The sequence below is a fragment of the Stappia sp. TSB10GB4 genome (assembly GCF_900185745.1).
In the GTDB taxonomy this organism is placed as follows: Bacteria; Pseudomonadota; Alphaproteobacteria; order Rhizobiales; family Stappiaceae; genus Stappia.
This window is the reverse complement of record NZ_FYAV01000057.1, coordinates 278,495-335,066: the sequence shown is the minus strand read 5'-3', so window position 1 is coordinate 335,066 and position 56,572 is coordinate 278,495. Positions and strand designations below refer to the sequence as shown.

Sequence of the window (56,572 nt, the reverse complement as noted above, 5' to 3'; positions counted from 1 at the left end):
CCTTCCGGCAGATCGAGACGGATGCCCTGCCCGTCCGGCTCGACCTGGATCACGCCATAGCCGGGGATGGTGAAGCGCGCGCCGGTCCCCTCATAGACCACCTCGTGCTCCTTGCCGAGGTCGATCCGGGTAACGCCGTCCTGCATGCTCACCCACGCGGGCAGCCGGCCGGGCGGATAGGTACCCTTGTTCTCGCCCTCGATCGCGACACTCACCTCGCCGCTGCGATTGTCTCGCGTGACATGCGTCTTGTAGCTCCAGAAGTCGGACAACAGGATCGCCGCATTGTCGGTCCTGGCGCTCGCCACCAGGCCCGGAATGTTGAAGGCGAAGAAGATGTAGATCAGATAGACGAGGACCACCGCCGGGAGGGCAAAGGCAAGGCGCTGCTTGCGGCCGAAGGCGGCAAGAACCGCCTTGCCCAGCGACCCCTCATGCGTGGTGGAGAGCATGGCGGCCATGTCAGTGTCCCTTCACCAGCTTGTGCCGAAAGTGGCTCGAAACCTGGTCGATGACGACGATTGTGGCGAAGAGCAGCAGGAAGATCGCCACGACCTGGTCGTAGCGACCCTGGCCCCACTGCATCGCGGTCTTGAGATCGTAGCCGATGCCGCCGGAACCGACGAAGCCCAGGATTGCGGAGGCCCGCACGTTGATCTCGAAGCGCAGCAACGCATAGGAAAGCCAGTTCGGCGTAACCTGAGGCAGCACGCCGAGCCACATCGCCTGGCTCCAGCTCGCACCTGCCGAAGACAGGCCCTCGACCGGCTTGCGGTCGGCGTTCTCGCTCACTTCCGAGAAGAGCTTGCCGAGAGCGCCTGTGGTGTGGAAGGCGATGGCGATCATGGCCGGTACAGGCCCGCCGCCGAGCAGGAAGATCAGAATGAGCGCGATGACGATCTCCGGGATCGCCCGCATACCATCCATCATCCGGCGGAACAGCGGGATAAGCCGCGGGAAGCGGGCAAGGCCGCGCGTCGACAGAAGCGACAGCAGCGCCCCGCCGCAGGCACCGACGAGCGTTGCCACGCCGGCAATGTTGATCGTCTCGATCAGCGAGGGAAGAAACTTCCACATCAGACCCGGCAGGTTGGCCGCCTTGGCCACCGCCTCGCTCACGACTTCGGAGGGGAAATCGAAGAACTGGTGGATGCCCGCCCAGAAGCCGCCGGCATTGCGCGCGTCGGCCAGTTGGAAACCCGAGACCATCAGCAGGACGAAGAACAGCAGCAGGATGCCGCTGTACATCTGCCGCTGGCGGGCATGGGCGAGATAGTCGGCGCGGATATCGCCCGACCTTGCGAAAGCCGTGTCCGTCATGAGGTCCTGCTGCAGGTGGCTCTGGCGAAAACGCACGGGCGGGACACAGGCCCCGCCCGGCAATCACGAAGACAGATCGATCAGTTGCTCTGGGCCTTGCGGACCGCGATGATCGGCTCGTAAGCCTCATGGGCGATCGGCTCGAAGCCGGCCGTCTCGCCGGCAGCCACGTTGTAGGCGCACTGCGCGTCCTTGCCGTGCAGGTCCTTCAGAAGCTGCGTGACCTTCTCCTTGACATCGACAGGAAGGGCACGACGCAGCACGATCGGGCCTTCCGGGATCGGCTTGGAGCGCCAGATCTCGACCAGGTCGTTCATGTCGACCAGGCCGGCATCGACCGCCTTGCGCAGGGCGCCGGAATTGTAGCCGTCTTCCCACTCGCCCTGGCCGTCGGCCCAGGTCACGCCACCGTCGACATCGCCGTTCTTGACCGCAACGATGGTCTGCTCATGGCCGCCCGTGAAGACGACCTCGGCGAAATAGGCACCATTGTCCATGGACGCACCGGTGATCTGCGGGATCTCGATGGACGGGATCAGGTAGCCGGAGGTCGAGTTCGGATCGCCGAAGCCGAACTTCTTGCCCTTCATGTCCTCAAGCGAGGCAATGCCGCTGTCCTTGCGGGCAAAACCGATGGAATGGTAGGAGAAGGAGCCGTCGAGGTTGGTCTTGACGAGCACGACGTCGACCGCTTCCGGATTCGTCAGATAGGTCTTCGCATAGGCCGAGGCACCGAGCCAGGCCATGTCGATCGAGCCACCCAGCAGACCCTGGATCACGCCGTCATAGTCGGCGGGAGTGAAGATCTTGGTCTCGACGCCGAGCAGATCCTGGACATAAGCGCGCAGGCACTCGTTGGAGGCCAGACGGTCCTGGGCATTCTCGCCGCCGAGGACGCCGATGCGGAACTCGTTGATCTCCTGCGCCGTCGCACCGACGGACAGGGTCGCGACCGCGGTGGCGGCCAAGAGAAGCTTCTTGAGCATATGACGTCTCCTGAAAGAGTCGTTTGTCGTTGTTGCGTGTGACCGTGCGCGGACGCCGCGCCGGATCCTGCGGCTCATGCGGAGGCGTTGGCCGTCCGCAGCATGGCCGGGGATGGTGTGCCCACCGCCGCTGTCGCAGGCCGGGCGGTGATGCTGGTCGAGGTGATGGCCTCGGAAACCTCGTTGCCGTCGCCGTCGGTGCCGTAGATTTCCCGCACCGCTTCAGCGGTCAGTTCGTCAGCGGTCCCATCGAAAACCACGCGGCCTTGCGCCATGCCGATGATCCGCTCGCAATAGGTGCGCGCTGTGTCGAGCGTGTGCAGGTTGGTGATGACCGTGATCCCCTCGCGCTCGTTGATGTCCTTGAGCGCGTCCATGACGATCTTGGCGTTCAGGGGATCGAGCGAGGCGATCGGCTCGTCCGCCAGCAGCACTTTCGGCGACTGCATCAACGCGCGGGCAATCGCCACGCGCTGCTGCTGGCCGCCCGACAGCGCCTCGGCGCGCTTCAACGCATGCTCGGCGACACCCAGCCGCTCCAGAATGTCGATGGCACGCAGGATGTCCGCCTTCGGAAACAGGTTGAAGACGGTGGCGAGCGTCGAGCGGGCATTCAGCGTCCCGTGCAGCACGTTCGACACCACATCGAGCCGCGGCACCAGGTTGAACTGCTGGAACACCATCGCGCAATCCCGTCGCCAGGAGCGAAGCGCGGATCCCGAAAGGGCAGAGACCTCGGTGTCGCGAAACACGATCTTTCCGCCGTTCGGATCGACAAGCCGGTTGAGCATTCGCAGCAGAGTGGATTTTCCGGCTCCCGAGCGGCCAATGACGCCGACCATCTGCCCGTCCGGGATGTCGAGCGTCACGGCATCCACCGCGGTCAGCATTCCGAACTTTCGCGTCACACCGTCGAGCTTGAACATCTGCGCCTCAATCTTGATGATTGAAGCTTGCGTACTCCGCACAGATGACAAGGAATCTGCGATTTTATGACAATTCCCTGACGTTTACCGGATGCGGAACAGTAGTGCGACGGCTGAACACTTCAGAAAGCCCGCTCATAGCGCTCCAGAAACGCCGCCGCGTCGAGAGTGCGGAAATCCTCGAGCGTTTCGCGCAGCCGGTCATGGCTCCAATCCCACCAGGCAAGTGCCTGCATCCGCGTAACAATATCCGCCGGAAACCGTTCGCGGATCAGCCTTGCGGGAACCCCGCCGACGATGGTGTAGGGCGCGACGTCCCGCGACACGACCGCACCCGATCCGATGACAGCGCCGTCCCCCACCGAAATGCCGGGAAGGATGGTCGCGCCATGACCGATCCAGGTGTCGTGGCCGATCCGTACCCGCGCCGCGCGCCGCCGCTGGAAAAACTCCGCCTCCTGATCGGCATCGTCCCAGTAGTCGTTCGCCCGATAGGTGAAATGATGCAGCGTTGCCCGCTCCATCGGATGATGGGTGGCATTGATGCGGACGCAGGCGGCGATGTTCGCGAACTTGCCGATCTCCGCGTTCCAGATCATCGCGTCGCGCATCACGTAGGAATAATCGTCCATCCGGGTTTCACTGATGCTGACCCGCGCATCCACCTCCGTGTAGCGACCGAACGCGCAGTCGCTGACCTCGGCGGTCGGATGGATGAAGGGAGTTTCGGAAAGTCGTGCCATCGTCTCCCCCTCAGGCCGCGCGGGCCGGCGCGAAGCCGCGCACGTCGATGATCCTGTCCGCGACGGCCTCGCGCACTTCCTCGTCATGGAAGATGCCGATCTGGGCGACGCCCTTAGCCTTCTTCTCGGCGATCAGCTCGATGACGATCCGCCTGTTGGCGGCATCGAGCGAGGCGGTCGGCTCGTCGAGCAGCAGCACGGGATGATCGGTGATGAAGCCGCGGGCAATGTTCACGCGCTGCTGTTCGCCGCCCGAAAAGGTCGCCGGCGGCAGTTGCCAGAGCCGCTGCGGCAGGTTGAGCCGGTCCAGCATCTCGCTCGCCCGTTCGCGGGCTACCGCCGTATTGGCGCCGCGCAGGACCAGCGGTTCGGCAACGACATCGATCGCGGCGACGCGCGGAACCGTGCGCAGGAACTGGCTGACATAGCCGAGCGTCTCGCGGCGGATGGCCAGCACGAGACGCGGCGAGGCGGCGACAAGGTCGACCAGTTCCCCGCCGTGGCGGATCAGGATCTCGCCGCTGCTTGCGGCGTAGTTTCCATACAGCATCTTGAGGATGGAGCTCTTGCCCGCACCGGACGGACCGCCGAGCACCACGCATTCGCCGGCGCGAACCTCGAAGGCGGCGCCGTCCACCACGGGCAGTTCGAGGCCGCCCTGCAGATGCATGCAGAAGGTCTTGGAAAGCGCGCGCGCCCGAACGGCTATCGCGGCCTCCTTTCGGCTGACGGGATCGGTCATGGTTACACCTGCAGGATGGAAGAGACGAGAAGCTGGGTGTAGGGCGCCTGCGGATCGTCGAGCACGCGGTCGGTGAGCCCTTCCTCGACCACCCGGCCGTCCTTCATCACGATCATGCGATGCGAGAGCAGTCGGGCCACCGCCAGGTCATGAGTCACGACAATGGCGGCAAGTCCGAGATCGTTGACCAGCCCGCGCAGCAGATCGAGCAGGCGCGCCTGCACCGAAACGTCGAGGCCGCCCGTCGGCTCGTCCATGAAGACGAGGCGCGGCCCGGTCACCAGATTGCGCGCGATCTGCAGGCGCTGGCGCATGCCGCCGGAAAAGGCGCGCGGCTGGTCGTCGATACGGTCCTCCGCGATCTCCACCCGCGACAGCCAATGGGTGGCAGTGTCGCGAATGCGGCCGTAATGGCGCTCGCCGACGGCCATCAGCCGCTCGCCGACATTAGCGCCGGCCGACACGGTCATGCGCAGCCCGTCGGCCGGGTTCTGGTGCACGAAACCCCAGTCGGTGCGCATCAGCAGGCGCCGTTCGGCCTCGCTCATGCGATAGAGATCGCGCATCGCGCCGTCGCGCATGCGGTAGCTGACACTCCCCGTGCTGGGCTCCAGGCGGGTCGAGATGCAGTTGAGCAATGTCGTCTTGCCCGAGCCGCTTTCGCCGACGATCGCCAGCACCTCGCCCGGATAGACCTCGAACGAGACATCCCGGCAGCCGACCCGCTCGCCGTAATAGCGCGACAGGCCCTCGACGCTCAGCAGCGGCATTTCCTGCAGCCTCATCATCGTCCTGCATCCTCCTGGACCTGGCCATGGCCCGCATAGGCCTCGTCGGGCGACAGACGACCGCGATGGCCGGCCGCGCGGCGGTCCTCGCAATGATCGGTGTCCGAGCAGACAAACATCCGCCCGCCGCGGTCGTCGAGGATCACCTCGTCGAGATAGACGCCCTCGGCACCGCACAGGGCACAGGGCTCGTCGAAGGTCTGGATCTCGAAGGGATGGTCCTCGAAATCGAGGCTGACGACCCTTGTATGCGGCGGGATGGCATAGATGCGCTTCTCCCGGCCGGCGCCGAAGAGTTGCAAGGCATCGCTCATGTCCATCTTCGGATTGTCGAATTTCGGCGTCGGCGAGGGATCCATCACATAGCGGCCGGCGACCAGCACCGGATAGGCATAGGTGGTGGCAATATGGCCGTGGCGGGCGATGTCCTCGTAGAGCTTGACGTGCATCAGCCCGTATTCCTCGAGCGCGTGCATCTTGCGGGTTTCCGTCTCGCGTGGCTCGAGAAAGCGCAGCGGCTCGGGGATCGGCACCTGGTAGACCAGCACCTGCCCTGCCTGGAGCTTTTCCTCCGGAATGCGGTGGCGCGTCTGGATGATCGTCGCCTCGCGGGTCTTCGTCGTCACCGCGACGCTGGCGACCTTCTGGAAGAAGGCGCGGATCGACACCGCGTTGGTGGTGTCGTCCGCCCCCTGGTCGATGACCTTCAGCACGTCCTGCGGCCCGATGATCGAGGCGGTGACCTGCACGCCGCCCGTGCCCCAGCCATAGGGCATCGGCATCTCACGGCTGGCGAAGGGAACCTGGTAGCCGGGAATGGCGATGGCTTTCAGGATCGCCCGGCGGATCATCCGCTTCGTCTGTTCGTCCAGATAAGCGAAATTGTAAGTGGCGAGGTCTTCGCCGAGTGCGGCTGCGGCGCTCATTCGGCGGCCTCCTGCGTGTCATGGTCGCGCGACTGCCGCACCTCGAACTCCGCCCGCATCCGGCGGACGAGATCGAGTTCGGCCTGGAAGTCGACGTAATGCGGCAGTTTCAGATGCTCGACGAAGCCCGTCGCCTGGACGTTGTCGGCATGGGAAATGACGAATTCCTCGTCCTGTGCCGGAGCGACCCGGTCCTCGCCCAATTCTCCGGCGCGCAGCGACCGGTCGACCAGCGCCATCGCCATCGCCTTGCGCTCCGACTGGCCGAAAACGAGGCCATAGCCGCGGGTGAATTGCGGCGGCAGCTTCGCCGAACCGGCGAACTGGTTGACCATCTGGCATTCCGTGACCCGGATGCGGCCGAGCGAGACGGCAAAGCCGAGTTCCGGCACGTCCATCTCCACCTCGACCTCGCCGATGCGGATCTCGCCGGCGAAGGGGTGCGTACGTCCATAGCCACGCTGGGTGGAATAGCCGAGCGCCAGCAGAAAGCCCTCGTCGCCGCGCGCAAGCGCCTGGAGACGCAGGTCCCGAGCCATCGGGAACTCCATCGGCTCGCGCGTCAGGTCGCCGGAGGGCTCCCGCGGCATCTCGGCCGAGTCACCGGTGAAGGCCCGCTCGATCAGGTCTTCCTGGGCGAGGATGTCGGCGACGCGGGTCAGCGGCTCGCCTTCGCTGTCGCGCGCCGGCGCAGTCTCCACCGCCTCGTCGCCGGCAAGGGCGGGATCGAGCAGGCGATGCGTGTAGTCGAAGGTCGGGCCGAGAACCTGTCCGCCCGGCAGATCCTTGTAGGTCGCCGAAACCCGCCGCTCGGCGATCATCTCGCCGGTCTCGACCGGCTGCGAGGCGCCGAAGCGCGGCAGCGTCGTGCGATAGGCGCGCAGCAGGAAGATCGCCTCGATCATGTCGCCCCGCGCCTGCTTGACGGCCAGCGCCGCCAGATCCGGCGCGTAGAGCGAGGCCTCCGCCATCACCCGGTCGACGGCCAGCGCAAGTTGTTCGACGATCTGCTCCACTGTGATAGACGGCAACGACCGGTCGCCGCGACGGCGGTCGGCGAGCATCTTGTGGGCGTTGGCGATGGCCGCCTCGCCGCCCTTGACTGCGACATACATCAGCCTGCCTCCGGCTCGTTGACATGGGATACGACCGTGCTGCGCGGCAGCGCCATCATGCACAGCCCCGCCACCAGAACGACGTCCACGCCGCGCGGAAAGAGCGCCCGATTGGCGGCGCGCTGCGTCATGAACGTAGCCGGAAGACCGCGCGGGGCGATCCGCCTCTGCCCGTCGATACCGGGTCCTTCAAGCCTGAGGGCGGCGCCGCCATCCAGCGCCTCCACCTCGACCACCAGCGTCGTCGAGCGGTCGGGATACTCCTGCGTTCCAGACGCAAAATCGGCCATGTCCGGCATGGTCTCGCCCTTCACGAAGGCGAAGGCGGATCTCTCCGGCCCTTGTGCCAGCGGCGCTCCGCACTGGAAAGACAGCCATGCGCGCACACTCTCGCTGTCGATATCGCGATCCAGCCAGACCGGCGTGTCGGGGTCGCAGAGCGCGAGCGCGACGGCGCCCGGACCTTGCCCAAGGGGAGCGGGCGGCGCGACGCCTGTAGGAAGAGTGTGAACGGTGCCGGGTCGGGCCGTCGCGTCCATCAGCGCGCGGAAGACGGCCTGCGCTTCGAACACCGGATCGCTGAACCCGCCGGAAACGGCGAGCGTCGAAAGACGGGCATCGGACATCAGTCGTCTCCCCGGACCATGGTGAAGAAGTCGACGCGGGTTGCGGCGGCCTCGCGCTTGACGCGGGAGACCTCCTCGGCACGGGCTGCGGCCAATGGCGCCAATACCTGCGCCTCGATGTCTGTTCGGCGTGCGCCCTCGCTCCACATGGCCGCGAGCACAGCCGAAAGCCGCGCCTTTGCCCTGTCCTGCCCCAACGCATAGGCATGACCGACAGCCCCGCTCGCAAGCCGGACCGTCGCCCGCGTCACCGCAGCCTCTCCGAGATTGAAGGGCGCGCCGTCACCGCCGATGCGGCCGCGCACCATCACCAGCCCGATCTCGGGTCCCCGCACCGGCGCCGCCTCCGGCAGGGATCCGAGCGCCTCGGCACAGGCGGCGATCTCATCGCCCGGCGAGGCAGCCAGCACATCCATCAGCCGTTTCAGTCCCTGTTCAGAGCCGCCTGCCGTCTCTGCCTTCGCCATCCGCAACTCCGTCGTCTCTCCTGGGCTGCGAGCGCCTGTATCAACAGGCGCTCTCGCAAGCAGCCCCGCGCCCATCGGCGCCGCCCAACACGCGCTATTTACATCCGTACACGTTATTTGTCTAGTATTATAGACAACCGACAGTTCACACTGTACGCGGATCGAGTGACGGAGGCATGACGGGCCGCGCCAATCCGCGATCCGACCGGGTGGCTGTCTGAGCCGGCGTCTTTGCTCTAGAAGGAAGATGGCGGCCGAACCGAGGGCGAAAGGAAGCGCATGACCGGCATTGAACGGCAAACGGGCGTTGCCCTGTGGCGGCAAATCGCCGACGAGATTCGCGCCGCCATCGGCAATGGCGATCATGACGACACAGGTCGCCTGCCGACGGAGGCGGTGCTCGCCGCCCGTTTCGACGTCAACCGCCACACCGTGCGTCAGGCTCTCGCAGCGCTTGCCCGAGAGGGCATCGTCGAAACCGTTCAGGGCCGTGGTACAGCCATCGTTCCGCGCCGCCGCGTGACCTATCCGATCGGCCCCCGCACCCGGTTTTCCGCCGGCCTCGGCGGACAGGTGACACAGGCCGTCACCCGTTTGATCGACGTATCGGAAGAGCCGGCCTCTGCCGACCTCGCCGCCCTGCTGCACCTACAAGCGGGCGCGCCTCTCCTCAAGCTGGAAACGCTGGGCGAGGCAGACAGCATCCCCCTGTCGCGCGCCGTCCACTGGTTCGATGCACGCCGGTTTGCCGGCCTGCCCGATGCTTACCGCCTGGAAGGGTCGATGACGCGGGCGCTCGCCGCTTGCGGCGTCCCGGACTATATCCGTCTTTCGACCGAAATCTCGGCCGCTCCGGCCACCGCATCCGACAGGGCAGACCTTGCGCTGCAGCCTGGAGCCGTCGTGCTTCTCACCCGTTCGGTGAACGCGGATTCCGAAGGACACCCGATCCAGGCGAGCCACAGCCGCTTTGCGGCCGAACGGGTCAGTCTGTCGGTGGCCAACGACCGCGACAAACCCCTCCCGGCGCACGGCTGAGAGCATCGCGCTTGCGCCAGATCACTGCATGACGTATATAATTTATATTATTCGCAACTACGAATGTAAAGGGGTGTTGGGCCGTTGAGCGAAACGCATCCCGATCAGGAGGAAACTGCCTTGCTTGCCAACAGACGACAGTTTCTCGCGCTGGCCGCCGCTGCGTCAGCGCTTGTCGCGCAGACTGGCTCCGCGCGTGCCCAACCGGTGGCGACCGGAGCACAGATCCTCATTCTTGGAGCCGGTGCTGCCGGCACGGCGCTTGCCAATCGTCTGGCGACGCGGCTGCCGGGTGCCCGGATCACGCTGCTCGACCCTCGTCAGGCACACTACTATCAGCCCGGCTTCACCCTGATCGCCGCCGGCCTGAAGCCCGCATCCTACTCGGTCTCCACAACCGCCGAGTGGCTGCCCCGCAATGTCGACTGGATCGCGGAAGCTGCCGCGGAAGTCGATCCTGAGGCCAAGCGCGTGGTCACGACGTCCGGGCGCGCCCTCTCTTACGACTACCTTGTCGTCGCGACCGGCCTGAAGCTCGACTTCGACGCGATCGAGGGCATGTCGACGGATCTGATCGGCAGCAACGGCATCGGAGCCGTATATGCCGGCCCAGATCAGGCCGCCGCCACCTATGCGGAAATGAGCCGCTTCACGGAAAAGGGCGGCACCGCCCTCTTCACCCGCCCCGCGACCGAGATGAAATGCGCGGGCGCCCCGCTCAAATATGCCTTCCTCACCGACGATACGGCCAGACGCAAGGGCACCCGCGACAAGGTGAAGATCATCTACGCCGCGCATGGCGGCGCCTTCTTCTCGGTGCCGATCGTCAACGAGAAGGTCCGCATGCTGTTCGAGGAGCGCGGCTTCGACACGGTCAAGAACCACGTGATGGTCGCCATCGACCCGGGTAAGCGCATCGCGACCTTCGATACGCCCGAAGGGCGCAAGGAGATCGGCTACGACTTCACCAACGTCATCCCGCCGATGCGGGCACCCGACGCGATCCGCTTCAACAGCCCGCTCTCCTGGCAGGAAGGCCCGTTTGCGGCTGACGGCTGGGTCGAGGTCGACAAGCATTCCTTGCGCCACCTGCGCTATCCCGAGGTCTTCGCCATCGGCGACATCGCCGGCGTTCCCAAGGGAAAGACGGCCGCCAGCGTCAAATGGCAGGTGCCCGTGGTCGAAGACCATATCGCGGCCCAGATCGCCGGCAAGGAAAGCACCGCCAGCTATGACGGCTACACGTCCTGCCCGCTGATCACCCGTATCGGCCGGGCCATGCTCGTCGAATTCGACTACAAGGACAATCTCGTCCCCTCCTTCCCCGGCCTGATCGCGCCGCTGGAGGAATTGTGGGTTTCCTGGCTGATGAAGGAGATCGCCCTGAAAGCCACCTACAACGCCATGCTGCGCGGCCGCGCCTAAGGGAGGACGCCATGAAGGAACTCACGCTTTCAACCATGATCGCCGTGTTCGAGGAGATGTTCGGACCGGCGCTGTTCTGGCTCCTCGTCGTGGTTGCCGCGGCGATCACGGTGGCCTTTATCTTCGTCCTGCTGCGCCAACGCCGCCTGGTCGGCAACTGGCTGCTGCGCGCCGAGTTGCTCGCCCCTATCGGAGCGCTCGCCGCGATCTACTTCGTGCTGACGATCACCAGTTCCGGTTTTTCCGATCTTGGCGGGCCGATCGACGCGATCGTGATGATCCTGATCGGCGTTGCCGGCGCCATCGGACTGACCATTCTTGCCTATGTGGCGCAGGCCCTGATCGGAAGCCGGCGGGTTCAGTAACGCCGCCCGTCGAAACGATGCCGGACGCTCACGCGACTGCGAGGCGTCCGGCAAGCCGTTCAAGCATCGCCAGACAGGCGTGCAACTGCTCCAGCGAAACGAACTCATCCGGCTTGTGAGCCTGGGCGATCGAGCCCGGCCCACAGACGACCACCGACATGCCGAGTTGCTGGAAAAGCCCGGCCTCAGTTCCGAAGGACACCACATCGGCGCCGTTGGCGCCCGTCAGTTCGGCAACGATGCGCCGGGCCTCGTTTTCCTCGACCGGTTCGAGGCCAGCGACCTCGCCCACCACCTCGCGGCGGATCGAGGCCTGCGGATGCACGCTGCGCATGGCCGGCAACAGCTCGTCATGGACATAGGCATCGATGGCCTCGCAGACGAAAGCACGGTCGGCTTCAGTGACGGGGCGCATCTCCCAGTCGAGGCTGGCCAGCCCGGGAATGACGTTGTGCGCCACCCCTCCTATCAGCCGTCCGAGTTGCAGCGTCGTCCAGGGCGGCTCGAAGCGGCTGGCCGCCGGTGCCCTCCCCTTCAATTGCTCCTTCAGCTCCATCAGTCGTATGCCGTAGCGCAGCGCGTATTCCACCGCATTCACCCCCGCATCGGGGACGGAGCCATGCCCTTCCAGTCCGCGAAAGGTCGTGGTGTATTCGCAGCAGCCCTTGTGTCCCTCGATGATCCGCATCTGCGTGGGCTCGCCGATGACCGCGAGCGCCGGCCGCACCCCCATGCCAGGCAGCTCGCTCACAAGCTTGCGCGCGCCAAGGCAGCCGACCTCCTCGTCATAGGTCAGGCAGATGTGGACGGGGCGCGACAGCTTCGACGCGGCAAAGAGCGGCGCCGTTGCCAGCACCGCGGCGATGAACCCCTTCATGTCGCAGGCGCCGCGCCCATAGAGCAGCCCGTCCGCCTCGCGCATGCGGAATGGATCGGACGACCAGTCCTGATCCGCCACCGGCACGACATCGCTGTGGCCGGACAGGACGATTCCGCCATCCTCGCCCGGACCGATGGTCGCGAACAGGTTGGCCTTGCTCCCGGTTTCGTCGACCATCACCCGGGTGTCGGCGCCAAGATCTCCCAAGCGGTCGGCGGCCCAGGCGATGAGTTCCAGGTTGCTGTCGCTCGAAACGGTGGCGAAGGCGATCAACTCCCCGAGCAGGCTTTTCGTGTCGTCGATCAGCGCCATGCGGTCCCGCGTCCCATCTCAGTCCTTGACGAAGAGCGCGCGCGGGCGGTTGCACAGACACTCCGCCGGCCCGTCCTCCCGGATCAGGATGCTCTCGGTGATCTCGAGCCCCCAGTTGTCCATCCACAGGCCGGGCATGAAGTGGAAGGTCATGCCCGCTTCCAGCACCGTATCGTCGCCCGGACGCAGCGAGATCGTCCGCTCGCCCCAGTCCGGCGGATAGGAGACGCCGATCGGATAGCCGCAACGCGCCGCCCGGTCGATGCCCGCCCGCTCCAGCGGAGCGCCCAGCGCCCGCGCAATGTCGCTGGCCCGGTTGCCCGCACGCGCAGCTTCCAGCCCCGCCTCAAGGCCCTCCACCAGTGCGGCCTCCGCGTCGAGCAGGTATTGCGGCGGCTTGCCGAGATAGACCGTTCGGCAGAAGGGCACGTGATAGCGGCGGTAGCAGCCGGCGATCTCGAAGAACGTCGCCGTGTCGGCGGCGATGTGCCGGCCGTCCCATGTCAGGTGCGGAGCGGCGGCATCCGAGCCGCTCGGCAGCAGCGGCACGATGGAGGGATAGTCGCCCCAGGCATCCTCGGTGCCGCGGATCGCATCGGCATAGATGTCGGCGACGAGATCCGTCTTGCGCATGCCGGGATGGATCCGGTCGAAGATGCCGTCGATGATCTTCTCCGAGATCCGGGCAGCGCGACGCATGAACACCAGTTCCTCGTCGGACTTCACCGCGCGCTGCCAGTTCACCAGCGCCGTCGCATCGACAAAGGTCGCCTGCGGCAGCTCTTCCTGCAGGGTCAGGAAGGCCTTGGCGGAAAAATAGTAGTTCTCCAGCTCGACGCCGATCCGGGCTTTCGCCAGACCCGCCTCGCGGATCAGTTCCGCCAGCGTCTGCATCGGATGGCAGATCGTGGACTGGACATAATGGTCGGGATAGAAGGCAACCCGTTCATCCGCCATCCAGACCGTGCGCACCGCGCCGTTCGCGTCCTGTCGCCGTCCCCACCAGATCGGATCGACGTCATGGAACACCAGCACGCCCTGGTGGACATAGAAGGACCAGCCGTCATAGCCGGTCAGCCAGGCCATGTTGGCGGGATCCTCGACGAACAGCACGTCGATATCCTTCTCGCGCATTGCCTTGCGGACCTTTTCGAGCCGCCTTGAGAACTCCGCATCAGAAAACGGAAGATCAGTGCCCGGCATTCCTGTCTCTCCTCGTCGGCCGGCTCCATCGACCGGAGGCTTCACGCGACCAGCCGGCAAATCGTTCTGCACTTTGCACGCTGGCCCTACCCTTTGAAAACCCGTCAGACGGAGGCCGAGGTCGACGTCTTGCACTGTCCAGTGTCGTCTGGCAGATGGACTCTCCTGCCCCAATCCCGCTATGACGCCTGCATGATCCGCCTCGACGACCGCGACATCGCCATTCTGAAGGTGCTTTCCCGCGAAGGCCGCCTGTCCAAGGCGGAGCTGGCGCGCCGGATAAACCTCAGCCCGACCCCCTGCTGGGAGCGTCTGAAGCGGCTCGAAAAAGCCGGAGTCATCGAGGGCTATCGGGCCGAGGTCGCCCTGCGCAAGACCGCCCCCCACGTCACCGTCTTTGTGACTCTGGAGCTGGAAAACCACAGTTCCGCGGCCTTTCAGGCCTTTGAGCGGGCTGTGGAGGCATATCCGGAGATCGTCCAGTGCTGGGCGCTCGGTGGTGGTTTCGACTATCTGCTGCAGGTGGTCACCCGAGACGTCGACAGCTATCAGCGGCTGATCGACCGCCTCCTAGACCAGGGGCTCGGGCTTGCCCGCTACTACACCTACATCGTCACGAAACCGGTGAAAACCGGGTACGCCCCGCCCCTTGATCTGCTGCTTGGCAAGGCAGACTGATCGGCCTGCCGGTACGCCGCAAAAAAGACGAATCGTCTCCCCGGCAGGTCTGGTTAAGACGCTTGTTCCCCCGTTTTCGCGCCATGCTGTCCCTGTGCCGCACATGGCGGCGCACTGACCCCAGCCACATGCGGGAGACGGAACATGACGGCACCGAACACCAGGTCCGCGGAACGGACCGCCCCCCTTCTCGACGATGCCCGCCTGCTCAGGCAGTTCTCCTATGTCGCCGGACGCTGGTCGGCGGCGGCGGACGGCCGCACCTTCCCGGTGCGCAACCCGGCCGACGGCAGCCGCATCGGCGACGTGGCAAGCCTCTCCGCGGACGAGGCGCGTGCCGCCATCGATCCCGCCCATCGCGCGTTTGCAGACTGGTCGGCCCTGCTTCCGCAGCAGCGGGCGCATCTGCTGCGCCGCTGGTTTACGCTCATTTGCGACAACCGCGAAGACCTCGCCCGGCTGATGACGCTGGAGCAGGGCAAGCCGATTTCCGAGGCGCGCGGCGAGATCGACTACGCCGCCGCCTTTGTCGAGTTCTACGCCGAGGAAGCCCGCCGGCCGGACACGCAGAGCGTCACCTCGCACCTGCCGGACGCGGAGATGGAAACCTGGCTCGAGCCGGTCGGCGTGGCAGCGCTGATCACCCCCTGGAACTTCCCTTGCGCGATGATCACCCGCAAGGCGGCCGCGGCCCTTGCCGCTGGCTGCACCGTCCTCGTCCACCCCTCGCATGAGACGCCCTTCTCGGCTCTGGCATTAGCCGAATTGGCGGAGCGCGCGGGCTTTCCGGCGGGCGTGTTCAACGTCGTCACCGGCGATGCGGCAACCATTGTCGGGACGTGGATGGAGGACACTCGCGTGCGTGCCGCGTCCTTTACCGGCTCCACCGAAATCGGCCGCCTGATCTACCGTCAGGCCGCCCCGACGGTGAAACGTCTGGTGCTGGAACTCGGCGGCCACGCCCCCTTCCTCGTCTTTTCCGACGCGGATCTCGACCGCGCGGTCGCCGAGGCCATCAAGGCCAAGTTCGCAACCTCCGGTCAGGACTGCCTCGGCGCCAATCGCTTCCTCGTCGCCCGGCCGCTCTACAAGGCGTTCTGCAAGCGCTTCGCGGAAGCGGCTGCGGCGCTCTCCGTGGGGCCAGGGCTCGAAGACCCGGCCATCGGCCCCTTGATGAACGAGCGCGCCGTCGCCAAACAGGAGGCACATGTCGCCGATGCGCTGGAGCGCGGCGCCAAGCTCCTCACCGGCGGCAAGCGGCTTCCGGCCGGTCCGCTCTTCTACGCGCCGACCGTGCTGTGCGACGTACCGGAGGACGCGTTGATCATGCGTGAGGAGACCTTCGGCCCGGTAGCGGCGATCCGCCCCTTCGACAGCGAGGAAGAGGCCATCGGAATCGCGAATGACAGCGAATACGGCCTGATCGCTTACATCCACAGCGAGGACCCGCGCCGCATCTACCGCCTGTCACGGGCCCTGCGCTACGGCATGGTCGCGGTCAATCGCACCAAGGTGACCGGAGCGCCGATTCCCTTCGGCGGCATGAAGCAATCCGGCATCGGCCGGGAGGGCGCGGCCGATGGCATGCGCGCCTTCATGGACCTCAAATATGTCTGCCGCGACTGGGCCTGATGCCCATCGGCCTCAACCAAGGGAGCTATCCATGCTGACCAACGACCAACTCGACAAGTGGGACCGGGAGAACTTCTTCCACCCTTCCACCCATCTGGCGCAGCATGCGCGCGGCGAAAGCCCCTCGCGCATCGTCACCGGGGGTGAAGGCGTCTTCATCCAGGACCGCGACGGCAACCGCCTGCTGGATGCGTTCGCGGGGCTTTACTGCGTCAATGTCGGCTACGGCCGCACCGAGATCGCCGAGGCCATTGCCGCCCAAGCGAAGGAACTCGCCTACTATCACGCCTATGTCGGTCACGGCACCGAGACTTCGATCACGCTGGCGAAGATGGTCGTCGAGCGCGCACCCGCCAACATGTCCAAAGTCTATTTCGGCCTCGGCGGTTCGGATGCCAACGAAACCAACGTCAAGCTGGTCTGGTACTACAACAACGTCCTCGGCCGGCCACAGAAGAAGAAGATCATTTCGCGCTGGCGCGGCTATCACGGCTCCGGCCTGATGACCGGCTCGCTCACCGGTCTGGAGCTGTTCCACAAGAAGTTCGACCTGCCCTTCGCCCAGGTGCTCCACACCGAGGCGCCCTACTATTTCCGCCGCCCTGATCTCGACATGAGCGAAGCGGAGTTCACTGCCCATTGCGTCGCCAAACTGGAAGAGCTGATCGCAAGGGAAGGTGCCGACACCATCGCAGCCTTCATCGCCGAGCCGGTCCTTGGCACCGGCGGCATCGTGCCTCCGCCCGCCGGCTACTGGGAAGCGATCCAGCGCATTCTGAAGAAGCACGACATCCTGATGATCGCCGACGAGGTGGTCACCGGATTCGGACGCCTCGGCACCATGTTCGGCTCCGATCACTACGGCATCGAGGCCGACATCATCACCATCGCCAAGGGCCTGACCTCGGCCTATGCGCCGCTGTCCGGCTCGATCATCTCGAAGAAGGTCTGGGAAGTACTGGAGCGCGGCACCGACGAGAACGGCCCGATCGGCCATGGCTGGACCTATTCCGCCCATCCGATCGGTGCCGCCGCCGGCGTCGCCAATCTCAAGCTCATCGACGACATGGGCCTTGTCGCCAACGCCCGCGAGACCGGCGCCTATTTCAACCAGGCCATGCGTGCCGCCCTCGCCGACCACCCGAAGGTCGGCGACGTGCGCGGCGAGGGGCTGCTGTGCGCGGTGGAATTCGTCGACGACAAGGTCTCGCGCCGCTTCTTCGACGCCTCCGCCAAGGTGGGCCCGGCGGTCGCCAGTGCTCTCCTGAAGCGCGGCGTCATCGGCCGTGCCATGCCCCAGGGCGACATTCTCGGCTTTGCCCCGCCGCTTTGCCTCACAAGCGCGGAGGCCGACCGCGTCGTCGAGGCGACGTGCGCCGCCGTCGCCGAGGTCTTTGCCTGAACCGGCAAATCACCAACACGGCACAAGAGGGCTGGAGCACACGCTCCGGCCCTTTTTCTGGCTTAGGCTGATAGACCCGCTTCGGCAGGGCCGTTGCTGGTTCCGCCTCCGGGCTCATCCGGCTCCAGCAGATCGGCAACCGTGTGGAACGCGCGGATGATCGACGCCTGCTCCTCGGCGCTCATCGCCGCCATGCCGGAAAAGAAGCGCTTGTGAATGAGCGGCGGGGCCTCGGCCAGCACCGCCTTACCGCTTTCAGTCAGCTCCGTGTGGACGATGCGGCGGTCGACCGTACTCCGGCGCCGGGTGATGAGACCGCGAAGCTCGAGCTTCTCCAGGATCGTCACCGTCGTCGGCGGGCTGATATTCGCCACACGCGAGATCTGCGCCGTTGTCGCCGCCGCGAAGTCCCGCACCGCGTTAAGAACGACGATCTGCGGGATCGTCAGGCCGGTCTCACGCGCCACCCGTTTCGACCGGACATCCATCGCCTGCACGATCCGCCGGATCGAGCGAATGACATCGCTTGCATCCTTTTGGGCGGCTGCGCGTTCCTCCGTCACGGCTCTCTCCTAGCGCTGGATCCTATCCGATGGCTTGCACAAACAATTACAGCACAAAATATTTGATTTCAAATGATTTGTATTCTAACTAATAACGCAAGCCAGCCGCCGAAGCGACGGGCCCCGCGCCCTTTCTGGTGGCAGATGTCATCCGCAAGCCTCCGGGAAAACCGGCCTTGCGGCAACACGAGAAGTAGCAAAGGGGCTTCCTTTCATGTGCGGTATTGCCGGCGAATTTCGCTTCGATGGACAGTTTGCGGATGCGGAGGCGGTCGCCCGGATGACCCAGCGTTTGTCGCCGCGCGGTCCCGACGGATCCGGCGTGATGGCACAGGGGCCTGTGGCGCTTGGCCATCGGCGGCTGAAGATCATCGACCTGTCGGAGAAGGCGGCCCAGCCTATGGCCGACCCGGCGCTGGACCTCGCCATCGTCTTCAACGGCTGCATCTACAACTATCCGGAGCTGCGCAAGGAGCTGGAGGCCAAGGGCTACAGCTTCTTCTCGCACGGCGACACCGAGGTGATCCTCAAGGCATTCCACGCCTGGGGCGCCGATTGCGTGAAGCGGTTCCACGGCATGTTCGCCTTCGCCGTCCATGACCGCCGCGACGGGTCGGTCACGCTCGCCCGCGACCGCTTCGGCATCAAGCCGCTCTATCTCGCGGAACGGGGCAAGCGCCTGCGATTCGCCTCCACCCTGCAGGCCCTGCTGGCCGGCGGCGACGTCGACACGGGTATCGACCGCGCCGCGCTTGCCTGCTTCATGAGCTTCCATGCAGTGGTGCCCGCTCCCCGTACGATCCTCGCGGGCGTGCGCAAGCTGCCGCCGGCGACCGTGCGCCGGATCGAGGCGGACGGGCGCTCCAGCGAGCACCGCTACTGGAACGCCTCCTACACCCGCCGCGAGGAAGACAGCAGCCTGTCCGCCGACGACTGGCGTGACCGGGTGCTGGAGGCGCTGCGCCTCGCCGTGCGTCGCCGCATGGTCTCGGACGTTCCGGTCGGCGTGCTGCTGTCCGGCGGCGTCGACAGCTCGCTGATCGTCGGCCTGCTCGCCGAGGAGGGCCAGAGGGACCTGATGACCTTCTCCATCGGCTTCGAGGAGGCCAATGGCGAGAAGGGCGACGAATTCGTCTATTCCGACCTGATCGCCGAACGCTTCGGCACTGATCATCACAAGATCTTCGTGCCCTCGGCCGACCTGATGACGTCGCTGCCCGACACCATCGCCGCCCAGTCGGAGCCGATGGTCTCCTACGACAATATCGGCTTCTTCCTGCTGAGCCGCGAGGTGTCCAAGCACATCAAGGTGGTGCAGTCAGGCCAGGGCGCCGACGAGGTGTTCGGCGGCTATCACTGGTACCCGCCGCTCGCCGGCTCCAACGATGTCGTCGCCGACTACGCCCGCGTCTTCTTTGATCGCTCGCGCGAGACGCTGGGCCGCCACCTATCGCCCGAATGGATTACGGACAAGGACGAGGCCCTCGACTTCGTCGCGGCTCACCTGATGCAGGACGGGGCTGAAACCCCGGTCGACCGGGCGCTGCGTCTCGATGCCGAGATCATGCTGGTCGACGATCCCGTCAAACGGGTCGACAACATGACCATGGCCTGGGGCCTGGAGGCGCGCGTTCCCTTCCTCGACCACGAACTGGTCGAACTGGCCGCGCGCATTCCGCCCGAGCTGAAGCTGGCGCAGGGCGGCAAGGGCGTTCTCAAGGAGGCAGCGCGCAAGGTCGTCCCGCATGAGGTGATCGACCGCAAGAAGGGCTACTTCCCCGTCCCCCAGCTCAAATACATCCAGGGCCCCTATCTCGACATGGTGCGCGATGCGCTCACCTCGGCGCCGGCGCGCGAGCGCGGGCTGTTCCGGCAGGACTATCTCGACAGCCTCTTCGCCGACCCCACAGCACATATCACGCCGCTCCAGGGCTCGGAACTCTGGCAAGTTGCCCTGCTCGAACTCTGGCTGCAGACCAACGACATCTGAGGATACGACGATGACGGCAAGCAAGACCGGCGGCACCGGGGGAAAGCGTGGCGACGGGTCGGGGCGCACACCCCGCGACCCCCGCCAGAAGGACGCACGGCACCGGGACGCCTATTCGCATCGGCTCAAGCGCATGCGTGAGCACGGCCTGAAGCCGCCGATCGACAATCAGCCGAGCGATGCGCCGGCGGTCACCGTCGACTGCGCCCTCGACCTCGGCTGGGGACGCCTGATCTTTGGGCAGACCTTCTCCGAGCCGGAACGGTTGGTCGCCACGCTGGAGGGCGAGTTGCCCGACCGCCGCGACATCGCCGTCTATGTGCGCGACCCGCATGTGCTCCTCGCCAACGCGCCGCAGGAGATCTTCCTCGATCCTTCGCACACGTTCCGGCTCGACCTTTCCACCTACCGCGCCTCCAAGCGTGCGCCCTCGGGCTTCTTCCTGCGCCGCCTGACGTCGCAGGCGGATGCGGAGGAGATCAACCGCATCTACGCTGCCCGGGGCATGGTTCCCGTGCCGCCGGATTTCTTCTGGTCGAAGCGCGACGCTCGGTCCATCTGCTACTTCGTGGCGGAGGACGAGGTCAGTGGAGAGATCCTCGGTACCGTTACGGGCGTCGACCATTTCCGCGCCTTCAACGATCCCGACCGCGGCGGCTCGCTCTGGTGCCTCGCGGTCGATCCTCAGGCGCGCCATCCCGGTGTCGGCCAGGCGCTCGTGTGCCATCTGGCAGACTATTTCACCGCCCGCGGCCTTGCCTATCTCGATCTCTCGGTCATGCACGACAACGAGCAGGCCATCGCGCTCTACGAGAAGCTCGGCTTCCACCGGGTGCCCTACTTCACCGTCAAGCGGAAGAACCCCTTCAACGAAACCCTCTTCACCGGCCCTGACGTCGATGACGCACTCAACCCCTATGCGACGATCATCGTGCGCGAGGCGCGCCGACGCGGCATCCGTGTCGAGGTGACCGACGCCGAACGCGGCTTCTTCTCCCTGTCGCAGGGCGGACGTACGATCCGTTGCCGCGAGAGCCTGAGCGAGCTTACCAGCGCCGTCGCCATGTCGATCTGCGACGACAAGACGGCCACGCGAAAGGTGGTCGAAGGGGCCGGCGTGCAGGTGCCGGCGCAGATCCTCGCCGATGCCGGCGACAGCGTGCTCCAGAACTTTCTGGCCCAGCATGGCAAGGTCGTTGTCAAGCCGGCTCGCGGCGAGCAGGGCCGCGGTGTCTCCGTCGGGCTTGCGAGCAGGGAGGACATGCGCGCGGCGATCGAGGAGGCCCACCAGCTCTGCGACACGGTGCTGGTGGAAGAGTATGTCGAAGGTCAGGACCTGCGGCTGGTCGTTATCAACTACCGACTGGTCGCGGCGGCCGTCCGCCGGCCGCCAACCATCGTCGGAAACGGCCGCAGCAGCATTCGTGAACTGATCGAGGCCCAGAGCCGCCGCCGCGCTGCCGCCACCGGGGGCGAGTCCCACATTCCGCTCGACGCCGAGACGCGGCGCACCATCGCCCAGGCCGGCCACGATCTGGACGACGTGCTGACGAGCGGCGCCGAGCTGCAGGTGCGCCGCACCGCCAATCTGCACACCGGCGGCACCATCCACGACGTCACCGACATCGTCCACCCGACACTCGTCGAGGCGGCTGTCCGCTCGGCCCGCGCCATCGACATCCCGGTGACGGGCATCGATCTGATGGTCGCCTCGCCCACCGGCCCCGACTATCGTTTCATCGAGGCCAACGAGAGACCGGGCCTCGCCAACCACGAGCCGCAGCCTACGGCGGAACGCTTCGTCGACTTGCTGTTTCCGCTCTCGATGCCGGCGACCGCCCGCCAGGCCGTCATCGACCAGCATGCGAACCAGGGGGCGGCATGACGCGGCTGACCATCGATACCGATTATCTCGCGCAGACCCTGAAGGCACTGCTCGCGATCCCGAGCCCGACCGGCTACACCGACACCGTGGTGCGGCATGTTTCGGCCGAATTGGAACGGCTGGGGCTGCCGGTCGAACTGACCCGGCGCGGCGCCATCAGGGCGATCCGCCGCGGCCATCAGACGCGAGGTGCGCGCGCCCTTGTCTCGCATCTCGACACGCTCGGCGCCCAGGTGAAGTTCCTCAAGGACAATGGCAGGCTGTCGCTGGTTCCCATCGGCAACTGGTCGGCCCGCTTTGCCGAAGGCGCCCGCGTCACTCTATTCTCGCATTCCGGCGCCTATCGCGGCACTATCCTCCCTCTCAAATCCTCCGGTCACACCTTCAACCACGAGATCGACACCTCACCGATCGGCTGGGACCATGTGGAGTTGCGCGTCGACGCGCTTGCCTTCGGCCGCGCCGATCTCGACCGGCTCGGCATTGAGATCGGCGATATCATCGCCATCGACCCGCAGCCGGAATTCCCCGACAACGGGTTCATCATCTCCCGTCATCTCGACAACAAGGCCGGCGTCGCGGTGATGCTCGCCGCACTGAAGGCCATGACCGAGGCCGAGGCCGAAACACCGGTCGACATCCACTGGCTCTTCACCATCGCCGAGGAAGTCGGCGTCGGGGCTTCCTCGATCATCACCCACGACGTCGCCTCCCTGGTCGCCATCGACAACGGCACCACCGCGCCGGGACAGAATTCGAGCGAGTTCGGCGTCACCTTCTCCATGGCCGACCAGACGGGCCCGTTCGACTATCATCTGACGAAGAAGCTGGTGGAGCTGTGCCAGGAGCACGACATCCGCTACCAGAAGGATGTCTTCCGCTACTATCGATCCGATTCCGCCAGTGCCATCGAGGCCGGCGCCGATGTGCGCACCGCATTGATCACCTTCGGCGTCGACAGTTCGCATGGCTATGAGCGCATCCACATGCATGCGCTGCGTTCGCTCGCCGAACTGATCACCGTCTATGCGTCGAGCCCGGTGGAGATCCCGCGCGACTACCAGGAAACGGCCGGCGTCTCCGGCTTCACCCGCCAGCCGACGGCGGAGGCGGAGCAGACGCTGACCCCCGACGCCGAGAACTCCGATCTGCCGTAGCGAACCTTCACGCCGCGCCACGGCACTGCGCGTGCGTTCATCGGCGGGCGGCAAGCCAGCCGGGCCCCGGCCTGCGATGTCATTCCCGTCCCATCGCGCGACGGGACACTACAGCGACACCCGCCGCCTCGCCGTCCGCGGCATCCCCGACACCCGGCACCAGCCGGCTTGCCACACCCTGCCGGTGCAGCGCATCGAGAAACGCGGCCGCTTCCTCGCTGCTGCCGTCGCCCGGGACCAAACGCACGACCTGGCGTCCCTGTGCCGCCAGTTGCGCCGCCAACGCCACGCCCTCGCGATCCGGCGAACCCTTGCCGCTGACACCGGCAACCAGCAGCCGGCGTGCCTCCCGCCGTGCCAGATCCAGCACCTCGCCAGATACCCCCTCGCCATAGAGGACCACATCCGCGCCTTGCAGCGCGCGGATCGCCTTCATGGTCAGGTGCTCCGCTGGCCCCGGCCCGGCACCGACCAGCGTCACGGATCCGGTCTCCATCGCACCGGCCAGCGCCAGCCGCGACACCACCGCCTCCCAATCTCGCCCACCCCCGACGGGCGGCCGGCCCGAGAAGGCCTGGCCGGAAAAGTCTTCCCAGAACAGCCGCCGGCGGCGGCCGGCGGGCAGCCGCGCCATCACTCCGGTCCTGATGCGCGCGGCGAGAGCGGCCCAGTCGGCGAGCGCATTCGGCAGCAGGGTCTCGATCCGCTGGCGGATCGCCTGCCCCAGGATCGGCGCGGCCCCGCTTGTCGAGATGCCGATGACCACCGGCGAGCGGTTGACGATGGAGCCGAACTGGAAGTCGCAGAAATCTGGCCGGTCGATCACGTTGCACGGCACGCCGGCGGCTTTCGCAGCGGCGGCGAAGCGCTCTGCCTCCCTGTCGTCCTCGGCATCGGCGAGCGCCACCGCCATGCCGGCGAGGCTGTCCGGGCTCCAGTCCCTGGCATGATGGACGAGCCGGCCGTCGACGGCGGCGTCCTCCAGCAGGCCGCGCATCGCATCGCCCGGCTCGGGCGAGCAGACATGGACCTCGGCGCCGGCTGCCGCCAGCAGTTCCGCCTTCCAGGCGGCCGCATCGCTTCCACCGGCGACCAGGACCGGACGACCGGCCAGCGGCAGAAATACCGGCAGGCAGGCAAGCTTGCCTACCCGTGGCGCCCTCACGCCCTCCACTCCCTCAGACGGCTTCCGCAATCGGCGCATGATCCGCTTCCTCCTGTTCGAGCCGGGCAAGGATCGCGCCGATCTCCGAACGGCAGGAACCGCACTGGGTCCCGGCCTCCAGCGCCTCGCCGATCGCCGCTACGCTCACCGCGCCTCCGCGCGCAGCCGCAGCGATCTGGTTGATGCCAATGCCGCGGCAGGAACAGACGATGGCGCCGATGTCCCGCGCGGCACCGCCGGGACGACCCGCCAGCAACGAGAACCGCTCACGCTCCGCAAGCGCGCCACTGGCAAGCAGCCCCGACGCCCAACTGCGCGACACGGCCACCGGCGCGCGCGAGAAGAAGAACGCAGCAAGGAGCCGCTCTCCCTCGAACCAGGCCATGCGCAGGTCGCCGCTCGCCGTGTCCAGGTATGAAAGGCCTGCTGCTGGACCGCAGCCGGACAGCCGGCCTGCAAGGGCGACAAGGTCCACGTCATCCGCCCCGGCGCATTCCAGCCGGACGCCGCCGTCCGCCGGCGCCAGTGCCCAGTAGTCGGTGCCGACGCTTGCCGGGCACGCTCTCATCACCGCAAACCCGTACCAGCGCGCGGCGAAGCGCCGGACCGAGACCGGCGTGAACTTCGATCCCGGCTGCCCGGAGATCGGGTCCGTCTCAGGCGCCACGACCGCATCGATCCGTCCAGTGGAGGAAAACTGCCCGCTCCAGTGCATCGGCGCGAAGACCGAGCCTTCCTGTGCCCGCTCGCTCACCAGCACCCGCAGCAAGGCCCGCCCATGCGGGCTTTCGACCACGGCGAGATCCGCGTCCTCGAGCCCGGCCGTCGCGGCATCGCGCGGGTGGATCTCGCAGAACGGTTCGGCGAGATGGGTGAAAAGGCGCGGGCTCAGCCCGGTCCGGGTCATCATGTGCCACTGGTCGCGAATGCGGCCCGTATTGAGCACCAGCGGATAGCGCCGCGGATTTGTTCGCGGCGGCACATAAGCGACCGGCACCAGCACCGCCCGCCCGTCGCCGGTGTAAAAGCTCCCGTCGCCAAAAAACCGCGCCCGGCCTTTCTTTGCACCCGCCGGCTGTGGCCACTGGAACGGCGCCAGCGTCTCGTAGTCCTGCGCCGCAATCCCGGCATGGGCGCCGATGTCGAAATCCCGCCTGCCGCCATTGCCCGCTGCCGAGAGCGCTGCATGCTCGCGGAAGATGTCGACGGGCGCGCGGTAGTCGAACGCGTCCGCATGGCCCATCCGCCGCGCCACCTCGGCAAGTGCCCACCAATCCGGCCGCGCCTCGCCGGCAGGTGCGCGAAAGGCCCGCTGCCGCGAGATCCGGCGCTCGGAATTGGTGACCGTGCCGTCCTTCTCGCCCCAGGCCGCCGCTGGCAGCAGCACATCGGCATGGGGCACCGTGTCGGTGCGGCGGGTCACGTCGGAGACGACGACGAAGTCGCAGGCCTCAAGCCCCGCGCGCACCGCATCCGCATCCGGCAGGCTGTCGACCGGATTGGTCGCCATGATCCAGATCGCGCGGATGCGTCCCTCGCGCACCGCCTGAAACATCTCCACGGCTTTCAGCCCCGGTCGCTCGGCGATGCGCGGGCTTTGCCAGAAGTCCCGCACCAGCTTGCGATGGTCCGGATTTTCCAGCGCCATATGCGCCGCCAGCATGTTGGCGAGGCCGCCGACCTCGCGTCCGCCCATCGCGTTCGGCTGGCCGGTCACCGAGAAGGGGCCGCAGCCCGGCCGGCCGATCCGCCCGCTCGCCAGATGCACGTTGAGGATGGCATTGACCTTGTCGGTGCCGGTCACCGACTGGTTCACGCCCTGGCTGTAGACGGTCACCGTCCTCGGCGTCTCCGCCACCCAGCGGTAGAACAGGGCGATGTCACTGGGTGCGAGACCCGTCTCGCGCGCCACCGCTCGCAGGTCTGCCGGACCGGCGGCGGCAAGCGCGGCCTCCACGCCGCTCGTATGCCGCGCAAGATAGGTCCGGTCGAGCTTGCCCACCTCGGCAAGATGCGCGAGCAATCCGTTGAACAGCGCCACGTCCGTGTCGGGACGAAGGGCTAGATGCAGGTCGGCGACCTCGGCCGTCGCCATTCGCCGCGGGTCCACCACCACGACCCTGAGCCCGGGCCGCGCCGCCCGCGCGGCCTCCAGCCGCTGGAACAGCACCGGATGACACCAGGCAAGGTTGGAGCCGACCAGCACCACGAGATCGGCCTGCTCCAGATCCTCATAGGTGCCGGGCACCGTATCGGCACCGAAGGCGCGGCGGTGCCCCGCCACCGACGAGGCCATGCAGAGCCTGGAATTCGTGTCGATATTCGCCGAGCCGATAAAGCCCTTCATCAGCTTGTTGGCGACATAGTAGTCCTCGGTGAGGATCTGACCCGACACATAGAAGGCGACGCTGTCCGGACCGTACTCGGCAATCGCTTGCGAGAACTTCGCCGCGACGAGATCGAGCGCCGCTCCCCAGTCGGCCCGTTCGCCGCCGATTTCCGGATGCAGCAGCCGCTCAGCGTCGACAAGCGTATCGGCCAGCGCCGATCCCTTCGAACACAATCGTCCGAAATTTGCCGGATGGTCCGGGTCGCCGGCAACGCTGACCCGGCCGTCGTCATGACGGGTGGCGATCACCCCGCAGCCGACACCGCAATAGGGACATGTCGTGCGCACGCTGTCCGGCATGAGCCTATTCCTCCGCCGCCGGCAGCCGCGCTCCAGCGATCAGCAGCACGCCGTCGCGCACCGTCACCGGATAGGTCGCGACCTGCCCCTCGTCGGCGCCCTGCGCCGCGCCGCTGGCAAGGTCGAACACCCAGTTGTGCAAGGGGCAGGTCACGGAGGTGCCATGCACGATGCCCTGGCTGAGCGGTCCGCCCTTGTGCGGGCACCGGTCATTCAGCGCATAGACCCGGTCGTCCTCAGTACGGAACACCGCGATGCAGCCCGCCGGCGTCTTCACCACCCGCGCACCGGCACGGGGAATGTCCTCCAGCCGGCCGATCTCGATCCACTCCGCCGTCATCGCGGTCATTGCGCGGCCTCCAGTTCCAGGATCGCCAGCGGGTTGAACTCGTGCTTGTCCTTGCCGGAGACGCGCTCCGACCACGGGTCCACCTGGGCGAACTGCTGCGAGAAGACGAAGCGCTGATAGTAGGCCTCGCGGCGGCCTGCATCGTCCATGATCTGCCGGCGGATCTCGTCAAGACCGATGCGCTTCGCCCATTTGTAGATCCGTTCCAGGTAGTGACCCTGCTCGCGATACATCTGCACCAGCGCGGCGATGTGCCGGAGCGCCTCCTCTGCCGTTGCCACATGGCCGAGAACTTCCGTGCCCCTGATGTCGAGCCCGGCCGCGCCGGCGAAATGGATCTCGAAGCCGCTGTCGACGCAGATCACCCCCACGTCCTTGCAGGTCGCCTCCGCGCAGTTTCGCGGGCAGCCCGACACGGCCATCTTGACCTTGGCCGGCGTCCACGAGCCCCACATGAACTTCTCGATGGCGATCCCGAGGCCCGTCGAATCCTGCGTGCCGAACCGGCACCAGTCCGAGCCGACGCAGGTCTTCACGGTGCGCAGCCCCTTGGCATAGGCATGGCCGGAGACGAAGCCGGCCTTGCCGAGATCCTCCCAGACCGCCGGCAGGTCCTCCTTGCGGATGCCCAGCATGTCGATGCGCTGGCCGCCGGTCACCTTCACGGCCGGGATATCGAACTTGTCGACGACATCGGCGATCGCCCGCAATTCCTTGGCAGAGGTCATCCCGCCCCACATGCGCGGCACCACCGAATAGGTGCCGTCCTTCTGGATGTTGGCGTGCACCCGTTCGTTGATGAAGCGCGACTGGTAGTCGTCCGCGTATTCGTCGGGCCAATCGCAAACGAGATAGTAATTGAGCGCCGGCCGGCACTTGGCGCAGCCGCCGGACGAGCGCCACTCCAGTTCCTGCATCACCGCCGGAATGCTCTTGAGCTCTTTCGCGCGGATCAGCCGCCGCACCTCGTCATGGCCGAGCGGCGTGCAGCCGCACATCGGCTTGACCGCCTGCGGCGTGAACGCGTCCCCCAGCGTTGCCTGCATCACCTGCTCGACCAGCCCGGTGCAGGTGCCGCAGGAGGCGGACGCCTTGGTATGCGCACGCACCTCGTCGAGCGTCGTCAGTCCCTTTTCCCGGATCGCGCCGACGATCCGCCCCTTGCACACGCCGTTGCAGCCACAGATCTCCGCCTCATCCGGCAAGGCTGCAACGGCCGCCATAGGGTCCAGCGGGGCGCCCCCCTGGAACGAAGGGCCGAAGATCAGCGTCTCGCGCATCTGGGAAATGTCGATGCGGTTGCGGATATGGTCGAAGAACCACGGTCCGTCTGCCGCCTCGCCATAGAGCACCGCCCCGACGATACGGTTCTCTTTGAGAACCAGCCGCTTGTAGATGCCCGAGGCTGCATCGCGCAGCACGATCTCCTCGCGGTCCTCGCCATCGGCGAAGTCGCCGGCGGAATAGAGATTGACGCCGGTCACCTTGAGCTGGGTCGCCGTTTCCAGCGGCCGGAACGCTGCTGTCTCGCCCAGCAGTGTCTTCGCCGCGACGCTCGCCATGGTGTAGAGCGGCGCCACCAGCCCGTAGCAGACGTTCTGGTGCTCGACACATTCGCCCACCGCCAGGATGTCCGGATCGGAGGTCAGGGCCTGATCGTCGATGAGGATACCGCGCTCGACCTCAAGGCCCGCATCGACCGCAAGCCGCGTCTCGGGACGGATGCCGACGGCCATCACCACCAGATCCGCCGGATAGACCGTGCCGTCATCCAGCAGAACCGCCTCGACACTCTCATTTCCGAGGATCGCCTTGGTCTGTGCCTGCGTGTGAACGGTGATGCCGCGCCCCTCCAGTTCCTTGCGCAGCAGGTGGCCGGCGGCCGGATCGAGCTGACGCTCCATCAGGTGCCCCATCAGGTGCAGGACCACCACCTCCATGCCGCGCGAACGCAGCGCCGCTGCGGCCTCCAGACCCAGCAGGCCGCCGCCGATCACCACGGCACGGGCTCCGGGCCGCCCTGCAGCCTCGATCATCGCCTCGACATCATCGAGATCGCGAAAGGCGCGCACGCCCGGCAAGTCGCGCCCGGCGACCGGGATGATGAAAGGCGCCGAACCCGTGGCGATCACCAGCTTGTCGTAAGGCGTTTCGCCGCCTGCGCTCGTGACCGTCTTCGCATCCCGGTCGATGCGCGTTACCGCTTCTCCGAAACGGCAGGTGATGTCCTTGCCCGCGTACCAGGCGGCGTCATGGGTGACGATGTCCTCGTAGGCCTTGTCCCCCGCCAGCACCGGCGACAGCATGATGCGGTTGTAGTTGCCGCGCGGTTCGGCCCCGAACAGCGTGATGTCATAGGCGTCCGGCGCCGCCTCCAGCAGGGTTTCCAGCAGGCGGCCGGATGCCATGCCGGCACCGATCACGACCAGTTTCTTCTTCGTCGTCATTGTCTCACTCCGCGGCTGCAAGGCGGGCGTCCTTCTGGCGCGCGATGCGCGCCGCCCGACGCTCGGTAATGGCGGCAAGCTGGGCCGCGTCCGGGTTGGCGCCGCCCTCATAGGCCTCGAGAAACTCCAGCAGCTCCTCGCGATAGGCGTAGTAGTCGGGATGGGAGATCAGCGCCTTGCGCGAGCGCGGCCGCGGCAGGTCCACCTCCATGATGTTGCCGATGCGGGCATTCGGCCCGTTCGACATCATCACCACCCGGTCGGCGAGCAGGATCGCCTCGTCCACGTCATGGGTGACGCAGATCGCCGTCACCGCGCTGCGGGCCCACACATCCATCAGCACGTCCTGCAATTCCCAGCGGGTCAGGCTGTCGAGCATGCCGAAGGGCTCGTCGAGCAGCAGCAGCTTGGGCGACAGGGCGAAGGCCCGGGCGATGCCCACCCGCTGGCGCATGCCGTTGGACAGCTCCGACGCGCGCTTGTGCATGCTGTCGGCGAGCCCGACGCGGCCGAGATAGTGCTCGGCGATGTCCCGCCGCTCCTCGCGTGTTGCGCCCGGATGCACCTGGTCGACACCGAGCGCGACGTTCTCGTAGGCCGTCAGCCAGGGCATCAGCGACGGCGCCTGGAACACGACGGCCCGGTCGGGTCCGGCTTTGGTCACATGGGTGCCGTCCAGCACCACCGCGCCGCCGGAGATCGGGTTGAGGCCGGCGGCCATCGACAGCACCGTCGACTTGCCGCAGCCCGAATGGCCGATCAGCGTCACGAACTCGCCCTTGCGCATGGTCAGTTCGAAGCCGTCGACCACGGTCAGCGCGCCCTTTGGCGTCGGATAGACCTTGCGCAACTCGCTGAACTGCAGGAAGCGCTCGTCCGCCTGCCGCACCTCGCCCTGCTCAGCCCGTCCCGCCGGGCGGAGTTCGGGCAGGCGCAGCACGGCGGCCTCCTCCCCGCCCCGCGCGGCGCCGGCCTCCATCAGATACGCGGTCACCTCCGCCCGCAGCGCGATGAAGGCATCGTCATGGTTGAGCTCGCTGCGATCGCGCGGCCGCGCGAAGGGCACGGCAAACTCGCGGCCGAGCGTTGCCGGCCGGCCGGGAAGCAGCGGCACGATGCGGTCCGCCAGCAGGATCGCCTCGTCCACATCATTGGTGATGAGGACGATGGTCTTCTTCTCCTTCTCGCAGATGGCCGCGAACTCGTCCTGCAGCTTCGCCCGGGTCAGCGCGTCGAGCGCCGACAGGGGCTCATCCAGCAGCAGCACCTCGGGGCGCATGGCCAGCGCCCGCGCCACCGCCACCCGCTGGCGCATGCCGCCGGACAGTTCCGCCGGCCGCCGGTCGCGGGCATGGGCGAGGCCGACCATGGCGATATAGTCCTCGGCGATCGCCACCCGCTCCGCCTTCGGCAGCTTGCCGAAGACGCTGTCGACCGCCAGCATCACGTTGCCGAAGACGGTCAGCCACGGCATCAGCGAGTAGGACTGGAAGACGACGCCGCGCTCCGGCCCCGGCCCGTCGATCTCGCGGCCCTTGTAGATCACCCCGCCGCTGTCGGCCTCGATAAGCCCCGCCAGCAGCGAAATCAGGGTCGTCTTGCCGGTGCCGGAATAGCCGACAATGGCGATGAACTCGCCCTCGGCGACCTTCAGGTCGATATCGGCAAGCACCTCGGTGCGCGCATGGCCCTCGCCATAGCCCTTCGACAGCTTGGAGATTTCCAGGATCGTCATCCCCTTACCTCGTCGCGGAGAAGGTGAAGGCGCGCTGCAGCGCATACATCACCCGGTCGAGGGCAAAGCCGATCAAGCCGATGGTGAGAACCGCGACCATGATGCGAGCGAGCGACTGCGAGGAACCGTTCTGAAACTCGTCCCAGACGAATTTTCCGAGCCCCGGGTTCTGCGCCAGCATCTCGGCTGCGATCAGCACCATCCAGCCGACGCCAAGCGACAGGCGCAGCCCGGTGAAGATCAGCGGCAACGCCGAGGGCATGACCAGCTTCATCACCGTCTTGCGGGTGGAGAGCTGCAGCACCCGGCCGACATTCATCAGGTCCTTGTCGACCGAGGCGACGCCCAGCGCCGTGTTGATCAGCGTCGGCCACATCGAGCACAACGTCACGGTGACCGCCGAGATCAGCAGCGATTTCGGCAGCCAGTCGGCCGGATCCGCATAGAGCGCCGAGACGATCATCGTGACGATGGGCAGCCAGGCGAGCGGCGACACCGGCTTGAAGATCTGGATCAGGGGATTGATCGCGCCGTTGAAGGAGCGCGACAGGCCCGAGGCGATGCCGAGCGGCACGGCGATCAGCGTCGCTATGCCGAAGCCCAGCCCCACCGTCACCAGCGAGGTGGCGATCTGGTCGATATAGGTCGGCTTGCCCGTATAGCTGCGCCACCTCACCTGATCGTGCCGGCCGGCCGCCTCCAGCTTGGCGTTGCGCTCGTCCTGACGAGCAAAGAAGTCCGCGGCCTTTTCCCGTTCGCGCAGATGGTCCTGCCACAGGTTGCCGGCCTGCTCCCAGACCTCCGCCGGCCCGGGCACGGCACCGAGCGAGGTCTGCACCTTTGGCGCCAATACCGCCCAGGCGACCAGAAAGACGGCGATGCCGACCAGCGGAATGACCAGCAATCGCTTGAGCTCTCCGAGCTGCTCGCGCGGATCCTCGCCGAGCGCCAGTCGGCCCAGCGGCACCAACCAGGAGAGACCGAGGGCGTCGAGCCATCCGGCCGCCCGCGACAGGGCGGAAAGAAGCAAGCTGCGGCGGGAGGCGCCAGCCGCATCCGGTGCGGTGGTTTCGGCATGTGCCATGGAAACTGTTCCTCTTGTCCTTCGCGGGCGAAAGCACCCGGCCGGTCGGCAGCGGCCCGCCGGCCGGGTGCACGCGGCCTCAGCCGCCGATCACCTCGTTGCCTTCGACCGTCTGCCCGCTCTTCAGGCCGACCGGCAGGCTGTCGATGTAGGCGTTGGGGGCGCGGCCGTCGTAGGGAATGCCGTCGATGATGTCGGCGGCCGGGGTCGGCGCCCGGTAACCGTCGCTGTCGAAGGGGAAGTCAGCTTCCACGGCCAGCCCCTCGTCGACCAGCAGGCGCGCGGCCTTGAGGTAGACCTCCGGCAGGTAGACCTGCTTCGCCACCTCCGCAAACCACTCGTCCGGCTTGTGTTCGGCGATCTGGCCCCAGCGGCGCATCTGGGTCAGGTACCAGACCGCATCCGAATAGAAGGGATAGGTCGCGTGGTGGCGGAAGAAGACATTGAAGTCCGGCACCTCGCGGATGTCGCCCTTCTCGTATTCGAATGTGCCGGTCATCGAGTTGGCGATCACTTCCTGGTCGGCGCCGACATATTCGGGCCGCGACAGGATCTCGACCGCCTCCATGCGATTGGCGTTGTCGTTCTCGTCCAGCCACATGGCAGCGCGGATCAGCGCCTTGGTCAGAGCCAGGACGGTGTTTGGATTCTCGTCGACGAAGGCCTTGGTCAGGCCGAACACCTTCTCCGGATTGTTCTTCCAGATCTCGTAATCGGTGATAACCGGCACGCCGATGCCCTTGAACACCGCCTGCTGGTTCCACGGCTCGCCGACGCAGTAGCCGTTGATCGTGCCGGCCTCGAGCGTTGCCGGCATCTGCGGCGGCGGCGTCACCGACAGCAGCACCTCGGCCTTGATCTGCCCGGAAATGTCGGAGGTGGAGTAGAAGCCGGGATGAATGCCGCCGGAGGCGAGCCAGTAGCGCAGTTCGTAATTGTGGGTCGAGACCGGGAAGACCATGCCCATGTTGAACGGGCGTCCCTGCGCGCGGAAAGCCTCCACGACCGGCTTCAGCGCGCTTGCCGGGATCGGATGCACCGGCTTGCCGTCGGCCTGCATCTCCAGATGCGGCTTCATCATCTGCCACACCTCATTGGAGACGGTGATGCCGTTGCCGTTGAGGTCCATCGAGAAGGGCGTGACGATATGCGCCTCGGTGCCGAAGCCGATGGTCGCCGCCAGCGGCTGGCCCGCCAGCATGTGGGCGCCGTCGAGTTCGCCGGTGATCACCCGGTCGAGCAGCACCTTCCAGTTGGCCTGCGGCTCCAGGGTGACGAACAGCCCCTCGTCCTCGAAGAACCCCTTCTCATAGGCGATCGCCAGGGGGGCCATGTCGGTCAGCTTGATGAAGCCGAATTTCAGCTCGTCCTTCTCGACCATCAGCATGTCGGCCTGTGCGCTCGCCGGCAGGATCGCGGCGAACGCCAGAAGGCCGATGGCCGCGCGGCGGACAGGGTGCGGGATCTGCATCACGTCTCTTCTCCCTCTGCTCGGGCCGTCCCTCTGAGATCGGCCTCGGGCCAACAAAAAAGCCGCCGTCGAGACGCAAGGCGCGGGAGGGCGCTGGCTGGTCTCAACGGCGGCTTTGCCGGAACGCCCGTCCTTGGGCGTGCTATGTCGTGGCCATCTTTGGCACGTTGTTTCCCTTGCAGGAGGCGTGCCAGTTGCGGATTTCCCGACAGTAAATTGATTTCACAGAGAGAATCGCAACACCTGAAAACCGGGCAGATCCACAGGCGCCGAAAGCCCGGGCACTTCGCACAGGCAGGTGACCAATCCTTGTGCAGCGCAACAAAAAACGGCAGCGCGAACACGAAGGGAAAAAGGCCTCAGGCGCGGACCGGGAAGGCTGCCGCATAGTCGGCAACCGCTTCGGGATCGAAGCCCACGCCATCAAAGAAGGTAAGGCTCGCGGCTTCGGCCCGCACGCCCGTTGCGGCCTCCAGCAGATCGGGGCGATAGGTCGCCCGCACCACCGCCTCGCGCTCGGCACTGTGCGTTACCTGTCCCCAGCGGAGCATCTGGCTGTAGAACCACAACGCATGGGCGGGCTGCGGGCTGAGAGCGGCCTGCCCCGCAAAGGACAGGAAATCCGGGCGTGAAAGCGGCTCGTCGCGCGACAGCAGCAGTTCGCCCGACAGTGCCGGACGGCAATACTCCGCCGGACAGTCGAGATAGTCCGGTCCGGACAACAGTTCCGCCAACTCGCGATGGTTCTGCGGGTCGGCGCACCACGTTGCCGCTCCCGCCAGTGCCCGGATCAGTGCCGCCAGCAGGTCGGAATTCGACGCGGCCCATTTGCGCGTCACGCCCAGCACCTTCTCCGGGCTTTTCGGCCAGATCGCCGCCTTGGTGGTGACGATGCGGCCTGTGCCGGCAAGGACGGCCGCCGTGTTCCAAGGTTCGCCGACGCAATAGCCGTCGAGCCGATCGGCCGCCAGTGCGTCCGCCATCAGCGGCGGCGGCAGCACGGTGATCTCCACGTCCCTGTCCGGATCGATGCCGGCGGCCGCCAGCCAGTAGCGCAATTCGTAGGCATGTCCCGAGAACGGGTGCACGACGCCAAAGCGCAGCGGGGCCCCTGTCAATGCGGCGATCACCGCCTTGAGCGCCCGTCCCGTTCCGGCCGGATCGCCGTCGCGAGGCGCGCCGTGGTCGCACATGCGCTGCCACAGGATGTTGGAAACCGTGATGGCGTTGCCGCCGAGCCCCAGCGTCATCGGTGCCAGCATCGGCACGGCGAGCGAGGTGATTTCCAGGGAGGCGGCAATGGGCATCGGCGCCAGCATATGGGCAACGTCGAAATGGCCGATGGCGATGCGGTCGCGGATATTGGCCCAGGAGGTCTCGCGCACCAGCTTCAGGGTCACTCCCTCGCGCGCGGCAAAGCCCCGCTCCGCCGCCGTCACCAGCAGCGCACTGTCGAGAAGCGGGATGAAGCCCGCAATCACCGTGTCGCCGTCCGCTCGCCTCATGCCTCGTCCCGTTTCTCCAGCAGCCCTGCGGAGATCACGAGGCCTTCCGCCACCTCGATGATCCTGCGGCCCTGGTTCATCGCCGTCTTGCGCAGCAGCCGATAGGCCTCGTCCTCGCCGATGCCGCGGTTGCGCATCAGGATGCCCTTGGCCCGTTCGATGGTCTTACGCTCGGCCAGTTCGCTGCGCGCCGCCTCCAGTTCCTGCGACAGCCGGTTGAACGCATTGAAGCGGCTGATCGCCATGTCGAGGATCGGCTTGACCCGCTCGCGCTTCAGCCCGTCCACCACATAGGCGGAGACGCCCGCGTCCACCGCCGCCTCGATGGCGCCGGCCTCGGAGCGGTCGACGAACATGGCGATGGGCCGGCGGACCGCGCGCGAGACCTGAAAAATATGCTCGAGCTGGTCGCGATTGGGGTTTTCCAGGTCGATGACGATCACATCCGGATCGATCTCGGTAATCTTCCGCACCAGGCCGTCCATGCCGTCGACAACGATCACCCGCTCATGCCCGGCATCGCGCAATCCCTGCTCGATGATGGACGAGCGGATCCGGTTCGTATCGATCACGAGAATGGCGAGCTGCTCACGCATGCCCACATAATGCGCATGCCGTAAAATTGTTCAATCGAACTTTGCTGCAACGCAGCGCGAGTGGTGGAAAAATATCCAGCGACAGGCTGGCCGCTCAATCGCCGATGGGCTTCGGCCCGACATCCTTGGACAGCGGCACCAGCGAGGTGCGGATCCGGCGCAGGTATTCGCGCACACGTTCGGGCCGCTTGCGCGCGGCGCCGGCGGCCAACACGTCGATGATCGCCACATAGGCGAGCCGCGAGGCGCTCGGCTTGTAGATGTCCTGGTCTTCCGGCAGATCGAGGCCGAGCGCGATGTCGGTGGCACCGGCGAGATCCGAGCCGGCCTTGGTCAGGCTCAGCGTCTGGGCGCCGTACTGGCGGGCGATGGCGACGCTGTCGAGCAGCTCGGCCGGCGTCCCGCTCGCCGAGATCGCGAAGACCACGTCGCCGCGCTCCAGCGTCGAGGCGATCATCCGCTGCAGGTAGCCGTCCGAATGCGCCTCCGCCGGCACGCCGAGGCGAAAGAAGCGGTTTGCCCCCTCCCGCGCCACATTGGCCGAACCGCCGCCGACGCCGAAGAAGACGATCCGCCGCGCCCCGGCCAAAAGGTCGATCGCCGCCTCCACGGCCAGCGGATCGAGCTGCGCCCGCGCCCGGTTCAGCGTGTCCATCAGCGCGCCGAACACCTGCGCCACCAGCGCGTCGGAAAACGACCCGCTGTCGGGCGCCTGCACGTCCATATATTGCAGCGAAACGGCGACGCTCTGGGCAAGACGGATCTTGAAGTCCTTGAATCCGTCGCAGCCGAGCGTCTGGCAGAACCGGTTGACCGTGGCATCCGACACGCCCGCCCCATTGGCGATCTCGCTCTGGCGCTGATAGGCGATGGTCTCCAGGTTCGCCAGCACATAGTCGGCAACCCGCTGCTCGCGCTTGGGGAAGGCGCCGTCGAGCCGCCTGAGCTGCGCGATGATGTCGATCACCTTGGCCACGCCCCCGGCCCCTTCCCTGCCATCCGCCCCGGTTTCGGAAACCAGACTAGTCGGCTTTGTAGGCGATGACATCCATCTCGACCTTCGCATCCACCATCAACGGCGACTGCACCGTGGAGCGCGCCGGCGGATGCGCCCCGAAATGCCGCTCGAACACGGCGTTGAAGCTGGAGAAGTCGCGGGCATCGTCCAGCCAGACATTGACCTTGACCACATGCTCCAGCCCGCAGCCGGCCAGCGCCAGCACCGACCTGATGTTCTCGATCACCTTTTCCGTCTGCGCGACGATGCCGCCGGCGATGATCTCTCCGCCCTCCGCCGGCACCTGGCCGGAGACGTAGACGAAACCGCCGGCGCTCACCGCCTTGGCGAAGGGACGTTTCTGGCCGCCGGCGGCGAGATCGGCGGTATCGTGACGGATGATGCCCTTGGTCATGGAGCTCCTCGACCCATTATGAAAGTTTCTTTCATTATCTACCGCAGTTTAGCGAGAAACTCAAATTCCCATTTGACAGTTTCGGCAGATTATGAAAATTTTTTACACAACGAACAGCCGGCGCAGACACGGCGGATCGTGGGGTGACCGGTCGGTGGATGCATGCCGGCACGAGTCATCCGAGTTACCCAGAGGACCCTGTATTTGGAGGAGTGGAATGTTCCGACGCACCCACTGGAAAACCGTGTTCGCCGCGGCGATCGCGACATCCATGGCCAGCACCGCCTTCGCGGCCGGCACCCTGCGCTACGCCACCGTCGGCGAGCCGCCGAGCCTTGATCAGCATGTCGTCACCTCGGATCTGTCGACGACCATCGCCCATCACATGTTCGAGGGTCTCTACACCTTCGACGCCAGCAATTCGCCGGTGCCGCTGCTCGCCGAGAGCGACCGTCTGGAAGATGACGGACGCACCATCGTCATCACCCTGCGCCAGGGCGTGACCTTCCACAACGGCACCGACATGACCTCGGCCGACGTCGTCGCTTCGCTGAAGCGCTGGGGCGAGTTCGGCTCGCGCGGCAGCCTGCTGTTCTCGAATGTCGACAGCATCGAGGCGACCGGCGACCACGAGGTCACGCTGCACCTCAAGCAGCCCTTCGGCCCCTGGAAGAACCTTTTGGCCTTCATCAATGGCGGCCCCGCGATCTACCCGGCCTCCGTCATGGAAGGCGCCGGCAAGGAGCCGATCGCGCCGGAAAACTACATCGGCACCGGCCCCTACCGCTTCGGCGAATGGCAGCCCAACCGCCATGTCGAGCTCGTCCGCTTCGACGACTACGATTCGCCCGAAGGCGAGCCGAACGGCTATGGCGGCGCCCGCAAGGCCGAGTTCGATGCGCTGCGCTTCATCCCGGTTCCCGATGTCGGCACCCGCGTCAGCGGCCTCCAGGCCGGCGACTACGATTATGCCGAGACCATCCCGGGCGATCTGTTCGACGCCCTCGATGCCAGCCCGGACGTCACGACGATCCTCAACGGCGGCCCGATCTTCGGCCTCGTCTTCCTCAATTCCAAGGAAGGGCCGCTGAAGGAGAACTTCGCCCTGCGCCGCGCCATCCAGACGGCGATCAACAAGACGCCGGCGCTGCAGGTCGCCATCGGCCCGGAGAAGCTGTGGCGGGCGAACGGCTCGTTCATGCCGCAGGGCAACGTCTGGTACACCGAATCGGGTGCTGAGAACTTCAGCAAGGGCGACGCGGCCGCCGCCAGGGAGCTGGCCAAGGAAGCCGGCTACAACGGCGAGCCGATCAAGTTCATGGTGTCGACCAACTACCCGTTCCACTACGACACGGCGATCGTCTACACCAAGCAGCTCGCCCAGGCCGGCTTCAACATCGATCTTCAGGTCTATGACTGGGCAACGCTCATCAAAAAGCGCGGCGAGCCGGACCAGTGGGACCTGTTCTTCACCCATCACGGCTTCGTGCCGGATCCGATCCTGATCTCGGTGATGAACCCGACCTATCCCGGCTGGTGGACCACCCCGGAAAAGACCGAACTGGCGGAGAAGTTCACCGCCTCGGCCGATCCGGCGGAGCGCCAGAAGCTGTGGGGCGAGTTGCAGGCGCTGATCTACGAGCAAGTCCCGACCATGAAGACCGGTGACGTCTACACCTACAACATCGCCTCCCCGGAGCTGAAGGGCCTCGGCGAAGCAACCCTGATCTGGCCGCACTTCTGGAACGTCTCGAAGTAGCGCACGATCCCCTCGGTCCCCTCCGGCCTTTGCGAAACTCCGTCCCTAGGGCGACACTCGCAACAGGCCGGGGGCGGGCTGGCCGCCTCCCGACATTTCGCGGAAAGTCACGCTCATGCTCGGATATGCCCTGCGGAGACTGCTGACGCTCGTGCCGACGCTGCTCGCCGCCTCGCTGCTGGTCTTTCTTTTCGTGCACCTGATCCCCGGCGATCCGGCTGCCGTCCTGCTCGGCGACAGCGCCACCCCCGAAGAGATCGCCAGCCTGACGCGCGAGCTCGGTCTCGACCAGCCGCTCTACACCCAATACCTGCTATGGCTCGGCAATGTGCTGCAGGGCGACCTCGGCACCTCGATCTTCTTTCGCATCCCCGTCACCGCGGTGATCGCCGACGGCGCAGAGACCTCGATCCTGCTCGCGCTGATGACGATGGTCTGGATCGTCATCCTCGGCGTGCCGATCGGCGTCATCGCCGCCAGCTATCGCGGCACCTGGGTCGACCAGGTCACCTCGGGCGGGGCCATGCTCTTTGCTTCCGTGCCGACCTTCTGGCTCGGTCTCTACCTGATCCTGATCTTTTCGGTGACACTCGGCTGGCTGCCCTCGTCCGGCTATCCCTCGATCCGCGACACGGGCGGGCTTGCCAACCTGCGCTACCTGCTGCTGCCGAGCTTCACCCTCGCCGCGCCCAACGCGGCGCTGATCATCCGCCTGGTGCGCGCCTCCATGCTCGACGTGCAGCGCGAGGACCATGTGCGCACCGCCCGCGCCAAGGGCCTCGCCCCGTGGAAGGTCTCGGTGAAGCACGTGTTCCGCAACGCGCTGATCGCCGTTGCCGCCGCCTTCGGCTTCACCTTCGCCGCCCTCGTCTCCGAGGCGGTGGTGACCGAAACCGTCTTCTCGCTGCCCGGCATCGGCCGCCTCGTGGTCCAGTCGATCCTGCGCCGTGACTATCCCGTCATCCAGGGCGTCATCCTGGTGATCGTCGTCCTCTACATGGTCATCAACCTTCTGGTCGACCTCGCCTATGCGCGCCTCGACCCCAGAGTGTCGCTGAAATGACCCGGACCCGTTCTCTCAAGCCGCAAAGCCAGGGAGCTGAGGCATGACCGCGATCCTCACCATGGGCCGCATCTTCCGCGGGCGCTGGCTCGCCACTGCCGGACTGTGCTGGCTGGTCCTTGTCGCGCTCGCCGCGATCTTCGCCCCGCTTGTCGCCCCTTACGATCCGCTGGAGTTCGATCCGCTTGTGCGCCTGTCGCCGCCGAGCCTGGAGCATCTGTTCGGCACCGATCACTTCGGCCGCGACAGCTTCTCGCGCAGTCTCTATGGCGCCCGCATGGCCATCGTCATCGGCTTCGGCAGTGTCGTCGTGGCGCTGGTCGCCGGCGGCCTTGCCGGCATGATCTCGGCCTATTTCACCCGCCTCGGCCATGTGATCATGCGCATCGTCGACGTGCTGATGGCGTTTCCGGCGCTGCTGCTCGCCCTCGTGCTGATGACCCTGCTGGAGCGCAGCGTCGTCAACACGGTGATCGTGATCGGCATCGTCTATGCCACCACCACCGCCCGCATCCTCTTCGGCATGACCTTGAAGCTGAAGGGCGAGGTCTTCGTCGATGCCGCCACCTGCTCCGGCGCCGGCCATGCCAGCATCCTGTTCCGCCACATCCTGCCGAACCTCGTCTCGCCGCTCCTGGTGCAGGCGAGTTTCATCTTCGCCTTCGCCCAGTTGCAGGCCGCGGCCCTCGACTTTCTCGGTCTCGGCCTGCCGCCGGAAGTGCCGAGTTGGGGCAACATGCTGTCGGAATCGCGCATCTACGTCACCCGCGCCTCCTGGCTGCTGCTGTTCCCCGGCGCCCTGATCATCCTCTCCGTCTTTTCCATGAACCTGGTCGGCGATGCCCTGCGCGACAGCATCGACCCGCGGTTCCGCAACGACATCAAGGGGGTGTGAGATGACGCGCCCGAATGGAACTACGGACGACCTGCTGCTCGACATGCGCGGCCTGACGCTCGGCGTCGCCACGCCCGACGGCCTCCTGCCGGTGGTGCAGGACCTCTCGCTCAGCCTCTCGACCGGCGAGACGCTCGGCATCGTCGGTGAGAGCGGCTGCGGCAAGAGCCTCACCTCGCTCGCCATCATGGGCCTGCTGGAGGGAACGCCCGTGCGCGTTCTTGCCGGTGAGATCTTCTTCCGCGGCCGCGACCTCCTGCGTCTGTCGCCGCGCGAGCGCCGCGCGATCATGGGCAACGAGATGTCGATGATCTTCCAGGAGCCGATGACCTCGCTCAATCCGGTCTACCGGATCGGCGACCAGATCATCGAGGCGATCCGCGAGCATCGGCCAATGTCGCGCCGGGCAGCGCGCGACCGGGCGCTGGAACTGCTGACCATGGTCCGCATCCCCGATCCGGCCGGACGCATCGACAGCTTCCCGCACCAGCTTTCCGGCGGCCAGCGCCAGCGCGTGATGATCGCCATGGCACTCGCCGGCTCGCCGCGCCTCTTGATCGCCGACGAGCCGACCACGGCCCTCGACGTCACCGTTCAGGCGCAGATCCTCAAGCTGATCGTCGAGCTGCAGAAGGACACCGGCATGGGCGTCATGCTGATCTCCCACGACCTTGGCGTCATCGCCGAGACCTGCGACCGCATCGCCGTGATGTATCGCGGCCGCGTGGTCGAGACGGCGGGCGCGCGCGAGCTGTTCCAGGACATGCGCCATCCCTACACGCGCGGCCTGCTGGACTCAATTCCCGAAGCCGACGAGGACGTCGACCGGCTGTCCGCGATTCCCGGACGTGTCCCGACGCTCGACGAGACCATCACCGGCTGCGCCTTCCATCCGCGCTGCGCGCGGGCAGGAGCCGGCTGCGACAGCGACCAGCCGGCGCTCACCGCCTTCGCGCCCGCCCATTTCGCCCGCTGCCACTACCCGCTGGAGCCGGACGCATGACCGACGCAGCCCCCCTCCTCCAGGTCCGCGACCTGAAGACCCACTTCACCTTCCGCTCGCCCTCCACCGGCGTGTTGCCGGGGCCTAAGCGCGTGCTCAAGGCGGTCGACGGCGTCTCCTTCGACCTTGCCGAGGGCGAGGTGCTGGGCATCGTCGGCGAGAGCGGCTGCGGAAAATCCACGGTCGGGCGCACGCTGACGAAGCTCGAGCCGGCGACCAGCGGCGAGGCGCTGTTCCGCGGCCGCGACATTCTGGGGCTTTCGGCAGGGGCCTTCCGGCCGCTGCGACGCGAGATCCAGATGATCTTCCAGGACCCCTTCGCCTCGCTCAACCCGCGCCTCACCATCGAGCAGACGCTGGCCGAGCCGGTCCGCATCCACGGACTTGCCCGCACCCGCGAGGAGGTGCGCGCGCGCATCTCCGACACGCTGGTGAAGGTCGGCCTCGATCCGAAGGTGATGACCCGCTATCCGCACGAGTTCTCAGGCGGCCAGCGCCAGCGCATCGGCATCGCGAGGGTGATGATCGTCGAGCCGCGCCTCGTCATCGCCGACGAGGCTGTCTCCGCGCTCGACGTGTCGATCCAGGCGCAGGTGCTCAATCTCATCAAGGACCTGCAGCGCGACAGCGGCATCTCGATGCTGTTCATTTCCCATGACCTCGGCGTCGTACGGCACATCTCCGACCGCGTCGCCGTCATGTATCTCGGCCGCATCGTCGAGACGGCGCCGAAAGCCGCCATCTTCGAGAAGCCCGCGCATCCCTACACGCGCCTGCTGCTCGCCTCCATCCCGCGCATCCGGCCGGGCCGGCAACCGGTCGTCGATCTCGGCGAACCGGCCAGTGCCGCCTCGCCGCCCTCCGGCTGCGCCTTCCATCCGCGTTGCCCGCTCGCCACCGACATCTGCCGTTCGACGCGGCCCGAGCCGGTGGACCTTGGCAACGGACGTTCCAGTGCCTGCCACCATGCCGGCCAGCTTCTCGGGGAGGCCGCCTGATGGCCGAAATGAAACGCGTATTCGTCGGGTCCCTGGCAACGGAGACCAACACTTTCTCGCCCCTGCGCACCGACCTGCAGGACTTCCGCGACAGTTTCTATGCGGGCCCCGGCGAACATCCGGCGACGCCGACCCTGTGCAGCGCGGTGTTTCCGGTCGCCCGCGAGCGTGCCCGCCAGTACGGCTGGCAGGTGATCGAGGGCACCGCCACCTGGGCGGAGCCGGGCGGCCTCGTCAACGCCCGCACCTGGGAGCTGCTGCGCGACCAGATGCTGGCCGAGATCCGCGCCGCGCTGCCGCTCGACATCGTGCTGCTGGGCCTGCATGGCGCGATGGTCGCCGACGGCTGCCTCGACTGCGAAGGGGAGATCCTGGAGGCGGTGCGCACCATTGTCGGCCCCGACACGATCATCGGCGCCACCTTCGATCCGCACAGCCACCTTTCGGCAAAACGCACCGCCAATGCCGACCTTCTAGTCGCCTTCAAGGAATTCCCGCACACGGATTTCGTCATCGCTGCCGAAAGCCTCGTCGATCTCGCCCACCGTACCTCGATCGGCGAGGTGACACCGGAAATCTCCGTCTTCGACTGCCGGATGATCGAGGTGCTGCCGACCAGCCGCCAGCCAATGCGCGGCTTCATCGACAAGCTGAAGGCGCTGGAGGGGCACGACGGCATCCTGTCGGTCTCGGTGATCCACGGCTTCATGGCCGCCGATGTGCCGGATCTCGGCTCCCGCCTCGTCGTCATCACCGACGGCGACCGCCCAAAAGGCGACCGGCTGGCGCGCGAACTCGGCATGGAGCTCTTCTCCTTCCGCGGCCGCACCCGTCCGGACTTCCTCACCCCGGCTGAGGCACTCGACAGGGCGGCCGAGATCGAGGGCCATCCGGTGGTCATCGCCGACGTGTGGGACAATCCGGGCGGCGGCGTGCCGGGCGATTCCACCATCGTGCTGCGCGAGATGATCGCGCGCGGGCTCACAAACGCCGCCCTCGCCTCCATCTGGGACCCGGTCGCGGTTCGCACCTGCATTTCCGCCGGCGAAGGCGCAACGCTGCCTCTGCGCTTCGGCGGCAAGATGTCGGCCGCCGCCGGCGAGCCCATCGATGCCGAGGTGACGGTGGAGAAGGTGGTGCGCAACGCCGTGCAGAGCTTCGGCACCAGCGTCGTGCCGCTGGGCGATTCGGTAACGATCCGCATCAAGGGCCTGCGTGTCGTGCTCAACACGGTACGCTCGCAGATCTTCAGCCCGGACGCCTTCTCCAACATGGGGATCGACCCGGCAGCGATGAAGATCCTGGTTGTGAAGTCGACCAATCACTTCCACGATGCCTTCTCGCGGATCGCCTTCGACATCCTCTATGCGGCGGTCGACGGGCCCTACCCCAACGATCCTGCGACCAACACCTACCACACCCTCACGCGCGCCATCTGGCCGCGCGTCGAGGATCCCCACGCTGCCTGAGACATACGGGACCACGCCATGACCGCCGACGCGCCCTTCCAGCCGGAGACCCCCGCCCTCGTGCTGGACGAGGCGGTGGCGCTCGCCAACATCGCCCGCTTCCAGGCCCATTGCGACCGGCTCGGCCTCAAGAGCCGGCCGCATATCAAGACCCACAAGCTGCCGCGCTTCGCCAAGGCGCAGATCGCGGCCGGCGCGCGCGGCATCACCTGCCAGAAGATCGGCGAGGCGGAGGTGATGGCCGATGCCGGCATCGACGACATCCTCATCACCTTCAACATCCTGGGCGAGGCCAAGCTTGCGCGACTGAAGGCGCTCGCCGGGCGCATCGCCCGCCTTGCCGTCGTCGCCGACAGCAAGACGACGGTGGACGGCCTCGCCGCCGCCTTCGCGGATGGCGCGGCAACGCTGCATGTGATGGTGGAATGCGACACGGGCGCGGGGCGCTGCGGCGTCCAGACCTCAGCAGAAGCGGCGGATCTCGCCGCCCGGATCACGGCTGCGCCCGGCCTCGCCTTCGCCGGGCTGATGACCTATCCGGCCCCCGGAAAGGCCGGCAATGTCGAGCGTTTCATGGGCGAGGCGCTGGCCCTGCTCGCCGCGCGCGGCATCGAGTGCCCGGAAATCTCCAGCGGCGGCTCGCCCGACATGTGGCATGCGGGCGAAGCGGAGGGCGGGTCCCGCAACCTCGTCACCGAGTATCGCGCCGGCACCTATATCTACAACGATCGCTCCTTGGTCGAGCGCGGCGCCTGCACCCTCGACGATTGCGCCCTGACGGTGCATGCCACCGTCGTCAGCCGGCCGACGCCGACCCGGGCCGTGCTCGATGCAGGCTCCAAGGCACTTTCCTCGGATCTGCTCGGCCTCACCGGCCACGGCACCATCATCGGCCATCCGGATGCGCAGATCGCCGCGCTCAGCGAGGAGCATGCGGTGGTCGAGATCCCCGCCGGCAGCCTTGCCGTCGGCGACCGCGTCCGCATCGTGCCCAACCACTGCTGCGTGGTGACGAACCTGTTCGACCGCGCCTGGCTGCTGGCGGCCGATGGCGGCGTCGAGGAGATCGACATCGCCGCGCGCGGCCGCATGACCTGACCGGCTGGCCCGGCGGCGTCACGCCTCGTCGGGATCGAAATAGGCGCCATGCGCTGCGCGAATGTCGTCGATGATGCCAGCGATCCGTCCCAGATGCGAGCGCATCCGCGCCACGGCCGCCACCTCGTCGCCGGCCCGCACCGCCTCCAGAATGGAGACGTGATCCTCCATCGCCAGCCTTGCGCCGTTTTCCAGCGACAGATAGCGCACCCGGTCCATATGCGCCTTGTGGTCGCGGATCAGCGCCCAGACATGCCCCTGTCCGGCGATCTCGCAGATCCGGTTGTGGAAACTGTCGTCGAGCGCGTGGAAGCCGGCGCGATCATCCCGGTCCGCCGCCTTTTCCTGCTCGCCGATCAGGTCTTCCAACTCGCCGAAATGCTCCGGCCGGATATTGGCCATCGCCGCGCGCACGGTCTCGAGTTCCAGCGCGGTGCGGATGAAGCGGGCCCGGTGCACCGCCTCCACCGAGATCGGCGTCACCACCGTGGCGCGCTGCGGGCGGATCAGCAGGAAGCCCTGCTGCGACAGCCGGTAGAAGGCGTCGCGCACCGGCTGCCGGCTGACCCCCATCTGCTTGGCGACTTCCGCCTCCGACAGTTTGGTGCCGGGCAACAGGTCGAGCCCGACCACCCGGTTGTAGAGTTCCGCGAAGACCAGATCGGTCACGGACGGCACGCGGGTCATGTCGAGCGTCCTGAGCTTGATCTGTTCCGTCATTCCCCTGCCCTCCCTGCGGCCGCCCTGTCCGTCTCCGGATGATCCGAAGCCGCATACGGAGCCGCCACGCTGCCGGACGTGTCGTCCGCGCCGGTTTTCCGGCATTTGCCGGGAGGCCCGTCCTAGCGACTGCCGCCCAGTTTGACAATTCGCCGCCGTCCTTGTCCGGAGGCGTTGACTCAACTTGCCGACTAACATATTAGATTACTAGTTAGTTCGCCACCCCCAAGAATGAGATGCGAGAAACGCGACAGGGGGAGGCAGGGAGGATCGGAATGGCGCTGTTGGACGAGGACCGGCTGTTTCCGGTGGAGCCGCGCACGCGTGGCCTTGCCCGCGACATCTACCGGACCATCCGCGACCTGCCGATCGTCAGCCCGCATGGCCATACCGATCCGGCCTGGTTCGCGCTGAACGAGCCGTTCCCCGATCCGGCCGAGCTCTTCGTCGTGCCGGACCACTACGTCTTCCGCATGCTGGGTTCGCAAGGTATCCCGCTGACCGATCTCGGCGTGCCGAGGGTCGACGGCGGCGCCAGCGAGCGCGACCCGCGCCGCATCTGGAAACTGTTCGCCGACAACTTCCACCTGTTCCGCGGCACGCCCTCCGCGCTCTGGCTGACCCATTCCTTCCAGGAGGTCTTCGGCATCGATGAGCCGCTCGGCCCTGAGACCGCGACGCGCATCTACGACCATATCGCCGACTGCCTTGCCCGGCCGCAGTTCCGGCCGCGCGCCCTCTATGATCGCTTCAACATCGAGGTCATCGCCACCACGGAATCGGCGCTCGACCCGCTCACCCATCACCGCGCGATCCGCGACAGCGGCTGGGGCGGCCGGGTCATCACCGCCTATCGACCGGACGCGGTCACTGATCCCGAGTTCGAGGGTTTTGCCGCAAATGTCGCGCACCTCGGCGAGCTCACCGGCGAGGAGACGACGACCTGGTCCGGCTACCTTGCCGCCCATCGGGCGCGCCGCGCCGTCTTCAAGGACCATGGTGCCACCGCCACTGACCACGGCGTGCCCAGCGCCCGCACCGAGGACCTGTCGCCCACCGAGGCTGCCGCCCTCTTCGACAGGGCGCTGGCCGGGCGCTGCACGGCGGAGGAAGCCGAGCGGTTCCGCGGCCACATGCTGACCGAGATGGCGCGCATGAGCCTCGACGACGGGCTGGTGATGCAGATCCATCCCGGCGCCTTCCGCAACCATTCCCCTGCCGTGATGGCCCGGCACGGCCGCGACAAGGGTTTCGATGTCCCGACCCGCACCGACTATGTCCGCGCGCTCAAGCCGCTGCTCGACGTGGTCGGCCACGAGCCTGGCCTCACCATCATCCTCTTCACGCTGGACGAGACGTCCTACGCACGCGAACTGGCGCCGCTCGCCGGTGCCTATCCGGTGCTCCGTCTTGGCCCGCCCTGGTGGTTCCACGACAGCGCGGAAGGCATGCGCCGGTTCCGCGAGATGGCGACGGAGACCGCCGGCTTCTACAACACCGTGGGGTTCAACGACGACACCCGCGCCTTCTGTTCCATCCCCGCCCGCCACGACGTGGCGCGCCGGTCGGATGCGGCATTCCTCGCCACACTCGTCGCCACCGGGAGGCTCGGCGAAGGCGAGGCATATGAGGTCGCACGCGACCTCACCTACACTCTGGTCAAGGCCGCCTACAGGCTGTGACCGGGCGAAACTGCTCTAGGGAGGAACTGAACATGAAGCATTGGAAGACCATGACGGCAGCCGTCGGGCTGCTCGCCGCCTCGGCCATGACGGCGCAGGCGGCCGACATCGTCCTGCGGTCCTCGGACACTCATCCGGACGGCTACCCGACCGTCGAGGCGGTCAAGTATCTCGGCGAGCTCGTCAAGGAGCGCTCCAACGGCCGCATCGAGATCGAGGTGTTCCACTCGGCCCAGCTCGGCCAGGAGAAGGACACGATCGAACAGACCCAGTTCGGCGTGATCGACATGAACCGCGTCTCGCTCGGGCCGTTCAACAACATCATCGAGGAGACCCAGGTTCCCTCGCTGCCCTATATCTTCCGCTCCGTCGAGCACATGCACAAGGTGATGGACGGCGAGATCGGCCAGGAAATCCTCGAAGCCTTCTCCGCCCATGACCTCGTCGGCCTCGCCTTCTACGACGCCGGCTCGCGTTCGTTCTACAACCGCCAGAAGCCGGTCGAGACCATGGCCGACCTGTCGGGCATGAAGTTCCGCGTCATGCAGTCGGATCTCTTCGTCGACATGGTCAACGCGCTCGGCGCCAACGCGACGCCGATGCCCTATGGCGAGGTCTATTCCTCGATCCAGACCGGCGTCATCGACGGGGCCGAGAACAACTGGCCGTCCTTCGAAAGCTCCGGCCACTACGAGGTTGCCGGCCACTTCACGCTCGATGAACACCTGATCGTCCCGGAAGTGCTGGTCATGTCGAAGAAGAGCTGGGACAAGCTCTCGGCCGAGGATCAGGAGATCATCCGCCAGGCGGCCAAGGACTCCGTCCCGCATATGCGCAAGCTCTGGGCCGAGCGCGAGGCGGCCTCGGAAGCCAAGATCCGCGAGGCCGGCGTCCAGATCGTCAGCGAGATCGACAAGACGCCGTTCATCGAGGCGATGAAGCCGGTCTACGAGAAGTACGTGACCTCCGACAAGCTGAAGGACCTCGTCGCCCGCATTCAGGCGACCGAGTGATCCCGACGTGACTTCGAACCCGCGGCGGCCGGTCCGCCGCGGGCTTCTTCTTGCCGGGAGGACGCATCTTGCAAGGGACAATGCGCGCCGTCGCGCGGATCACGGGCATCATCGGCCGCATCGCCCTGTGGCTGTCGGCAACGGGCCTCGTGCTGATGACCGCTTTCATTTCGGTCCAGGTGTTCTACCGCTATGTGCTGAACGACAGCCAGTCCTGGACGGAGCCCGCCTCGGTCATGCTGATGGGCTGGTTCATCTTCCTGGGCGCTGCCGTCGGCATCCGCGAAGGCTACCACCTGTCCTTCGACGTGCTGCTCTACGTGCTGCCGCTGAAGGTCAAACTGGCGCTGCACTCCGTCTCCGACGCGGTCGTCATCGCTTTCGGTGCCGGCATGGTCTGGTACGGCGCTGAGCTTGCCGCCCGCACCGCCGGCAACAAGCTGCCCTCGCTCGGCATCTCCGGCGCCTATGACTTCCTGCCCCTCGTCGCCGGCGGCGTTCTCATCGTCCTGTTCTCGCTGGAGCGGCTCGCCCGCCGCGCCGCAGGCCTGCCGACCGCGCGCTTCGGCGAAACCGAACTGGAGGATTGACCGATGGAACTGTTGATCCTCTTCGGCACCTTTACCGCCCTGCTGCTGATCGGCACGCCTGTCGCCTTCTGCCTCGGCGTCTCGTCCTTCGCCACCATCGTCTATCTCGGCCTGCCGCCGGTCGTGGTGTTCCAGCGCCTGAACTCCGGCGTCTCCGTCTTCGCGCTGATGGCGATCCCCTTTTTCATCTATGCCGGCGAGTTGATGGTGCGCGGCGACATCGCCCGCCGCCTCGTCGCGCTTGCCGGTGCGCTGGTCGGTCATCTGCGCGGCGGCCTCGGCCAGGTCAACATCACCGCCTCCGTGCTGTTCGGCGGCATTTCCGGCTCGGCCGCGGCCGATGCCTCGGCGATCGGCGGCCTGATGATCCCGCAGATGAAGGCGCGCGGCTATGACGTCGCCTACGGCGTCAACGTCACCGTCGTCTCCTCGATCATCGCCCTGATGCTGCCGCCCTCTCACAACATGATCATCTATTCGATCTCCGCCGGCGGGCGGATCTCCATCGCCGACCTGTTCACCGCCGGCATCCTGCCCGGCCTGCTGCTGGCGCTGGCGCTGATGTTCGCCGCCTGGTACGTCGCCCGGAAGCGCAACTATCCCATCGACCCGTTCCAGGGCTGGGCCATGGTCGGCTACCTCCTGATCAACGCGATCCCGGGCATCCTGCTGATCGCCATCATCTTCGGCGGCGTGCGCTCCGGCATCTTCACGGCCTCGGAGAGCTCGTGCATCGCCGTGGTCTATGCCCTGTTCATCACCGCCATCGCCTACCGCACCATGAGCTGGCAGACCTTCGTGCTGGCGACCACCGCCGCGGTGCGTACCACCGCCATGGTGCTGCTGGTGATCGGCTGCGCTGCCTCCTTCGGCTGGCTGCTCGCCTATCTGCGGGTACCGACGACCCTCGTCGCCGTCATGCAGGACATCTCCCAGAACCCGCTTCTCGTCCTGCTCCTGATCAACATCATCCTGCTGATCCTCGGCACCTTCATGGACATGTCGCCGCTGATCGTCATCACCACGCCGATCTTCCTGCCCGTTGCCCAGGCTTTCGGCGTCGATCCGGTCCATTTCGGCGTCATCCTGATCCTCAATCTCGGCATCGGCCTGTGCACCCCGCCGGTCGGCGCCGTGCTCTTCGTCGGCTGCGCCGTCGGGAGGATCACCGTCTGGGAGGCGGTGCGGTCGATCTGGCCCTTCTACTTCGCCGCCGTCGGAACCCTGCTGCTCGTCACCTATGTGCCGGCCCTGTCGCTCTGGCTGCCCTCGCTGTTCCACTGATCGAACCGGAGCCCGTTCATGTCACCCCCCATGTCGCCCCTTGCCGCCTTTCCAGAAGTCGCGCCCGGACCGGGGATAACCCGCCGCGTCGTCGCCGACAGTCCGCAGATGATGGTCGTCGCCTTCACCTTTGAGGCCGGCGCGGAAGGCGCGCTGCACAGCCATCCGCATATCCAGTCCACCTATGTGGAAAGCGGCCGCTTCGTCTTCTCGCTTGACGGCGAGGAGTTCGAGGTCGGCCCCGGGGACAGTTTCGTCATCCCCTCCAACGCGGTGCACGGCTGCCGCTGCCTTGAGGCAGGGCGGCTGATCGACGGCTTCACGCCCCGCCGCGACGACTTCCTCTGATCCCGAACATCCCCCTTTGAAGGAGCCGCCATGCTGAGCGTCGAGACCCGCCACGCCGTCCACCAGGACCATGCCAGGGGCATGGACACGGACGAGCTGCGCCGCCACTTCCATGCCGGAGGCCTGTTCCGCGACGGCGAGATCCGCCTCGTCTACACCCATTACGACCGCTTCGTGCTGGGCGGCGCGGTGCCGGGCGCCGGCAAGCTCACCCTCGACAAGGTCGAGGAAACCCGCACCGCCACCTTCCTGGAGCGGCGCGAGATGGCCGTCGTCAATATCGGCGCGACCGGCGAGGTCTCGACGGATGGCGGAAGCTGGACGCTGGAGCGCGGCGACGTGCTCTATCTCGGCATGGGCGCGGGCCCCGTCACCTTCTCCGGCGGCGGGCGCTTCTACATCACCTCCGCCCCGGCGCATCGCACCCTGCCCGCGCGGCTGATCCGCCTGTCGGAGGCGAACAGCCTGAAGCTCGGCGCCACAGAGACCTCCAACAAGCGCACCATCAACCAGTTCGTCCATCCGCTGGTGATGGAAAGCTGCCAGCTCGTGCTCGGCTACACCACGCTGGAGGAGGGCTCGGTCTGGAACACCATGCCGGCTCACGTCCATGACCGGCGGATGGAGGCCTATCTCTACTTCGACATGACCGAGGACCAGCGCGTCCTGCACCTGATGGGCGAGCCGCAGCAGACCCGCCATCTCATCGTCGCCAACGAGGAAGCCGCGATCTCGCCGCCCTGGTCGATCCACTCGGGCGCCGGCACCGGCAGCTACACGTTCATCTGGGCGATGGCCGGCGACAATGTCGACTACACGGACATGGATTTCGTCAGCATGGCGGAGATGAAATGAGCCCCTCCTTCTCGCTCTCCGGCCGCAAGGCGCTGGTGACCGGCGCCAATACCGGCATCGGCCAGGCCATCGCCCTCGCGCTGGCCGAAGCCGGTGCCGAGGTGACCTGCGCCGGTCGCCGCTCCTGCAGTGAGACCGTCGCCGCAATCGAAGCCGCCGGCGGCCGCGCGACCTCGCTGACCCTTGACCTGGCCGACCCGATGGCCGCGCGCGACGTCTTTGCCGGCTCGGGCCATTCGATCCTCGTCAACAATGCCGGCATCATCCGCCGCGGGGATAGCGTCGACTTCACGGAAGACGACTGGGACGCGGTGATGGACGTCAATCTCAAGGCGCTGTTCTTCACCACCCAGGCCTTCGCCCGCGAGTTGCTGGCGCGCGGCGAGGGCGGCGCGGTCGTCAGCATCGCCTCGATGCTGTCGTTCCAGGGCGGCATCCGCGTGCCGTCCTACACCGCCGCCAAGCACGGCGTTGCGGGGATAACCAAGATCCTCGCCAACGAGTGGGCGGCAAAAGACATCAACGTCAACGCCGTCGCGCCCGGCTATATCGCCACCAACAACACCAAGGCGCTGCGCGACGACCCGGACCGCTCGGCCGCGATCCTCGAGCGTATCCCCGCCGGCCACTGGGGCGCGCCCGAGGATATCGCCGGCACCGCCGTCTTCCTGTGCTCCCCGGCCGCCCGCTACGTGCACGGCGCGGTGATCCCTGTCGATGGAGGCTGGCTTGCCCGCTGACCTGCCCCGCCTGAAACCGCGCCGCGGCGGGCCGCGCCCCGGCACCGGCATCGTTCATCTCGGCCTCGGCGCCTTCTTCCGCGCCCATGGCGCCCTCTACATCGCCGAGGCGATGGCTGCCTCCGGCGGCGACTGGGGCATTGTCGGCGTCTCCTTGAAGCGGCCCGACCAGCGCGACCGGCTGGCGCCACAGGACTTCGCCTATACCGCGCTGGAGCTCGCACCCGGCGGCGAGGTGCCGCGCATCGTCGACGTGCTGGCCGGCGTCCTCGTCGCGCCGGAAGACCCGGAGGCGGTGGTCGCCCTGATGGCCGCGCCCACCACGCGGATCGTCACCCTCACCGTCACCGAGAAGGGCTATTGCCACGAGCCGGCGACCGGACGGCTGTCGCTTACCCATCCCGACATCATCGCGGACCTTGCCGATCCGGCACGGCCCGCCTCGGCCCTCGGCTTCCTGGTGCGCGCGCTCGCCCGCCGCCGCACGGCGGGGATAAAGCCCTTCACCGTGCTGACCTGCGACAACCTCCCCCACAACGGCGCGATGCTGCGCGGTCTGGTGCTGGAGCTGGCCGAGCGGATCGACCCTGCCCTTTCGCGGTGGATCGCGGCGGAAGGCCGGTTCCCCTCCACAATGGTCGACCGCATCGTGCCGGCGACCAGCCCTGCCGATCTCAACCATGTCGCCCGCCTGATCGGCTGCCGCGACGAGAGCCCGGTGCTGCACGAGCCGTTCCGCCAATGGGTGATCGAGGACGATTTCGTCGGCGGCGACCGGCCGGACCTTGGCGCAAGCGGCGCGGAACTCGTCGCGGACGTTGCCCCATACGAGCTGATGAAACTGCGCTGCCTCAACGGCACGCACAGCTCGCTCGCCTATCTCGGCTATCTCGCGCGGCACGAGACCATCGCCGACACCGTCGCCGACCCGGCTTTCTCGACCTTTCTGGACCGCCTTTGGGCCGACGAGATCCTGCCCGGCCTCACCCCGCCGCCCGGCGTCGACCTTGCCGCCTATGCGGCCCGGCTCAAGGAGCGCTACGCCAATCCTGCGATCCGCCACCGCACCTGGCAGATCGCCATGGACGGCTCGCAGAAACTGCCGCAGCGCATCCTCGGCCAGATCGAGGAGGGCCTTGCCGCCGGCCGGCCGATGTCCGGCCTCATCCTGTCGGTCGCCGCGTGGATGACCTATGTCGGCGGCGCCGATCTTTCGGGGAACCCCATCGACGTGCGCGACCCGATGGCCGAGCGCCTCAACGCCCTGTGCCATGCGGCGAAAGGCTCGGCGGCCACGGTCGATGCCCTTTTGGGCCTGCGCGAGATCTTTCCGGCCAGCCTTGCCGGCAACGCAGCGTTCCGCGACCGGCTCGCCGAGGCCCATGCCGGCCTTGCCGAGCGCGGTGCCCGCGCCATGGTCGAGGCCTGTCATGCTTGAAAGCTGGCGCTGGTACGGGCCGCTCGACCGCATCGGGCTTCACGAGATTGCGCAGACCGGCGCGCGGGGCATCGTCACCGCGCTGCACGAGATCCCTTACGGCGAGATCTGGAGCCGGCAGGCCATCGCCGACCGCAAGGCGATGATCGCCGCCAGCCGCCTCGACCTCTCCTGGCAGGTGGTCGAGAGCCTGCCCGTGCACGAGCATATCAAGCGCGGCGACGGCGACCTCGCCCCGCTCTTTGCCAATTACCGCCAGTCGCTCGCCAACCTTGCGGCTGAGGGCATCTTCACCGTCTGCTACAACTTCATGCCGCTGCTGGACTGGACGCGCACCGACCTTGCCAGCCCGATCCGGGGCGGCGGCACCTGCCTGCGCTTCGATGCGGCGCGCATGTGCGCGCTGGAGATGTTCATGCTGGAGCGCGAGGGGGCGGAAGAGGACTATCCGGACGAGGTGCGCGCCCGCGCCCGCCAGTGGTTCGAGGCAAGCGATGAAGCCGCGCACGAGGAGCTCGTCGCCGCGATCATGGCGGGTCTTCCCGGCGCCTATGACCGCTACGACATCCCGGCCCTGCGCCGAGCCCTCACCCTTTACGAGGGCATCGACACGCGGGCCCTGCGGGCAAATTTCGCCCGCTTCCTCGACGAGGTGGTGCCGGCGGCCGCAGAGCTCGGCATGCGCCTGTGCGTCCACCCGGACGACCCGCCGCGCGACATTCTCGGCCTGCCCCGCATCGTTTCGGATGCGCAGGATATCGCCTGGATCCTCGGCCGCGACGAGACGCCGGCCAACGGCCTGACCCTGTGCTCCGGCTCGCTCGGCGCCAATCCGGCGAACGACGTACCGGCCATCGCCCGCCGTTTCGCCCCGCGCATCCATTTCGCGCATCTGCGCAATGTCGCCAAGGAGCCAGACGGCAGCTTCGAGGAAGCCGCCCACCTTGCCGGCGACACCGATATGGTGGCGCTTGTCGCCGCGCTGCTCACCGAGGAGCGCCGGCGCCGGGACGAGGGCCGGGCGGACGCGGAAATCCCCTTCCGCCCCGACCACGGACACGAGCTGCTGTCGGACTTCGACCGCGACACCCATCCGGGCTATCCTCTGATCGGACGCCTGCGCGGCCTTGCCGAGCTGCGCGGCGTCGTCACGGCCCTGTCCCACCCCGGAACCCGCCATGCCTGACACCGACACCGGCCTCGCCGCCCGCCCGCCGCTCGTGCTTTCGGAGCGCGACAATGTCGCCGTGCTCGCCGCCCGCGCGGAGGCCGGCAGCGATCCGCTGGGGCTCGGGGCGCCGCTGTCCGCCGCCGTCGCGCCGGGGCACAAGATCGCCCGCCGCGCCATCGGGGCGGGCGAGCCGGTGGTCAAGTATGGCCAGGTGATCGGCTATGCGACGGCCGAAATTGCCGCCGGCGCGCATGTCCATTCGCACAATTGCGAGATCGGCGCGCATGAGCGCGCCTATCGCATCTCCGACAAGCTGGAGGAGGCGCGCGCCGCCATCCCGCGCCTTGCCGAGGGGGATATCGCCGGCAGCTTCCTCGGCTACCCGCGCACTGATGGGCGCGCCGGAACACGCAACATGATCGCGCTGGTCGCCACGGTGAACTGCTCGGCGACCGTGGTGCGACGGGCCGCCGACATCCTCAACGCCTCCGGCGTGCTGGACGACTGGCCGAACATCGACGGCGTCGTCGCCTTCGCCCACGGCACCGGCTGCGGCATGTCCTCGAACGGTCCGGGCTGGGAGATCCTCCAGCGCGTGCTGTGGGGCCATGCGACCCATCCCAATGTCGGCGCTGCGGTTTTCGTCGGCCTCGGCTGCGAGGTGATGCAGGTGGCGCGCATGAAGGCGCTCTATTCGGACGGCACGGAGACCCGCTTCCACGGCCTTGCGATCCAGGAGAACGGCGGCACCCGCGCCACCATCGAGCGGATCGTCGCGACCGTCCACGAGCTGCTGCCGGAGGTGAACCGCACCGCCCGCCGGC

At 66.9% G+C, this 56,572-nt stretch carries 52 protein-coding genes (2 of these 52 cut by a window edge); 26 read left to right on the top strand and 26 right to left on the bottom strand.

Going from position 1 to position 56,572, the window contains the following annotated elements; all coding sequences use genetic code 11:
* The 11 genes from phnE (TSB10GB4_RS17765) to phnG all read right to left on the bottom strand — a co-directional run.
* A protein-coding gene (gene phnE / locus TSB10GB4_RS17765) for a phosphonate ABC transporter, permease protein PhnE (protein WP_208984857.1) crosses the window boundary here: on the bottom strand, positions 1 to 461 show its 5' portion. The gene continues 886 nt to the left of window position 1, outside the view; only the first 461 of its 1,347 coding nucleotides appear in the window; the start codon lies at positions 459 to 461; the stop codon falls past the left edge of the window.
* Position 462: 1 nt separating this feature from the next.
* Positions 463 to 1,320 (bottom strand): phosphonate ABC transporter, permease protein PhnE, encoded by an 858-nt coding sequence (gene phnE, locus TSB10GB4_RS17760; protein ID WP_186396823.1) that lies wholly within the window; start codon positions 1,318 to 1,320, stop codon positions 463 to 465.
* An 80-nt stretch (positions 1,321 to 1,400) separates the two neighbouring features.
* Positions 1,401 to 2,306 (bottom strand): phosphonate ABC transporter substrate-binding protein, encoded by a 906-nt coding sequence (gene phnD, locus TSB10GB4_RS17755; protein ID WP_186396822.1) that lies wholly within the window; start codon positions 2,304 to 2,306, stop codon positions 1,401 to 1,403.
* A gap of 74 nt (positions 2,307 to 2,380) precedes the next feature.
* Positions 2,381 to 3,232, bottom strand: a complete 852-nt coding sequence (gene phnC, locus TSB10GB4_RS17750; protein WP_186396821.1) for a phosphonate ABC transporter ATP-binding protein — start codon at positions 3,230 to 3,232, stop codon at positions 2,381 to 2,383.
* 122 nt (positions 3,233 to 3,354) lie between these two features.
* Positions 3,355 to 3,975, bottom strand: a complete 621-nt coding sequence (locus TSB10GB4_RS17745; protein ID WP_186396820.1) for a DapH/DapD/GlmU-related protein — start codon at positions 3,973 to 3,975, stop codon at positions 3,355 to 3,357.
* Positions 3,976 to 3,985: 10 nt separating this feature from the next.
* On the bottom strand, positions 3,986 to 4,717 hold the full coding sequence (phnL, locus tag TSB10GB4_RS17740) for a phosphonate C-P lyase system protein PhnL (RefSeq protein ID WP_186396819.1): 732 nt from the start codon (positions 4,715 to 4,717) through the stop codon (positions 3,986 to 3,988).
* Between the two features lie 2 nt (positions 4,718 to 4,719).
* Positions 4,720 to 5,496: a phosphonate C-P lyase system protein PhnK gene (gene phnK / locus TSB10GB4_RS17735; RefSeq protein ID WP_186388468.1), complete on the bottom strand. Its 777-nt coding sequence runs from the start codon at positions 5,494 to 5,496 to the stop codon at positions 4,720 to 4,722.
* Positions 5,497 to 5,501: 5 nt separating this feature from the next.
* Positions 5,502 to 6,431, bottom strand: a complete 930-nt coding sequence (locus tag TSB10GB4_RS17730) for an alpha-D-ribose 1-methylphosphonate 5-phosphate C-P-lyase PhnJ (RefSeq protein ID WP_186396818.1) — start codon at positions 6,429 to 6,431, stop codon at positions 5,502 to 5,504.
* Positions 6,428 to 7,546: a carbon-phosphorus lyase complex subunit PhnI gene (locus TSB10GB4_RS17725; protein ID WP_186388066.1), complete on the bottom strand. Its 1,119-nt coding sequence runs from the start codon at positions 7,544 to 7,546 to the stop codon at positions 6,428 to 6,430. Before TSB10GB4_RS17725 ends, TSB10GB4_RS17730 begins: the two co-directional genes overlap by 4 nt.
* On the bottom strand, positions 7,546 to 8,172 hold the full coding sequence (phnH, locus tag TSB10GB4_RS17720) for a phosphonate C-P lyase system protein PhnH (protein ID WP_186396817.1): 627 nt from the start codon (positions 8,170 to 8,172) through the stop codon (positions 7,546 to 7,548). Before phnH ends, TSB10GB4_RS17725 begins: the two co-directional genes overlap by 1 nt.
* Positions 8,172 to 8,639, bottom strand: coding sequence for a phosphonate C-P lyase system protein PhnG (gene phnG / locus TSB10GB4_RS17715; RefSeq protein ID WP_244301408.1), 468 nt, complete (start codon positions 8,637 to 8,639; stop codon positions 8,172 to 8,174). Before phnG ends, phnH begins: the two co-directional genes overlap by 1 nt.
* Before the next feature lie 279 nt (positions 8,640 to 8,918).
* Here phnG and phnF point away from each other — a divergent pair, with 279 nt between their 5' ends.
* The 3 genes from phnF to TSB10GB4_RS17700 all read left to right on the top strand — a co-directional run bounded on the left by phnF (position 8,919) and on the right by TSB10GB4_RS17700 (position 11,467).
* Entirely contained in the window at positions 8,919 to 9,677 is a 759-nt protein-coding gene (gene phnF, locus TSB10GB4_RS17710) for a phosphonate metabolism transcriptional regulator PhnF (protein WP_186396816.1), read from the top strand.
* A gap of 120 nt (positions 9,678 to 9,797) precedes the next feature.
* On the top strand, positions 9,798 to 11,102 hold the full coding sequence (locus tag TSB10GB4_RS17705) for an FAD/NAD(P)-binding oxidoreductase (protein ID WP_186396815.1): 1,305 nt from the start codon (positions 9,798 to 9,800) through the stop codon (positions 11,100 to 11,102).
* Positions 11,103 to 11,113: 11 nt separating this feature from the next.
* A complete protein-coding gene (locus tag TSB10GB4_RS17700; protein ID WP_186388070.1) occupies positions 11,114 to 11,467 on the top strand; it encodes a DUF5368 domain-containing protein in 354 nt (117 codons plus the stop codon).
* A gap of 28 nt (positions 11,468 to 11,495) precedes the next feature.
* Here TSB10GB4_RS17700 and argE read toward each other — a convergent pair whose 3' ends face one another.
* Together argE and doeA are read right to left on the bottom strand one after the other, a co-directional pair.
* Positions 11,496 to 12,659, bottom strand: a complete 1,164-nt coding sequence (argE, locus tag TSB10GB4_RS17695; RefSeq protein WP_186396814.1) for an acetylornithine deacetylase — start codon at positions 12,657 to 12,659, stop codon at positions 11,496 to 11,498.
* Positions 12,660 to 12,677: 18 nt separating this feature from the next.
* Positions 12,678 to 13,862: an ectoine hydrolase DoeA gene (doeA, locus tag TSB10GB4_RS17690; protein ID WP_186396813.1), complete on the bottom strand. Its 1,185-nt coding sequence runs from the start codon at positions 13,860 to 13,862 to the stop codon at positions 12,678 to 12,680.
* 192 nt (positions 13,863 to 14,054) lie between these two features.
* On the opposite strand from doeA, the gene TSB10GB4_RS17685 reads away from it, so the two are divergent.
* The 3 genes from TSB10GB4_RS17685 to TSB10GB4_RS17675 all read left to right on the top strand — a co-directional run bounded on the left by TSB10GB4_RS17685 (position 14,055) and on the right by TSB10GB4_RS17675 (position 17,574).
* Entirely contained in the window at positions 14,055 to 14,540 is a 486-nt protein-coding gene (locus tag TSB10GB4_RS17685; protein WP_208984856.1) for an Lrp/AsnC family transcriptional regulator, read from the top strand.
* Positions 14,541 to 14,684: 144 nt separating this feature from the next.
* Positions 14,685 to 16,172 carry an NAD-dependent succinate-semialdehyde dehydrogenase gene (locus TSB10GB4_RS17680; RefSeq protein WP_186396812.1) on the top strand — a complete coding sequence of 496 codons (1,488 nt, stop codon included), beginning with the start codon at positions 14,685 to 14,687 and terminating at the stop codon, positions 16,170 to 16,172.
* Positions 16,173 to 16,203: 31 nt separating this feature from the next.
* Complete coding sequence (locus tag TSB10GB4_RS17675; protein WP_186396811.1) at positions 16,204 to 17,574, top strand: aspartate aminotransferase family protein; 1,371 nt, start codon at positions 16,204 to 16,206, stop codon at positions 17,572 to 17,574.
* Between the two features lie 62 nt (positions 17,575 to 17,636).
* On the opposite strand, the gene TSB10GB4_RS17670 is transcribed toward TSB10GB4_RS17675, so the two are convergent.
* Positions 17,637 to 18,137, bottom strand: coding sequence for a MarR family winged helix-turn-helix transcriptional regulator (locus TSB10GB4_RS17670; protein ID WP_244570945.1), 501 nt, complete (start codon positions 18,135 to 18,137; stop codon positions 17,637 to 17,639).
* Between the two features lie 214 nt (positions 18,138 to 18,351).
* On the opposite strand from TSB10GB4_RS17670, the gene TSB10GB4_RS17665 reads away from it, so the two are divergent.
* The 3 genes from TSB10GB4_RS17665 (at position 18,352) to TSB10GB4_RS17655 (ending at position 23,169) form a co-directional block, all read left to right on the top strand.
* Positions 18,352 to 20,127: an N-acetylglutaminylglutamine amidotransferase gene (locus TSB10GB4_RS17665; protein ID WP_186396810.1), complete on the top strand. Its 1,776-nt coding sequence runs from the start codon at positions 18,352 to 18,354 to the stop codon at positions 20,125 to 20,127.
* A 133-nt stretch (positions 20,128 to 20,260) separates the two neighbouring features.
* Positions 20,261 to 22,012 carry an N-acetylglutaminylglutamine synthetase gene (ngg, locus tag TSB10GB4_RS17660; protein WP_244570956.1) on the top strand — a complete coding sequence of 584 codons (1,752 nt, stop codon included), beginning with the start codon at positions 20,261 to 20,263 and terminating at the stop codon, positions 22,010 to 22,012.
* Positions 22,009 to 23,169 (top strand): osmoprotectant NAGGN system M42 family peptidase, encoded by a 1,161-nt coding sequence (locus TSB10GB4_RS17655; protein ID WP_186396808.1) that lies wholly within the window; start codon positions 22,009 to 22,011, stop codon positions 23,167 to 23,169. Before ngg ends, TSB10GB4_RS17655 begins: the two co-directional genes overlap by 4 nt.
* Positions 23,170 to 23,248: 79 nt before the next feature.
* Here the strand turns inward: TSB10GB4_RS17655 and TSB10GB4_RS17650 are convergent, their stop codons facing one another.
* The 11 genes from TSB10GB4_RS17650 to TSB10GB4_RS17600 form a co-directional block, all read right to left on the bottom strand.
* Positions 23,249 to 24,334, bottom strand: a complete 1,086-nt coding sequence (locus tag TSB10GB4_RS17650) for an NAD(P)-dependent oxidoreductase (RefSeq protein ID WP_186396807.1) — start codon at positions 24,332 to 24,334, stop codon at positions 23,249 to 23,251.
* A 13-nt stretch (positions 24,335 to 24,347) separates the two neighbouring features.
* The gene (locus tag TSB10GB4_RS17645; protein ID WP_186396806.1) at positions 24,348 to 27,023 is read right to left on the bottom strand and encodes a nitrate reductase; all 2,676 of its coding nucleotides are present in this window, start codon (positions 27,021 to 27,023) and stop codon (positions 24,348 to 24,350) included.
* 4 nt (positions 27,024 to 27,027) lie between these two features.
* The gene (gene nirD, locus TSB10GB4_RS17640) at positions 27,028 to 27,363 is read right to left on the bottom strand and encodes a nitrite reductase small subunit NirD (RefSeq protein ID WP_186396851.1); all 336 of its coding nucleotides are present in this window, start codon (positions 27,361 to 27,363) and stop codon (positions 27,028 to 27,030) included.
* Between the two features lie 5 nt (positions 27,364 to 27,368).
* Entirely contained in the window at positions 27,369 to 29,819 is a 2,451-nt protein-coding gene (nirB, locus tag TSB10GB4_RS17635; protein ID WP_186396805.1) for a nitrite reductase large subunit NirB, read from the bottom strand.
* Positions 29,820 to 29,823: 4 nt separating this feature from the next.
* Positions 29,824 to 31,554 (bottom strand): ABC transporter ATP-binding protein, encoded by a 1,731-nt coding sequence (locus tag TSB10GB4_RS17630; protein ID WP_186396804.1) that lies wholly within the window; start codon positions 31,552 to 31,554, stop codon positions 29,824 to 29,826.
* Positions 31,555 to 31,558: 4 nt separating this feature from the next.
* Positions 31,559 to 32,638, bottom strand: a complete 1,080-nt coding sequence (locus TSB10GB4_RS17625; protein WP_186396803.1) for an ABC transporter permease — start codon at positions 32,636 to 32,638, stop codon at positions 31,559 to 31,561.
* Between the two features lie 79 nt (positions 32,639 to 32,717).
* Positions 32,718 to 34,109, bottom strand: coding sequence for a CmpA/NrtA family ABC transporter substrate-binding protein (locus tag TSB10GB4_RS17620; protein WP_186396850.1), 1,392 nt, complete (start codon positions 34,107 to 34,109; stop codon positions 32,718 to 32,720).
* 359 nt (positions 34,110 to 34,468) lie between these two features.
* The gene (locus TSB10GB4_RS17615; protein ID WP_186396802.1) at positions 34,469 to 35,614 is read right to left on the bottom strand and encodes a CmpA/NrtA family ABC transporter substrate-binding protein; all 1,146 of its coding nucleotides are present in this window, start codon (positions 35,612 to 35,614) and stop codon (positions 34,469 to 34,471) included.
* Positions 35,611 to 36,210: an ANTAR domain-containing response regulator gene (locus TSB10GB4_RS17610; protein WP_186396801.1), complete on the bottom strand. Its 600-nt coding sequence runs from the start codon at positions 36,208 to 36,210 to the stop codon at positions 35,611 to 35,613. Before TSB10GB4_RS17610 ends, TSB10GB4_RS17615 begins: the two co-directional genes overlap by 4 nt.
* Before the next feature lie 94 nt (positions 36,211 to 36,304).
* Positions 36,305 to 37,186, bottom strand: a complete 882-nt coding sequence (locus TSB10GB4_RS17605) for a MurR/RpiR family transcriptional regulator (protein WP_208984854.1) — start codon at positions 37,184 to 37,186, stop codon at positions 36,305 to 36,307.
* A gap of 46 nt (positions 37,187 to 37,232) precedes the next feature.
* Complete coding sequence (locus TSB10GB4_RS17600) at positions 37,233 to 37,622, bottom strand: Rid family hydrolase (RefSeq protein ID WP_186388086.1); 390 nt, start codon at positions 37,620 to 37,622, stop codon at positions 37,233 to 37,235.
* A gap of 217 nt (positions 37,623 to 37,839) precedes the next feature.
* Between TSB10GB4_RS17600 and TSB10GB4_RS17595 the strand changes: the two genes are divergently transcribed.
* The 7 genes from TSB10GB4_RS17595 (at position 37,840) to TSB10GB4_RS17565 (ending at position 45,907) form a co-directional block, all read left to right on the top strand.
* Positions 37,840 to 39,381 (top strand): ABC transporter substrate-binding protein, encoded by a 1,542-nt coding sequence (locus tag TSB10GB4_RS17595; RefSeq protein ID WP_186396799.1) that lies wholly within the window; start codon positions 37,840 to 37,842, stop codon positions 39,379 to 39,381.
* A 115-nt stretch (positions 39,382 to 39,496) separates the two neighbouring features.
* Positions 39,497 to 40,444 carry an ABC transporter permease gene (locus TSB10GB4_RS17590; RefSeq protein WP_186396798.1) on the top strand — a complete coding sequence of 316 codons (948 nt, stop codon included), beginning with the start codon at positions 39,497 to 39,499 and terminating at the stop codon, positions 40,442 to 40,444.
* A 43-nt stretch (positions 40,445 to 40,487) separates the two neighbouring features.
* Positions 40,488 to 41,339 (top strand): ABC transporter permease, encoded by an 852-nt coding sequence (locus tag TSB10GB4_RS17585; protein ID WP_186396797.1) that lies wholly within the window; start codon positions 40,488 to 40,490, stop codon positions 41,337 to 41,339.
* A gap of 1 nt (position 41,340) precedes the next feature.
* Complete coding sequence (locus tag TSB10GB4_RS17580) at positions 41,341 to 42,342, top strand: ABC transporter ATP-binding protein (RefSeq protein WP_186396796.1); 1,002 nt, start codon at positions 41,341 to 41,343, stop codon at positions 42,340 to 42,342.
* Positions 42,339 to 43,340 (top strand): ABC transporter ATP-binding protein, encoded by a 1,002-nt coding sequence (locus TSB10GB4_RS17575; protein WP_186396795.1) that lies wholly within the window; start codon positions 42,339 to 42,341, stop codon positions 43,338 to 43,340. Before TSB10GB4_RS17580 ends, TSB10GB4_RS17575 begins: the two co-directional genes overlap by 4 nt.
* Entirely contained in the window at positions 43,340 to 44,809 is a 1,470-nt protein-coding gene (locus TSB10GB4_RS17570) for a M81 family metallopeptidase (protein WP_244570944.1), read from the top strand. Before TSB10GB4_RS17575 ends, TSB10GB4_RS17570 begins: the two co-directional genes overlap by 1 nt.
* Before the next feature lie 18 nt (positions 44,810 to 44,827).
* On the top strand, positions 44,828 to 45,907 hold the full coding sequence (locus TSB10GB4_RS17565; RefSeq protein WP_186396794.1) for a D-TA family PLP-dependent enzyme: 1,080 nt from the start codon (positions 44,828 to 44,830) through the stop codon (positions 45,905 to 45,907).
* A gap of 18 nt (positions 45,908 to 45,925) precedes the next feature.
* On the opposite strand, the gene TSB10GB4_RS17560 is transcribed toward TSB10GB4_RS17565, so the two are convergent.
* Positions 45,926 to 46,627, bottom strand: coding sequence for a GntR family transcriptional regulator (locus TSB10GB4_RS17560; protein ID WP_186388094.1), 702 nt, complete (start codon positions 46,625 to 46,627; stop codon positions 45,926 to 45,928).
* Between the two features lie 275 nt (positions 46,628 to 46,902).
* Here TSB10GB4_RS17560 and uxaC point away from each other — a divergent pair, with 275 nt between their 5' ends.
* The 10 genes from uxaC to TSB10GB4_RS17510 form a co-directional block, all read left to right on the top strand.
* Positions 46,903 to 48,309 (top strand): glucuronate isomerase, encoded by a 1,407-nt coding sequence (uxaC, locus tag TSB10GB4_RS17555; protein ID WP_186396793.1) that lies wholly within the window; start codon positions 46,903 to 46,905, stop codon positions 48,307 to 48,309.
* Between the two features lie 32 nt (positions 48,310 to 48,341).
* On the top strand, positions 48,342 to 49,322 hold the full coding sequence (locus TSB10GB4_RS17550; protein WP_186396792.1) for a TRAP transporter substrate-binding protein: 981 nt from the start codon (positions 48,342 to 48,344) through the stop codon (positions 49,320 to 49,322).
* A gap of 80 nt (positions 49,323 to 49,402) precedes the next feature.
* Positions 49,403 to 49,912 (top strand): TRAP transporter small permease, encoded by a 510-nt coding sequence (locus TSB10GB4_RS17545; protein ID WP_186396848.1) that lies wholly within the window; start codon positions 49,403 to 49,405, stop codon positions 49,910 to 49,912.
* Between the two features lie 3 nt (positions 49,913 to 49,915).
* The gene (locus TSB10GB4_RS17540) at positions 49,916 to 51,196 is read left to right on the top strand and encodes a TRAP transporter large permease (protein WP_186396791.1); all 1,281 of its coding nucleotides are present in this window, start codon (positions 49,916 to 49,918) and stop codon (positions 51,194 to 51,196) included.
* Positions 51,197 to 51,226: 30 nt separating this feature from the next.
* The gene (locus TSB10GB4_RS17535; RefSeq protein ID WP_186396847.1) at positions 51,227 to 51,544 is read left to right on the top strand and encodes a cupin domain-containing protein; all 318 of its coding nucleotides are present in this window, start codon (positions 51,227 to 51,229) and stop codon (positions 51,542 to 51,544) included.
* Positions 51,545 to 51,574: 30 nt separating this feature from the next.
* On the top strand, positions 51,575 to 52,399 hold the full coding sequence (gene kduI / locus TSB10GB4_RS17530) for a 5-dehydro-4-deoxy-D-glucuronate isomerase (protein WP_186396790.1): 825 nt from the start codon (positions 51,575 to 51,577) through the stop codon (positions 52,397 to 52,399).
* Positions 52,396 to 53,139 (top strand): 2-dehydro-3-deoxy-D-gluconate 5-dehydrogenase KduD, encoded by a 744-nt coding sequence (gene kduD / locus TSB10GB4_RS17525; protein ID WP_186396789.1) that lies wholly within the window; start codon positions 52,396 to 52,398, stop codon positions 53,137 to 53,139. Before kduI ends, kduD begins: the two co-directional genes overlap by 4 nt.
* On the top strand, positions 53,129 to 54,577 hold the full coding sequence (locus TSB10GB4_RS17520; protein WP_244570942.1) for a mannitol dehydrogenase family protein: 1,449 nt from the start codon (positions 53,129 to 53,131) through the stop codon (positions 54,575 to 54,577). The genes kduD and TSB10GB4_RS17520 overlap by 11 nt, the downstream gene beginning before the upstream one ends.
* Positions 54,570 to 55,763, top strand: a complete 1,194-nt coding sequence (uxuA, locus tag TSB10GB4_RS17515; protein ID WP_186396787.1) for a mannonate dehydratase — start codon at positions 54,570 to 54,572, stop codon at positions 55,761 to 55,763. The genes TSB10GB4_RS17520 and uxuA overlap by 8 nt, the downstream gene beginning before the upstream one ends.
* Positions 55,756 to 56,572, top strand: partial view of a UxaA family hydrolase gene (locus TSB10GB4_RS17510; protein WP_186396786.1) — the 5' portion only. 746 nt of this gene lie beyond the right edge of the window; only the first 817 of its 1,563 coding nucleotides appear in the window; the start codon lies at positions 55,756 to 55,758; the stop codon falls past the right edge of the window. Before uxuA ends, TSB10GB4_RS17510 begins: the two co-directional genes overlap by 8 nt.

Coding starts and splice junctions, on each gene's coding strand:
- phnE (WP_186396823.1), bottom strand. CDS start 1,320: ATGACGGACACGGCTTTCGCAAGGTCGGGCGATATCCGCGCCGACTAT.
- phnD (WP_186396822.1), bottom strand. CDS start 2,306: ATGCTCAAGAAGCTTCTCTTGGCCGCCACCGCGGTCGCGACCCTGTCC.
- phnC (WP_186396821.1), bottom strand. CDS start 3,232: ATGTTCAAGCTCGACGGTGTGACGCGAAAGTTCGGAATGCTGACCGCG.
- TSB10GB4_RS17745 (WP_186396820.1), bottom strand. CDS start 3,975: ATGGCACGACTTTCCGAAACTCCCTTCATCCATCCGACCGCCGAGGTC.
- phnL (WP_186396819.1), bottom strand. CDS start 4,717: ATGACCGATCCCGTCAGCCGAAAGGAGGCCGCGATAGCCGTTCGGGCG.
- TSB10GB4_RS17730 (WP_186396818.1), bottom strand. CDS start 6,431: ATGAGCGCCGCAGCCGCACTCGGCGAAGACCTCGCCACTTACAATTTC.
- TSB10GB4_RS17725 (WP_186388066.1), bottom strand. CDS start 7,546: ATGTATGTCGCAGTCAAGGGCGGCGAGGCGGCCATCGCCAACGCCCAC.
- phnH (WP_186396817.1), bottom strand. CDS start 8,172: ATGTCCGATGCCCGTCTTTCGACGCTCGCCGTTTCCGGCGGGTTCAGC.
- phnG (WP_244301408.1), bottom strand. CDS start 8,639: ATGGCGAAGGCAGAGACGGCAGGCGGCTCTGAACAGGGACTGAAACGG.
- phnF (WP_186396816.1), top strand. CDS start 8,919: ATGACCGGCATTGAACGGCAAACGGGCGTTGCCCTGTGGCGGCAAATC.
- TSB10GB4_RS17700 (WP_186388070.1), top strand. CDS start 11,114: ATGAAGGAACTCACGCTTTCAACCATGATCGCCGTGTTCGAGGAGATG.
- argE (WP_186396814.1), bottom strand. CDS start 12,659: ATGGCGCTGATCGACGACACGAAAAGCCTGCTCGGGGAGTTGATCGCC.
- doeA (WP_186396813.1), bottom strand. CDS start 13,862: ATGCCGGGCACTGATCTTCCGTTTTCTGATGCGGAGTTCTCAAGGCGG.
- TSB10GB4_RS17685 (WP_208984856.1), top strand. CDS start 14,055: ATGATCCGCCTCGACGACCGCGACATCGCCATTCTGAAGGTGCTTTCC.
- TSB10GB4_RS17680 (WP_186396812.1), top strand. CDS start 14,685: ATGACGGCACCGAACACCAGGTCCGCGGAACGGACCGCCCCCCTTCTC.
- TSB10GB4_RS17675 (WP_186396811.1), top strand. CDS start 16,204: ATGCTGACCAACGACCAACTCGACAAGTGGGACCGGGAGAACTTCTTC.
- TSB10GB4_RS17665 (WP_186396810.1), top strand. CDS start 18,352: ATGTGCGGTATTGCCGGCGAATTTCGCTTCGATGGACAGTTTGCGGAT.
- ngg (WP_244570956.1), top strand. CDS start 20,261: ATGCGTGAGCACGGCCTGAAGCCGCCGATCGACAATCAGCCGAGCGAT.
- TSB10GB4_RS17655 (WP_186396808.1), top strand. CDS start 22,009: ATGACGCGGCTGACCATCGATACCGATTATCTCGCGCAGACCCTGAAG.
- TSB10GB4_RS17645 (WP_186396806.1), bottom strand. CDS start 27,023: ATGCCGGACAGCGTGCGCACGACATGTCCCTATTGCGGTGTCGGCTGC.
- nirD (WP_186396851.1), bottom strand. CDS start 27,363: ATGACGGCGGAGTGGATCGAGATCGGCCGGCTGGAGGACATTCCCCGT.
- nirB (WP_186396805.1), bottom strand. CDS start 29,819: ATGACGACGAAGAAGAAACTGGTCGTGATCGGTGCCGGCATGGCATCC.
- TSB10GB4_RS17630 (WP_186396804.1), bottom strand. CDS start 31,554: ATGACGATCCTGGAAATCTCCAAGCTGTCGAAGGGCTATGGCGAGGGC.
- TSB10GB4_RS17625 (WP_186396803.1), bottom strand. CDS start 32,638: ATGGCACATGCCGAAACCACCGCACCGGATGCGGCTGGCGCCTCCCGC.
- TSB10GB4_RS17620 (WP_186396850.1), bottom strand. CDS start 34,109: ATGCAGATCCCGCACCCTGTCCGCCGCGCGGCCATCGGCCTTCTGGCG.
- TSB10GB4_RS17615 (WP_186396802.1), bottom strand. CDS start 35,614: ATGAGGCGAGCGGACGGCGACACGGTGATTGCGGGCTTCATCCCGCTT.
- TSB10GB4_RS17610 (WP_186396801.1), bottom strand. CDS start 36,210: ATGCGTGAGCAGCTCGCCATTCTCGTGATCGATACGAACCGGATCCGC.
- TSB10GB4_RS17600 (WP_186388086.1), bottom strand. CDS start 37,622: ATGACCAAGGGCATCATCCGTCACGATACCGCCGATCTCGCCGCCGGC.
- TSB10GB4_RS17595 (WP_186396799.1), top strand. CDS start 37,840: ATGTTCCGACGCACCCACTGGAAAACCGTGTTCGCCGCGGCGATCGCG.
- TSB10GB4_RS17590 (WP_186396798.1), top strand. CDS start 39,497: ATGCTCGGATATGCCCTGCGGAGACTGCTGACGCTCGTGCCGACGCTG.
- TSB10GB4_RS17585 (WP_186396797.1), top strand. CDS start 40,488: ATGACCGCGATCCTCACCATGGGCCGCATCTTCCGCGGGCGCTGGCTC.
- TSB10GB4_RS17580 (WP_186396796.1), top strand. CDS start 41,341: ATGACGCGCCCGAATGGAACTACGGACGACCTGCTGCTCGACATGCGC.
- TSB10GB4_RS17575 (WP_186396795.1), top strand. CDS start 42,339: ATGACCGACGCAGCCCCCCTCCTCCAGGTCCGCGACCTGAAGACCCAC.
- TSB10GB4_RS17570 (WP_244570944.1), top strand. CDS start 43,340: ATGGCCGAAATGAAACGCGTATTCGTCGGGTCCCTGGCAACGGAGACC.
- TSB10GB4_RS17565 (WP_186396794.1), top strand. CDS start 44,828: ATGACCGCCGACGCGCCCTTCCAGCCGGAGACCCCCGCCCTCGTGCTG.
- TSB10GB4_RS17560 (WP_186388094.1), bottom strand. CDS start 46,627: ATGACGGAACAGATCAAGCTCAGGACGCTCGACATGACCCGCGTGCCG.
- uxaC (WP_186396793.1), top strand. CDS start 46,903: ATGGCGCTGTTGGACGAGGACCGGCTGTTTCCGGTGGAGCCGCGCACG.
- TSB10GB4_RS17550 (WP_186396792.1), top strand. CDS start 48,342: ATGAAGCATTGGAAGACCATGACGGCAGCCGTCGGGCTGCTCGCCGCC.
- TSB10GB4_RS17545 (WP_186396848.1), top strand. CDS start 49,403: ATGCGCGCCGTCGCGCGGATCACGGGCATCATCGGCCGCATCGCCCTG.
- TSB10GB4_RS17540 (WP_186396791.1), top strand. CDS start 49,916: ATGGAACTGTTGATCCTCTTCGGCACCTTTACCGCCCTGCTGCTGATC.
- TSB10GB4_RS17535 (WP_186396847.1), top strand. CDS start 51,227: ATGTCGCCCCTTGCCGCCTTTCCAGAAGTCGCGCCCGGACCGGGGATA.
- kduI (WP_186396790.1), top strand. CDS start 51,575: ATGCTGAGCGTCGAGACCCGCCACGCCGTCCACCAGGACCATGCCAGG.
- kduD (WP_186396789.1), top strand. CDS start 52,396: ATGAGCCCCTCCTTCTCGCTCTCCGGCCGCAAGGCGCTGGTGACCGGC.
- uxuA (WP_186396787.1), top strand. CDS start 54,570: ATGCTTGAAAGCTGGCGCTGGTACGGGCCGCTCGACCGCATCGGGCTT.